The organism is Colwellia sp. (genome assembly GCF_013214175.1).
GTDB lineage: Bacteria > Pseudomonadota > Gammaproteobacteria > Enterobacterales > Alteromonadaceae > Colwellia.
Genome location: NZ_JABSPA010000005.1, coordinates 172895 through 230565, shown reverse-complemented (window position 1 = coordinate 230565; position 57671 = coordinate 172895). Strand labels below are relative to the sequence as shown.

The window sequence follows — 57671 nt, the reverse complement described above, 5'->3', positions numbered from 1 at the left end:
AGCTATGTACCATCACTTGTGGCGACAAAACGCTATCGCTCAGTACTATCATATGGATAGTATCCTCAACTAAGGCGAGGGTATCTTCATAAATGACGGTCAGATCATCAGTCGCTAAGCTGTCATCATCTTGCCAAGCAAGCTGGTAGTAATAGTAGTTTTTGCTGGTTAAGCTGATATTACTATGGGCACTGCCATAGGCAACGCCAGAAAAGGTCTGTTCATAATGATCATCATCATCGTTATTCTCAGTAAGATTCTCATCTACGGTTAAATAAATACTGGGTGAGTCTTTAGATAAATTATAGAGTTTAACGTAGCCTGTTCCGCTACCCTCATCACTAGAACCACAGCCTAGTAAGATAAATAGTAATACGCTGGCAGCCAGCACGCTTTTAAAGGCTTGTAGGGATTTAAGTGTCATCATATGTTTTTCATACTCTAAAGTTGCAACAATTTGTTGGCGAATGTTATGCAGCAATAGATAGGCACTTGAGGTAAGAGTTCCTATCTTTACACAATCTTTGCATTTCTTTATTTTGGCAATAGTCAGCACTTTCCCGGCAATGGCATTAAACCGATTCAAATGGGATTCTTAGTAATAAAAGCTATTTGATTGCCCTTTTTTGTATACGCACTATTTGCATAAAGATTATAATAGCGACAAAATTTTCGGGTTTTCTTCTTAAGGTGTAATAGTGATCACAACAGACGTATTAATAATTGGTGCCGGCGCGGCAGGCTTAATGTGTGCAGCACAAGCAGGTTATCGTGGTAAAAGCGTTATTGTGGTTGATATGGGCAAAAAGCCGGCTCGAAAAGTCTTAATCAGTGGTGGTGGTCGTGCCAATTTCACCAATGAAGGAGCCAGTCCTGAAAACTATCTGTGCCAAAACCCTCACTTTGTAAAATCAGCACTTAGTCGCTATAGCACACAAGACTTTATTGATTTAGTCGACAGACATGGTTTGCAATACCACCATAAAACTCTGGGTCAGCTGTTTTGTGATGACAGCGCACAAGATTTGGTTGATATATTGATGACCGAATGTGAGTGGGCCGGCGTACAAGTAAACCTGCGTACTGAAGTATTGTCGGTTACTAAAAACAGCCAGGGTTACCTAGTTACTACGACCGATAAAAGCTACCAATGTAAATCGTTAGTGGTAGCCTCCGGTGGTTTAACCATGCCAAAACTGGGTGCAACTCCTATTGGTTATAAAATTGCCGAGCAATTTGACTTAAACGTATTAGAAACCTTAGCTGCCTTAGTACCCTTTACCTTGCATGAACACGATAAACAACGTTTTGATGGTTTATCTGGCATCAGCTTATTGACCGAAGTCACTAGTGAAGATGGTACAAGTTTTAAAGAAAACATCTTGTTCACCCACCGTGGTTTATCAGGGCCAGCAATATTACAGATATCATCTTTTTGGCGCGCAGGGCAAGCGGTAACCATTAACTTATTACCTGAAACTAACCTGAGCGAAACTCTAACTCAGTGGCAAAGTGAACAAGGGCAAAAATCAGTGAAAAACCTGCTAGCGACTTTATTACCGAAACGTTTTGTTGAAGTGCTGGTCAAAGATGGCATTATCGTCGACAAGCCAATTAAGCAGCTAAACCACCTGGAAATAAAGCAGTTAAGTGACTACTTACATGCGTGGCAAATCAAGCCAAATGGCACCGAAGGTTATCGCACTGCCGAAGTTACTTTAGGTGGAGTAAACACCGACGAGCTCTCTTCAAAAACTTTTGAAAGTAAAAAGCAGCAAGGCTTGTTCTTTATCGGCGAAGTGATTGATGTAACGGGTTGGCTCGGGGGCTATAACTTCCAATTTTGCTGGGCATCTGGTTTTGCTTGTGGGCAGGCGGTTTAGCTTTAGGTCGATAAATTTAGTGAAGTTATTTTAAACTTAGTTAAGCTGTCATAACCTGCGAACACAGAATTTTTTGAGTAATTTGTAGTGATTGTTCTACTTCCCATTAAGGGAGCAACCATTATGCTAAAGCAACAAGCTCTTCTGCTGACGTAGGAAGAAGAGCAATAGTATTATCAATCTTAGCTTTAGCGCGCTCATTTTTATTACGCATAAAACTCTTCTCAAATAAAATTTTTATCACCGAATGTGACTATAAATTTTACCCTTAGTTGTCCCAATAAAATTAGCGCTACTGCCAGTAATGTCTTCAGATAAACTCAAAGTTGCTTGTGCACTGGCGCTATCACAAATTCAATTATTAGTCCTCATTTACAGCGATCTCAAGGCTAACCTCACGGCATAGGATGGTGTCATCTGTCTGCAGGAAATATCACTCAGCAGCATTACATTTTTAATAAGATTATTTATATTACCGGTGATTGATTTTTGTTTTTATCATTAAAGGTTTTTTGTAATGCACTGATTAATATAGTTAAAAACTAAACTGTAAGCTCCGAGGTACTACAAATAACATATATTGTATACAGTATATGTTATTTGTAGTATATTCAATTCGGTGGTTTTTTGATCGATTCTATAACGTTATATTTACAACTTGTTAACTGTCGCTATGAAACTCACAAATACTAAAAACAAATAAAATAATAAATAGTGTAACTAGTAATGGCTGTTGTGTTTATTCACCAACCTTTATTCAGTTACCCCAAAACTATGTTTTTTAAAACATGTACAGGAGAATTCCATGTCCTTGCAATATAAAGCCCATTCGTTAATGGCCTTAATGTTAACAGCGTCAAGTACGGCCGCATTAGCTGGTCAATTACCAACGTCAACAATCAATAATAATATCTCGACAAACCTTCAGCTTAGCGAAAGCCAAGTGTGTGGTACCGATAAAAACAAACAAGACTGGCATGCATTACAACAAGAAAATCAATTACAGTTGAAATTAAAGCAATCACTCACTAGCTCAATGCTTAAGATGTCGTCACAGCCTCAAGCGTTAGCCGTTAATGGTAATGGCGTAGATGGTCGTTATTATATCCCTGTAGTTGTGCATGTTTATGGCGATCAATATAACTGTACTGATGCAAGCGCTTATTGTTTAACAGAAAGTAAAATTATTGATGGCCTTAATAAATCTAATGAAGATTTTTTAGGTACCAATACTCAAGATGGTCCTATCGCAGCACAATTCGCTGCAATACGAGATAACTTAAATATTGAGTTTGTTTTAGCTAAAAAAGATCCTCAAGGAAATACCACAAACGGTATTGTGCGTTACCCGAATAAAGCAGGCTACGGCGACGGAGCTAAGTTTGATGCTCAAATTTCTGCTGATTCTTGGGACAACTTCAAATACATGAACATATATTTCATGAGTGATTTATATGATGACGGTACAACCAGTAGCTCTGGTGTTGCTTGGTATCCACAAATGAGCATGTCAGAAGCTGGCTTATCTCGTGTGGTTTATAATGGTAACTTTGTTGGTACCAATACTGGCGAAAACTTCCGCTCAGTATTAACTCATGAATTTGGCCATTGGTTAAACCTACCTCATACTTTTGATGGTGATGTGTGTTCTGTACATCAAGAAGCTTTTTGTGAGTTAACGGGTGATAATAACTGTGATACGCCACAAATGAGTAGTAGCATTTTGCAGAATAATGCACCGAATTGTGTAGGTGAAAGTACTAACACCGAAAACTTTATGCATTACTCTGATAACTATGCCATGTATACCCAAGGGCAAGTTAGCAGAATGACAGCGGCATTACACGGTGGTGCTCGGTCAACGTTATGGAGTAACAGTAACCTGGTTGCGGTTGGTCTAGAGCAGTACACTAGTAATACTCCACACAATTGGGATGGCACTGGTTTAGATGTCGCGCCTACAGGCGTTTTACTTAACGAATTTACTAATCTTTCGGCGTTAAAAGGTGAAACAACAACGTTTGAAGTGAATTTACCCCAAGGCACCGAAGCTACTGCTATTTATTTGAAAGGATATAATCAAGATCCTGATATGTACGTAAGTAAAGGCGTGGCACCTTCAAAAAATGGTGATACTTGGGTCGCAGATTATATTTCATTTAAATCTGCAGGCACGCCAGAGTTAGTCGCTATATCCTCGCCATCATCAACCCAGCCTTATTTTGTTACTGTAGATGCATTTACTGATTATTCTAATGCAACATTGGAAATATTATCGGTTGATGACCCAAGTTTATGTATTGGTTGTGAGCGGGTTTTCCTAGCAGAAGAAACCAACCTATCAGCAATTAAAGGTGAAGCTGATAAAAGTTATCAATTTGAAGTACCAGCAGATGCTAATCGTGTAGTTGCGGTGATAGCGGGTGGCTATCAAGGCGATCCAGACATGTACGTTAGCGTAAACTCTGTGCCAACAACTAACGTTTCAGACTGTGCACCTTTTAGTGCGCCACGCTTAAGTGAATATTGTGATTTAGGTGCTGGCGGCGGTACGGTTAACGTTATAATTGACCCGTTTTTAGATTACAGCGGTGCAACGTTTAGATTGTACTATGAGCGTAATATCGATACTTCAACTGGTTTACCTACAGCAGAAGCTAACGGTGCTTACAACGGTGTTATAAACGAAGTAATTAGCTTTAGTAGTGCTGGTTCAGTTGATGCTAATGGCAGTATTATTGCGTATAGCTGGGACTTCGGTGACGGTGGCACTAGTACTGAAGCGAACCCTAGTTACGCTTATGCAACCAATGGTACTTACAGTGCAATATTAACCGTAACAGACAATGATAATAATCAATCATCAGATTCAAGTATCGTTAATATTAGTGCAACTAATGCAGCGCCGATAGCACAAATAAACGGACCATTTGATGAGTTTGTTAATACCAGTATTACCTTTTCAAGTGCAGGCTCTATTGATAATGACGGGTCAATAACAAGTTATTATTGGAGCTTTGGTGACGGTAGTACTAGTACTTTAGCTAATCCTAGTCATAGCTATCAAACGGCGAGTACATACCCTGTTGAATTAACGATAACTGATAACGATAATGCCTCAAGTACAGTTTCAACAACGGCGGTTATTAAGTCGGTACTTGTTGATTATTGTGCAGTAACGGGTAATACCGGTTATGAATGGATTGCAGGCGTTATGGCTGGCGGAGTTTCGAATAACAGCGCTAAAGAAGGTTATGCAGATTTTACCAGCATTAATATGCCATTAACTGTAGGTAATAATGCTGTTAGCTTAACGGCTGGTGGTAATTATTCAGAACATTGGGCTATCTGGCTTGATACGAATAACAGCGGTACTTTTGAAGCATCAGAAAAACTACTTAGTGGTTTGTCTGGCAAAGGTACTGTAGTTGGTGATTTAGCTATTGATAATACATTAGTTGGTCTAACAACTCGTATGCGTGTAGTGATGAAATATGGCAGTGCACCGACTAGCGCTTGTGGTTCTATTGGTGATGGTGAAGCTGAAGATTACATGGTAACTATTGTTGATAGTGGCAATGTGGCACCCGTTGCTCAAGCCAATGGCGCATATGTTACCCAAATTGGTAATGCAATAACTTTTGACAGCTTAGGCTCTAAAGATACTGATGGTAATATTGTTAGTTACTTTTGGGCGTTTGGTAACGGTGCACAAAGCACTGATGCGAATCCAGTATATGCATACCCTGCAGCGGGTAACTATACTGCTTCATTAACGGTAACTGATAACGACGGTGCAGCTCATACTGATACAGCAAGTGTGACTATTGAATCAAATGTTCCAGGTATTGAAAATGCTTGTTTAACTAAAGCCGCCATTACAGGAGGTAGTTTAACCGCTGGACAGGCTGAATGTTTAGGTACTAGTAGCGCTATTTGGTTTAGTTTAGGTGATGTTTCAGCTCATCAAACTGTGTCTATTACTACTGGTCATGGTCAAGGAAATGTAGACATTATTTATAAAAATGGTGGCTGGCCAAGTGATAGCAGTTTTGACGGTCAATCATTAGGTAATGGCTCTACCACAACTTGTCTGTCTTTAGCTGCAGGAAGCAACTATTGGTCGTACTTAAAAGTGACTGGTGGTGCAAGTGATGCGACTATTTTAGTGGAGTTTGATAGCGCAAGTTGTCAGTAGACTCACAGCATTTAACACTAAAGTATAAAGAAAAATAGCAAGGGGCAGGGTAAATTTAAATAATTTATCCTGCCCTTTTTCTTTGGCTAATTTTTGTTTTAGTTATTTATTCAAACAGTAAAGTAAAGCTGCCTTCAATAGACTCTTTATGACCACCAGTCGAGGACAAGGAAAAGTCAAAATCGGCCTTAATATTTTTGTCAGTATTCCCAAAATCAAAAATTATGGTACCGAACTCACTTCCAGCTAAATTACTAATTTCTGGTAAGACGCTGCTATTAATTTTAGCCACGTTGTCTCTTAATATGCTGGTATGCAAAGAGGAAAATAAAGTGGTTGGAAGGTCATCAATTAGAAACTGTAACTCGAATGGGTTGCCTTGATACTCAGTGAACAAACGCAACGCTGAAGCTTCGGCCTTCTCTATTAGTGTGTTATCAGGGCTATATGATTTTACTTCAGAGGTAGCCACAATTCCGCATACTTGATTCGTACTCGGCAGGTTTTCATAAGATGAAAAACTAAGGCTTAGTTCACCATTAGAGGTAAGCTTATTTTCACTTTTCTTAGTGTAAGTGCTTGCCGCTACTATTTTATCGCCACACATACGTGCCAATCTAAATTCGTTATCATTTTGGCTAATATTTAATGTGCTGCTCGTCTCACACTCAATTCCGGCAGCATAATTAACGACATCAATATCAAATGATCCTGTTAGTCCACATTCTGATAGCGTAATCGTTTCGCTGGATAAATTTATTGCTTCGATGTATGTAAGGTTCAATCGTCGGGTTTCAACTGTTATGGTGTTACCACTACTGTTGATTGTACTGGTAAAGCTTACTTGTTCGTTAAACCAGGTGCTGCCTGAAGTAAGTCCATCAAAATTTAAGTTATCAACCTTAGGTAAATTTGACTGTGGAATATTGCCGTTGTTCTCGTTAAGGGTTTCAATATTGGCAACTATTACAGATGTTCTCTGGTCAGAAAATCCAATGACTTTGCTTGAATTTTCGAGTGTGACTTGAACGTTAATGGTACTTAATTGATCTACATTAGGTGCAGTAAAGTTAATAGTGTCAGTACCTTGACCGGTAAAAGGAATGTCCTGGCTTACTTGCCAGTTAAACTTTAGTTGTTCGACTCCCTTGCCAGTTAAATTTAAAGTTAAACGAACAGTCTCTCCTTCATTAACTGACATAGAGGTTGGCAGGGCTTGATAAGTAACCTTTGGGATCTCCAAAGGGTCTTCGTCAGTCGACCCGCCACCACAGGCAGACAACAAGGTTAAAAATGTAGTTAATATTATAAAGTGCCAAGCTCCGGCTCCCTGTAAATTCATGAAAATCCCTAAATTATATTGATATGAATACTGTAAAACGCAGCATTATAGTTATTAACTTTAGCTAGTTCAACATAATAAATAAAAGCTTATGGAATAATTAGGCGCACCCTTGTTGTAAAATCAATAGTATTCTATTTGTGATAAATGCTGTCATAGTCAATTTAAAAACTTAGTCTGATCTTAGTTTTTAAATTAGCCATAGTAGCTGTTGTGTTGACATGGCAGCGAAAAATATAGTTTAGTCAAAAAAGTATGATGCTCCTTGCTGATATTTTATTTAACTGTATGCTAACACTAAGTGGTCAGACCTTTGGTTGTGGTCAATTATTTAAGAGGCTCTAAGTAAGCAATGAAGCAACAATCCTTATATATTCAAGGTGAAGATTACCAATTACACCTTCGTCATATTTCCAAAAACTCAGCGGGTACACCTGTCTTAATGATCCACGGAGCGATAGAGAATGGCTTTATTTTTTATACTGAAAAAGGTAAAGGTTTAGCCTGCTATTTAGCTGAACAGGGCTTTGATGTTTATGTTGCTGACCTTCGTGGTCGCGGAAAAAGTACACCAACTATAAATGCCAAATCTGACTTTGGTCAATTCGAAGCGATTAGCCAAGATATTCCAATGCTTTTAGATTACATTACTAAAAAAACTAACCAAGCTATGCATGTTGTTGCGCATTCATGGGGCGGCGTATTAATGGCGAGTTGTTTAGCTCGTTACCCAGAACGTTTACCACAAGTGCTAAGTAAAAGCTGTTTTGGCACCAAAAGGTCGGTAACGGTAAGAAGTGTAGAAAAGTTTTTGAAAGTGAATCTATTTTGGAATAACCTTGCCATCAAACTAGCAAATAAAAACGGTTTTTTAGATGCCAAAAGGTATGGCATAGGCTCAGATAATGAAACGATAAAATCTCTTGAACACAGTGTTGCTTGGGTTAAAAAAGGTGCTTGGATAGACCCTCACGATGGTTTTGATTATAACACAGCCGCTAAAAATATAGTCTGGCCGCCGTCTTGGCATTTTACCGGGGTAAAAGATAAAGTTTTAGGGCATGAGCAAGATGTAAAAGGTTTTATTGCCGAGTCATATAATCATCAAGCTAAGTTTAATTTACTGTCAAAGAATAATGGTAATGCCTTAGATTATGATCATATTAATATTCTGACTCATCCACAGGCAGTTACCGATCACTTTCCACTTTTAGCTGAATGGCTAAATACTCACAACTAATTTAAATAAACGGGGTAAAGGTAAATAACTTTACTCTAAGGCCCGTTTTTCTAGATTTCTTCTGATAACAATTGCTCAAGCTTTTGTTTTCAGTATTTCTTTAACTTATACGCCGCTTAAGTGACTTACTTACTTTCAGCTAATCAAATCAGCACATATCCTATCAATAGTACGATATTACAGCGTATCAGCTCACTTATGGAGCTATGTGCCTCGGTAGATAGCCATTTCATTCGAGCCATGATACAGTTTTTGTCTTATCAAAATTAACATTTTGATTTCAGATAATAAAAGCTAAAACTTGTTCCACACCCATCAAGCAGTAGGAAGTTCATGTTTAATTTTATAAACCGTTCTATTATGCGTCAGTTAGTTGCTGGCATATCAGGCGCAGTCGCGCTGTTACTGATCATTACTTCATTTTTTATTCTTTCTAATGTAAGTGACGACACTCGCAAACAAATCACCCGCTCAATTGAAGATATAGTTAAACTGCAATCGGCAGAAGTACGTGGATTCTTTGAAGCTAAGGGACAAATTGTCCACAGTGTTTTTGCCAGCCCACAAGTTATCGACTGGTTTTCTGATTATGACCAACGGCTTTCCGATATTGATAACAACAAGCAATACCAGCAAGTCACCGAATATTTCAAATACTTCTCAACTAAAGACCCCGCTATTAAAAGTGTCTTTTTTGGCAGTGAAAATACCCATGAATATTTTGATTTAGAGGGTCGCTATACAGACGCCGACTATTACACCAATCAAAGACCTTGGTGGGCTAATGGTCTAAACCAAGGACAAATGTATGTTACCGACCCTGCTGTTGATAATAATGACGGTTCAATTTCTGCGACAGTAACAGGACCTTATTACCTACCTAATGGCAAGCTACTAGGCATTGGCGGTATTGATATTTTAATCTCCACCATAGGCAAAGATTTACTCTCTAAAATTAAGTATCAAGGCGAAGGTGAAGCCTTTTTAATGACAGATACCGGTAAGTTGGTGTTCTTTCCTGGCTTCAATACTAGTTTCTCGCCAGGTGATTTAATGCAAGATATCGACGCTAAATTTAACGATGCGTCTGGCTTTACTCAATTACAGAACCTTGCCTTGAATAGCGCGTCAGGCATCGGCAATGTTGAGTGGCAAGGTGAACAGTATAAAGTTATCTTTAATCAGGTCAGTAGTGACATGCCTAAAATGAACTGGAAGCTAGGTTTTATGGTGCCAGAAAAGCTTATTTCTGAGCCCGTGACTCAGGCTTTTTGGTCATCAAGCTTTATCGTTTTCATTATCATAGGCTTAGTCGCAGTGGTTGTTTATGTGATGGTATTACCGCTAACTAAACGTCTCACTCGTTTACAGCAAACCATGCATGATATCGCTGAAGGTGATGGTGATTTGACTAAGCGCATTGAGCCGCTTAAAAATGATGAAATTGGTCAATTAGTAGAAGAATTCAATACCTTCATTGATAAAATCCAAGCCTTGGTGAAAGAAACCGTGGTGATTACAGCCGAAGTAGGGCAATCGACTGCTATTGCTTCTTCTATCAGTAGACAAACTATCGATATTATTGAAGAACAAAAACAAGAAATTGATATGGTGGCGACTTCGGCTAATGAATTGGCGCAAAATAGTAGTGAAATATCTTATAACGCTAATTTATCACAAGAGTTGGCCAATAGTGCTGAAACTCAAGTTGCTGAAGGGGCGTCTGTGGTTAACCAAGCTACAGCCGGAATCAATAAATTAGCTGAAAATATTAGTGCCGCAGCAACTGTGGTTAATAAGCTTAAAGAAGATAGCCAGAGTATTGGTGAAGTGTTAAGTGTGATTCGCGGTATTGCCGATCAAACCAATTTATTAGCATTAAACGCGGCTATTGAAGCGGCACGAGCAGGAGAGCAAGGTCGTGGTTTTGCCGTTGTTGCTGATGAAGTGAGAACTCTGGCCTCGCGGACACAAGAATCTACCGCGAGTATCGAAAAAATTATTGATGAGCTACAAACTACAGCGTCAAGAGCGGTAACAGTGATGGAAAGTAGCCGCACAGAAGCGCAGTCTAGTGTTGAATTGACTGAAAAAGTGCAGGGGGTATTAACTGAGATAACCGGTGTTATAACTAGCATTCAGAACCAAACACAAGAAATTGCGCTATCGGTTACCCAGCAGTCAACTGTTGCCGAAGAAGTATCGAAAAGCATCGAAAATGTTAGGGCTTTGACCGAAGATACCGTGCAAGGTGCGGCTGAAATGAGTGATGGTTTGCAGGGGTTACAGACTTATTCTGAAAATCTCACGACAGTAGTGAACCAATTCAAAGTTTAGCTAGTTAGTTTAAGTTACCTAAACTTAGCTGAACTTAAAAAGCGTGTAGATATTCATCTGCACGCTTTTTTATAATTCTTTAAAGGCTTACACGCTCTTTCAACAGCTTAAACGCTTCACTATTCCTATCTTGCTCAATACAAATACTCAATAAATCATCAATAAAATGATTTAGCGCTCGGTGTTCAATTTTTCGAACTTTGTCTTGCTGTGCCGGCGTTAGCATTTGATAGCTAGTGGCAGCGCCAAAGTCGCCAAATATGATATTGCCTTGCACATCAAACAAGGTGTTATGAGCGTAGAAGTCACCGTGACAGACTTTACTGTTATGCATGTGGCTAAAGACATCTTCCATCTGCTGCACTATGTTAGTAATAAGGGTAATAGGTAAGCTAAAACCTTGTGGGAAAGTATCGCGGGTACAGCTTTTAAAACACGGTGGCAGGCCAAGGTTTTGGTAAGTTTCAGGGATCAAACTCATGATCAATGCTAGGTACTTACCTCCAGAGCTTAAGTCTTCCGTCACTTGCGCCAATGATTGTACTAAATTTGGGTGGTTGCCTACTTGCAAACATGCTTGTAATTCATCTTCGGGGTAGCCATCGCTGGTCACTTCACCTTTAAATACTTTTACCGCTATGTCAGCTGGAAATTTCGATTGTTCGCTATTCCAATGGGCTTTTGAAATAACGCCAGAAGCGCCTTGGCCAAGAACATGCTCTAGGGTATAGCTATCGGATGAAAGCTCAGGAACTGTTTTTACTTCAGATTTTTCAGTGAGACTTAACTGTGAAAATGGATTACCGGCAAAAGCCAACCACGCTAAATTAGGCAAGTTTAAAAGTTGCTCAGGGCATTCAGTTAAGTTATTTGCAGATATTCGTGCCAGTTCAAGGTTATGGGCTTGCGCTAAGCTTTGTGGTAATTCGGTTAATTGATTACCTGCTAAAGCCAGTTTTTGTAATCTCGGTCGCTCACCTAAAGAATCTGGCAAGGTTTCAATTTGATTATCAGTTAAAATTAACCAGCGTAACTTCGCGGGTAGGGAATGTTCTGCCACCTGCTTTATTTGGTTCGATTTAAAGCCAACCATTTCTAAGTTAGGTAATTTTCCTAACACTTCCGGTAGCTGTCTGAATTTATTTTGCGAAGCGAAGATCACTTTCAATTTTTTTAGCTGTGCTAATTCTGCAGGTAATGACGATAAGGCATTATTCGATAAGTCGAGTATCTCTAAGCTATCAGCCAAGGTTAAGATTTCTAGCGGAAATTCAGTTAAGTTTTCAGAGAGTTTTAACTGATTAATACCGTGAAGTTCGCCAGATTGAAGCTGAGCTAGAGTATGCAAAATAAAGCGTCCGTAAGTGTGATTAAAAACGGCGCTAGTGTACTGGAAATATTTCAATAAAGCTTCAATGATTAAAATTATTGCCCACTTGTGCAGGTTAAAATAATCCACGTCTGCGTTGCTCTCAATCCCAATAGCGAGCTATTGCTCAATCAAGCGCCTTGCCCTGATTTATTTTCTCTACGCACAACAAGCTCACAAACTTAATGAAAATGGTATTATACAAAAAAGCACCTGACTCCATTACTGAAGAAAGATGCAAAGCGTAAGGTGTTCATTTATAGCCTACATCTAGCTCCAGTAATAAAGTAGGTGTCCACATCCATGTGAGAATGGCTAATAATTATTTACAGTTGTTATTTTTGTTCTTATTGGTATTAGCTTTTCCAAACACCAGCAACACCAGGCTCTTCACCTTTAGTCCACCAGCCTGCGGTATAAGTTACGCCTTCGTGCGAAACTTTATCGCCGCCGTTATAAACTAAATCTGCGCGCCATGCTCTCACCTGACCATCATCAGGAATCACTTCTGACCATGCGCCGCTTTGATCTGGTTGCTCACCTTTAGTCCACCAGTTGGCTTTATAAGTTATTTCGTTATACACAACAATATCACCAGTATTATAAATTTTACTGCTATCCCAAGTATCATTGCCGCCAGTAGTTTTGTTCGTTACCGTTACCGTGAAGCTTTGTGACGTAACAGCTGTACCATCACTGACATCTACACTTACTGTGTAACTTGTTTCAGCAGTTACATTGCCTGCAGTTAACGTTACATTAGCGCCAGAGCCGACAAGTGTTAAACCTGTAGGTACTTGCCAAGTGTAAGTTAATGCATCGTTATCAACATCGCTTGCAGAAACAGCGATGTTAACTTGCATTGCTTCTTCTACAGTTACATCACTAATAACGTTAACAACAGGTGCGGTATTACCAGTACTCGGTGCAACGACAGTTAATGTTGTCGATTTACTAACACTTGTTTTACCGTCTGATACGGTCAGCGTTAATACATAGTTAGTATTTTGTGTCACTGTACTTGCGGTTATATCAACAGAAGCGGCATTAGTTGCTCCAACTGCTAAGGCGCTATCAACTGTCCAACTATACGTTAAGGTATCATTATCGGCATCAGTAGCTGTTGCTGCGATAGTGATCATTTGTGCTGAATCGACAGAAAAGCTATTTGCTAAAGAAATAACAGGCTTTTTGTTAATTGGTTCAACACTGCCACCTAAACCTTCATGCATTGCATTAAGGATATCACCATTATCAGCATCAATTTCCCAGGCAAATAAGCCACCTAAACCACTGGCTTTAACATATTGACCTTTAGCAATAACCGAACGTGGGCTATCGTAAGTTATTAATTTTCCTGATTGTTTATTCCAAACATAAGCAGCGTCTGCCATTTCATCGTAACCAACTTCAAAACCATTAACACCAGTACCTGCTGCGCCTACCATATGTTGAGCAAGGCCTTTGTAATCAATAATACCTGCTTCCCAAACACCCTGGGCACTAGTTCCAGTCAATTTACCAGTACCGTCAGCTGTCATTGGATTGTCTAAAATAGTGGTGTTATCTGGTGATACACCTTCCCAACCACGACCATACATTGCTGTACCAACAACAATCTTTTTAGCCGCTACGCCTTGTGCTAATAATAAATCTACCGCATTAGTGATGGTATAAGCAGGACCTTTACGTGGTTCGCCTTTATCATCTAAGCCTGTGCCGTTACATTCATCAGCACTTAAGTGGCTACCACAATTTAATCCTGTTTGATGACCGGTAACGTTGTTCCAACCACCAAAGAAATCATAAGTCATGGCAAAAATGTAATCCATAAACTGCGCGGCTGCGGCGTAGTCGACATCTTCAATTTTGTCATAACCTGAGCCTATTGCTGAGGTTAGTTGATAGGTACGACCTGTATCAGCTTCTAATTCGTTTAACATGGTGCGTAGCTCTTGCATTAAAGCAACATAAGCTGGGCCATCATTAATAGGATCACCTAATGTTGGTGAAGCACCACTGCCACCGGGAAATTCCCAGTCAATATCAACGCCGTCGTAGAATTTCCATGTTTTTAAGAATGTCTTCATTGAAGCAACAAAAACATCACGGTTAGCTTTTTCAGTGAAACCATAGAAAGGGTCTGATAAAGTCCAGCCACCAACAGAAGGTAGAATTTTTAAATCAGGGTTACGTTGTTTTAATGCCATTAATTGCGCGTAAGTACCACGAATAGGATCGTTTGAGTCAATGCCAGGTAAGGCTTTTTGTACTGCAGCCCATGGGTCATGAATTACCACTTCATAATCAGCCGAGCCAGCACAGGCTTTTTCTAATGCGCGCCAGCTATTGCCATTTTCAATTTCTTTTAACGATTCATTAGCGCCACAAATTGGAATAAAGCCGTATAACAAATGGGTTAAGTTATCAGCGGGTATTTGGCTAACATCATAACCGCGGCCGTAAATTCCCCATTCAACAAAATAAGCACCAACAACATTATCAATTTGTCTTGGGTAGCTGCCATTATTTGGATCTATGTTCATTGCAAGTGGCGCTAAATGACCGCCATCAGTATCGGCAATAACGATTTCTTTACCAGCACTGGTTGCACACACTGTGCCTTCACACAATTCGATAGTCATTTGATGACGACCAGATTGAGCATAAGGGAAGCTAATAACGCCGCTTTTGGTACCCGCTGCAAAAGTGCCTGAATTTACCATAGTGCTATCAAAATATACTTTATAGTTATCGCCACCAGAGCCGCTCCAAGAGTTCCATTTAACACTAATGTCAACTTGCTCTTTTGCCTTAACTAAATCTTTATAAGAACCTTGGCCTTCTAAGTCTACTTCTACAAAAGAATAGTTTTGCGGAGTCCAATCAATGCTTGGTGCAGCAGGCGCTGCTGCGGCGTGTTGTGATGATAGTGCTGCACTTATTGCGCACATGGTGAGTAGTTTTTTGTTCATAATGTCCTCTTATTATAATATTGCTGTTTGATGCCAATGGCATGTTCAGCATTGTTGTGTGGGTATTCTTATTGTTGGTTTTCTTAAAGCTTTACAGTTTTTTCCAAACATTACTGACATCAGGTTGTTCACCTTTAGTCCACCATTTAGCTTGATAATTAACTTGTTGGTAACTTACTACAGCGCCTTGTGAATACTCATTCTGAGCATGCCAAATTGCCGTGCCGCCATCGTTAGGGGATTCGAGTTGCCAAGCATTACTGTTATCCGGCGCTTGGTTTTTGTTCCACCATTTGGCTGAATAAACCTTGTTTTCATAGCTAACTTTATCGTTAGCCGAATAAGCTGTAGTGCTACTCCATAATGGCGCTGTAGGGTCTACCACACTGTTTTTCACCGTGACAGTAAAGTGCTTGCTGGTAGTTAACATACCGTCTGACACAGCAACACTAAGGTTGTAGTCAGTATCGGTTTCAACCATAGGAGCGGTAATCGTGATATTGGCATCATCTCCTGTGTAAGAGATCTCATTGGGTACTTGCCAAATAAAGGATAAATTAGTTTGCTCATCATCAAAGGCATGCACATGAATAGATTCAGTAGCAGATTCGGTGATAACAATATTGTCGATGTCATGGACTATCGGCGCAGTATTTACTGGTACTGCTTGGACAGAAAGCACAAAGGTATGCTCTTTATCGGCGACATAGGTGACATTACTGAGTAGGTTTGTTGAATCAAAAGCGATATCACCCTGGGGATTTTCTACGCCAATATTGAGTAAGTGGCTGTAATCCATATTTAACGATTGCGCAAAATCACTTGGCCAAGTTGCTTGATTTAATTCAGTTATCGCGAGCTGTTGGTTTATTAACTCCTGGCCTGTAGCATCGAATAACCGCAAACTAACAGTTTCTCCAACGTTTGCTGTTTGCCCCTGTTTTAGGAAGAAGCCAGCGTCAAACCAGGTGTCAGGCTGAACGTTATCTCGTACTATGGAAATATCACTACAGTTATAAAACCCTTCTCCTGCCACGTCATCACGCTGCCAACGGCTATATAAAATAGCGTCACCAACTCTATCGGCAGGTATGTTGACTTCCATCTGATAAAAACGTCTGTCATCGGCATCTTTGATAAAATCGATATTTGCGTGTGACTGCACCAAGGTGATATCTGACCAAGTCAATGGCATGGTGTTGCCATCATAACTAGGGTTACTTAAATAAAATTGCCAGAAACTCGGATTATGAGGCGTGGTTGCTAGAAATTTTATGTTGATGTCACCATTAGCATTAGGGACTACATCGCTGCGTTGCCAATGAGGTGAGGGCAGGTTCATACCTTTTTTCTTATCATCACCACCTGCACACAAAGTACCGTCGGGTATATTGGCTTTTACTGCAACTAAATTAGTAAAGTCGCGGGTATTTACCGCAAATTCATGCAGTTGCACAAATTGAAAATAACCAGAACTTAAGTATGCTGCACGACATGCGGCGTTTGGAATATTTGACCCATCTTCTGGCCACCAATAACCTTGCTGTAATTCACAAAATGCTTGGCGGGCCATTGGGCTGAACATATAGCCGTGGGCAGAAACTTGTGTACTGATGGTAGATAAAACACTGGTTAGTGCTAAACCCATAGCGATTGAGGTAACTTTTAGATGATTTTTAGACATAGCTTTCTCCTAGCGATAAATACTTAAGTATTTATCGCTGCTTATTTTGTTAAATTGATTTGCTAAGTTAGCTTGTTAAATTCTTTGAATTAACGGTTTCGTTTATAACGGACTATAAATTACAGACATTGTCCCAGTCGCTCCCGCCAGGCTGAGAGTTAGTCCACCACTTTGCTTTGAAAACTGTATCGTTGTGGACAACCATATCGTCTTGATTGGCATGGCTAGAGTTACCTTGCCAATCTTTTTGAGGGAACTCTGGATAAATCGACAATGTGGCAACATCAATACCGTCACATGTTGTGCCGTTTCCTCCGCCGTTGTCACCGCCACCACCTGTGCCACCAGAAGTTGCTTCCGGTAAATTTGGGTATTCAGCTTTGAAGGCAAATACTTCCCCGTCTTTCTCAATAGTGAAGTTAACCGGGCCACTAATTGGCATGTAATACATCACTTGAGCATTCACCGTTTGACCTGGATTAAATGACTCTGTGACGCCGCCCCATTCATTGGTTAAGGTGATTGAAAAACGGTGGAAATCATTTTCAAAACCACCAATATTATTACCGGCGCTATTTGAGGCGTTGTGATCTATAGTCATTTTGAGCTTCTTGGTGGCATTCCAGTTCGACTTGAATATTGCTGACGTTGATACTGGTACATCAAATGATATTTTAGCCCCTGAAAAATCAATGGTTGAGTTGTTAGTAAAGGCAAAAGTTGGGCTGATAGGGTAGTTATCATCTCCCGCTGGGAAGTCTTTAGCGATAAAGCTAACATCAACCATTTCTGCAGGTTTAACAAAAGTCTTGTTACCTTTATCAATACCATAAGGAGTACCACTTTGATTAAATTTATCATAGGCGATTGTGGTCATCGTTGAGCCCATAAAATACTCACCTTTGGCTGCGTCGTAATCAAAATCACCAGCAAGTTCCCAGAACATAACACCACCTAAACCATTGTTGATAACGTAATCAACCTTAGTGGCCATAGACTCCTCATCTTCAGTAGAAATAAAGACTTTTTTAGCATCATTCCATAACCAAGGTGCTATGGCAGCGCTGTCATAATGACGGGTATAAATACCTGTTAGCATATCACTAGCATCATTTATTGGGTCTAGGCCGTAAGCGGCTGCATAACTACCAACAATACCTTTCTCTAAGTTTTTAACATGCCACAGTGGATTTGAGCCTGCAGGGACTTCGCGATCATTTTCAGTATCGTGCCAAAGGTTATCGATACCGATAGCGCCATTACCACACTTATTTTTATCGCCTTGACCAGTACCTTTTGGACAGTTCGCTTGATCAGGAAAAGCCGCTTGACCCCATAAACCATTGGTGCCACCGGTAACATCTTTGAAACCACGAGTGTAATAAGGGATACCAATATTAATACGACCAGCTGATAAAGCACCGCGGAAGTATTTAACCGCCCAGTCGGTATTTAGATAGCCAATACCTTCAAATTCTTTAGTGCCATAAACATTCCATGCAGCTAGCTCAGAATCTAGGCCGGTATCAAAAAGAGAGGCATTGTGACCAACATGTGAATTCCATGCGCCGTGCAAGTCGTAAGACATGATATTTACGTAATCAAGATATTGTGTTGCTTGGAAGGTTTCCATACCACGCAATAAGTAACCAGATGATGGTGAAGCTATGGTCAGTAAGTAGTGTTTTCCGGTGGCTTCACCAGCAATATCGAGACTTTCACGTAGTGATTTCATTAATACTTGATAGGAAGCATTGAGGTGCGCTCGACGAGCATTTGAAAAAACAAAATCGTCTGGATGACCAGAGTCAGCCATAGACGATGGATATTCGTAATCTATATCAACGCCATCAAAGCCGTACTTTTCGATAAACTCAACTGCGCTGGCGGTAAAGGCGGCAATACCTGCTTGATTTACACTGCCATCAGCATTGGTGGTTAACGTATAAAAACCACCATCTGCTACGCGACCGTTATCATCGAAGTGACCACCTGTTTCAGCCCAGCCACCAACAGAAACTAATGTTTTTACCTTAGGGTGTAATTTTTTATATTTATTTAGTAGGTTGAAGTGACCCTTGTATGGCAAGTTGGGATCTAGCTCTGCGCCGGAAATACCTGGCCATTCCATATTGGTAGCAGGATTGTTTGGTGAATTTGGATCGCCAATTGATACTTTATGATTAGCGTCTACATGAGCAAAAGCGTAGTTGATATGGGTGACTTTGTCCCAAGGAATATCATTAACTAAATAACTTGGTTGCTCGTTTGCGCCGTTACGCCAACTGGTGAAATAACCAATAACACGACGAGGGTGATCTGCGCCCATCAACTCACGACCATCTTGATCGTAAATCGTACAATATGGTGTGTTTACGCCTGGTGTTTGGTATAAACCTTCAGGTCGACAAGCATCAGCATCATTGCCAGTTTGCCCGTCAGTAACTACCGCAAAGATAATTGCATTACTTAAAGATGTTGCACCTTTGTCATCGGTTACTTCAACCGTAAAAGCTTGCTGGCCTAAAGCTGTTGCTGTCCAGACAAAGCTGCCGGAAGTGCCATTAATAGTATTTACCATCACGCCATTTTCAAGTAATGATAATTGTGTGATTTGCCCATCGATGTCAGCGCCTGAGTATTCAAAGGTAATTGCATCACCAATTAAAATTTTGCTGGGTAAACTCGCCATGAGTGTTGCGGTGGGTGGTTTATTTACTGGTGGAGTATCTTTTTCTGTTACGGTTAATGCATTACTTTCTGTGCTTGTTTGTGCGCCTTTATCATCAAAAGCTATGGCTTTTACCATATGGCTGCCTAGGGCTGCAGACCAAGTAAACTCGTAGGGTAAGTTGGTTAATGTGGTTAATTTTGCATCATCTAAATACAGTTCAACTTTTGCCACGCTACCATCTTCATCAGCAGCACTTACAGAAAAGACAACGCTGTCATTTTTAGTGAAAGAACTATTTTTTTCAGGTGAGATGATAGCTACCGTAGGCGGAATGTTCTCAGTGACACTACCATCACAAGTACCGAGGTTCTGCCACTCTTGCCATTGACCTGAATGAGTAACAGGGTTGGTTTTGTTCCACCAGTTCGATTTAAATGCTTGTTCAGCAGTTTGGACCATTTGGCCGGCAACAGATACTTGGCCTGTTTGCCATTGAGGTAAATCAGTGCAGTTGTATGTGGTCGCGTAAACAGAGTTACTGAGTAAAGCGACAGATATTGCCCCTAATTTGAAGGCCTTATTTATTAGTATTATGTTATTCATATTACTTTCCTTTACATGTTTTTAACATTGTAGTTGTTACGCCATTTAAAGCTAACACATAAAAAGCAAAGGTCAATCTGTCGCCATTTGCATACAAAAATCCACCGTACAATATTTGATCTGTTTTTGTTGTTTAAAATCAGTGATTTAAATTGTGCTGGTTAACGACAGTAAATAGTTACAAATTGTGTATTTTTTTGAGGTTAAGTCCGGTGTTAATGGTATGTTAATGTTATCTCAGTTGTTGCTAAATAAGGAGTGTAGGTTTAAAAAGCATCAGGAATATAATTAACTATAAGATATATCTAATAGTTATATAAAGGTTTGTTTTTGCAGTGGTGAATGTAAAAAGTCTGAATAAAATTAGAAGTTTAGTGATGATTTTTTAGAGTTTTTATACTAATTTCTTGTAGTGACTATACAGTAAATTAATTGATATCTTTCTCTCAATGATACATAAGTCAAACTGAAAAATACTTGAGAATCACTTGGCAATAGTAAGCAGACTGAGAAAGTTAACAGCAGTTATTTAAGCAGTTATTGCAGCGTGTAGCTAAAAAATTCTTTAGCTACACTGTTACTTCAACGTTGACTATGTTGCGCTAGGCTGAGTCATTTTATCTGCTTGTAAAATATCTGCCAATTGTTCATCCGTTAATAAATTTTGCTCTTTTATTAAGGTGATGATTGACGCGCCACTACTCAATGCTTCTTTGGCGATTTTAGTCGATGTTTCATAACCTAAATATGGGTTAAGTGCGGTAACGAGTCCTAAGCTATTATCGAGTAATTCTTTACAGCGTTTTTCATTGGCTTCAATGCCGCCGATACATAAAAAGTTAAACATATTAACGGCATTGGTTAATAAGTTTTGTGAATCAAGCAAGTTCAGCGCAATTAATGGTTCCATAGCATTTAATTGTAATTGGCCGGCTTCCGCTGCCATGGTAATCGCCATATCGTTACCTATTACTTGATAAGCGCATTGGCTAACGGCTTCAGGAATTACCGGGTTAATTTTTCCTGGCATGATCGAGCTACCTGGTTGGCGTGCGGGTAAACTGATTTCACTTAAACCAGCTCTTGGTCCCATGCTTAATAATCTAAGATCATTGGCAATTTTAGATAACTTTAACGCTAAACGTTTTAACGTCGCTGAATAAATAACAAACGCACCCATATCTGAGCTGGCTTCAATTAAATCTTCCGCTTCAGAAAACTCAATACCAGTAAGCTCAGATAATTTGTTAATGGCGATAGTGCCATAACCTCTTTGGGTATTAATACCGGTACCAACAGCGGTACCACCTAGGTTAATCTCGGTTAGTAATTTACCCATGTTTCTTATTAGCTTGATGTCTTCCCTTAAGGTGGAAGCAAAGCTTTTAAATTCTTGACCCAGAGTCATAGGTACAGCGTCTTGCAGTTGAGTTCGGGCTAATTTTAAAATACCTGAAAACTCTTTCGACTTATGAGTAAAGCTTGCTACTAGCTGCTCAACGGCAGTCAGTAACGACTCTTGATTAAGTAATACCGCTAAACGTACTGAACTTGGGTAAACATCGTTGGTTGATTGCGACATATTTACATCGGTATTCGGCTGTAAATAGTGATATTGGCCTTTCTCATGACCCAATAATTCTAAACTAATATTTGCCAGTACTTCATTAATATTCATATTACTTGAAGTACCCGCGCCACCTTGGATCATATCGATAGCAAAGCTGTTATTAAATCGCCCCGTTTGAACATATTCAGCCGCTTTAATAATGGTATTGGCTTTGACTTCATCTAAGGATTTTTGTTGTAAGTTAGCCGTAGCACAAGCTGACTTTACATACGCCAAAGCATTAATCAGTTCAGGGTAGTCAGTTAACTTTTTTCCCGATAGCTTAAAGTTATTTACTGCGCGCTGGGTTTGAATGCCATGGTAGCATTCTTGGGGAATTTCCATGGTACCGAGTAAGTCTTTTTCTATGCGATAAGTGCTGTTTTCTTTGAGTGAGGTGATGCTAGCTGACATTGTTATTACGGGTCGATGGGTAGTGGCGCTAAGGTAATAATTGCTAAGGGTTATTACCAATGCCTATTTGAATGACTAGTTATGCAAGTTGTGCATAGTGTCGATCTAGCCACATGTTTATAGTGATTTATAGGTTTATCTTATGAAAATGTTGCCAGATTTTATCTTGAAAAGAATGTTTGTTATGCATTTTTTTAGCGCGGTAAAGCCGTAATGATAATTCCGGTTGCCATTGTTCATCACCGGCAATCACCAATTTTTGGCTGGCTAATTCGGTCGCTAAGCTAAATTCAGGGATCCAAGCAATACCTAAGCCTTTTAACGTCATCATTTTTAAGCTATCTGCCATGGGAGACATCAGCATTTTATTAAAATTAACTTGCTGGCCTTTATCTTTAATTAGTTTACTGACAACACGGTCGAGGTAAATATTTTCTTGGTAGGCTAAATAAGGAACGCTGCTTTTCGGCTGAGATAATTGATAAACGGGGTCGCCTTGCTCGTTTGCCTGACAAACAGGTAATAACTTCACCTTAGCTAATAAAATAGAATCATGGTGGAAATCATCAAGTAAGGGATCACTGAAGGCTAATAAATAGTCACAATGGTTATGTTTGAGTAAGTTAGCACAATCGTCGGCATCAGCAATTTTGAGTTGGGTATCAACAGTAAATGGCAGTTTATTGATGTGTTCAACGATAGAGGGGAAAACGCCGATTGATAGCGTATGTGTTGCTGAAAATATCAAGGGTGTACGTAAGGTTTGCTGTTGTAGTTCTTCACTGAGTAAATCGAGTTCAGCGAGTATTTTCTCGGCGCGTTTTAAAAATATCTCACCCGATAAGGTTAATTGCAGTGGTTGGTATAAGCGATTTACCACTTTGCAGTTCAGTTTACTTTCCAGCGCTTTAATTCTGCGGCTAAAGGCAGGCTGACTGACATGCCTTATTTCCGCTGCTTTTGAAAAGTTACGGGTTTGCGCTAATACCATAAAATCTTTAAGCCATTTAGTTTCTATATTCATCTTGCCAATTTCATCAGAGTTTTTACTTGTTTTTTATTATTCATGACGAGTTTTCTGTCTACATAATACCTAATTTATCGACATAAATAATCTTTTTATCCTGCTCTACATCAGCTAAATAGGCAAAAAAGACTGATAAATGATATTGGCTAGACAAAATAGAGTGATAAACGATTTACTCTATCTTGTTTATTTACTCGCAATTTTCAACACTGGTTTTGGTTGATAAATAATCAGTATTATCGCTGAGGTCATTGTGAGTTAACAGCACAAATTATCAGCTCTGCTGAATTATCTTGGTTATCAATCGGTGTTGTCGGTAGTTACAAAATAGGTACTACTTGGGTGCACAGATTAGCTTCTAGTAAGCCATCTGTCTTCTAATTAGCAGCAAAGCCAGCAGGTTAAATGAGCTGATTAGTCTCTCATAAGGATGTGAATACTTTTTAGCTCGTTACTTAATTGTTTCGACCTACTGAAAGGCGGTTGCCTATGGGGAGGCATTTGTATTGGACGAAATTTAGTTATTTAAGCAGGATGGCTAATCTTTTTGATACTTAGGGTGTAATTTTAAATAATCACACCAAACACTAAAGTGGGTGTGGTTAAAGCGTACATCCGTAGCGGTAAACCATCTAGAGGCTTCTATGGCTTTAAGGCGAAATAGTATCTTGTGGCCATCAATGGCGACATGGCAAATTAAGTTCTCCATAGTGGCATTGCTGACTTGTATCTCGGCAAAACCTTTGATATTACGTTGATGCTTTACCGCTATTTTAGGCATGGCTAATGCGCTGGTAGTGAGTAATAGCAAAATGAAAAAAGCCAATGTTTTACTGAGCATAATTCTGTTATTTAAAGTCATTTAGAAAATAATATTAAGTTTAGCATTGAAAGCCAAATAAGTGTCTCCATAACTTATAACAACGCAGTAATTACATTCTAGTTATAGCAATACAATTACAATATATAAAAACATGCTCAGTAGAAGCATTTACAAGAGATAAAATCATGGCTAATTTTGTAGCAATTAAAAAAGATAAACATCAAAACCTTAAAGTTTCACAAAAACGAAACTTAGCACATGTTGCTAATCAGCATATCGTCACTATCACTGCTGCTGAATATGCACAATCTTCTGCAAGCTTCCCTATTGTATTGGTAAAAAATCCAGGTTCACCACGTTACCGCAGTGTTGCTATGCTGGGTATGGAGTCGGGTGAAAATTTATTTTACCAAGATGAAAAATGGTCAGCATTATCGGTTCCACAAAGTATTGGCATGGCACCATTTGCCTTAGGTCTAGATCCAGACAAAGAAAATACCTTAACAGCTTGTGTTGATGTCGATAGTGAATTTGTTGGTGAAGATAAAGATTTATCCTTATTTGAAGCTGAAGGTAAAGAGTCAGAATTATTAACTAATGTGCAAAACTCTCTTGGTCGTTTATATGAAAATGAAAAAATGACAGAGAACTTCATTAAAGAGCTAGAAGAGAACGATTTACTACAAGAACTTGAGTTAAAAATTGACTTAAGTACAGGTGAGAAGAAAAAACTTACCGGTCTTTTCACTGTTAATGAAGATAAAATAAAAGCACTAGCTGATGATAAAGTTTTAGACTTCCATAAACGTGGTTTATTTGTACCTATCTATGCCATGTTAGGTTCACTTGCACAAATGAATCGCTTAGTGCAACTTCGTAATCTAACCGGTAAGAACCAAATTGCTGGTATTCAAATTGCGCCATTAGCGAAAGAAGCCGTTGCTGAGACCGCTGAAAGTTAATTAAATTGTAAATCGCTTGTTGGTTTATTATTAAATAAAAGGGGCTTTAGCCCCTTTTTTGTGCTTTTCTGTTAAAAAAAGTACGTTTTAATATTCCTGTGCTGGTGCACCTGTGGTAATTTAGAGGCAGTAGTTGATTTATAATAATGAGAATAAAATGATCGATAAAAGTAAACTTTCTAAGGACATAGAAGAGCAGATACAAAGCTTAGCAAGTGATGTTTACATTCAAGTAGAAGAGAAGTTAACTGACTTGATAACTGCTGCAGTTAAAGCGGAAGTTAACCAAAATACCGATCAACAAAGCAAAGATTTATCAGCAAAAGAACAATCATTACAGCAACAATTTTCTGACAAACAGCAGCTACAAGCAGAAGAGTTGGTAAAACTCAAACAAGCGTTAGCAGAAAAACAAGCCGATGAAGAAACAACTAAACAGAACTTTCAAGTAGAGCTCACTCAAAATACCATCAACTTTACCGAGACGATAGAGCGCTTAGAAAAAGAACTCTCCAAGACAAAGCAGTACAGTACTCAACAGCATGACGAAAAGCAAAGTAGTGACTATAAATTAGAAGAGAAACTACTTGAAATTGAACAAAATTTAAATGATAAAACTCAAGAAGTTGATGGCTTAAATGGCCGTATCATGGTGTTAACAGAACAAGAGCAAAGTTTAACTAAGCAACTTACTGCAGCTAAAGAAAAAATCCAAGTCAGTGAAAGCCAACAAAGCGAAGCTATCTCAGAGATTAAGGTTCAAACAGCAGCGTCAACCAGGCAGCAGCTTGATGTGTTAACTGAAAAGCTTCAGTTAAGTGAACAACAGAAAAACGAAGCAATGACAGTCATTAAAGCTCAATCTGAAGCCTCAGCAAAGCATCAAATGGATGTTTTTGCAGAAAAATTACAGCATGCTCAGAATGAAGTCAGCCATGTTAAAGCTGAAGCGCAACAAACTAATGCAAAAATCGCTGAGGGGTTACAGCAAAAAATCACCAGTTTAAATGAGCAAATTAAACAAGAACAAAACGGCAAGGCTGAATTGCAACAGCAGTTATCAGCCCAACAAAAGGCTATAGATACTGAGCAGGATAAAAATAAACAAGCTGAACAAAAAAGCGCAGACTTTCAGGCGAAGATTGTTCAGTTAGCAGAGCAAGCGGGACAGACAAACTCAGATCATCAGGGGCAATTAGTTAAGTTTAAAGAGCAAGCTGAGCAACAAGTATTAGAGCATCAGATACAAATAACTAAGCTAAATGAACAAGCCGCCAGTGAGCAGCAAAGTCAGCTTGATGAAATGAAGCTTATTAATTCAGCGACCGAACAAGCAAAACAATTACAAGCAATGGCGCAACAAAAAATTATTGAGTTAGATAAAGCTAATGAACAACTGACTAAGCAAATAGCCACTGAACAAAATGATATAAAATTATATCAACAAGAGGTTGTTGTGCTTAATGAGCAAGTTAAGGTCGCCCAGGAGGGGCAAGAAAACATCTTAAATCGTTTTAATAGCAATCGCGATAAGCAAGAGCAAGAAAATGATAAGGTGAGAGAAACCATTAAGTTCTTACGCGATGAGAATCATGACCTTATCGGTGCTAATGGTGAGCAAGCGACTAAATTCACCGAAGAAATCCATGAACTAGAACATAAATTAACCGAATATCGTTTGAAGTTCGAGTATGCTCAAAAACAATTAACCAGCTAATTGTTTCGATATCTATACAAATCAGTCAAGACAATACCAAGCTTATTCGCATTTTGAATAAGCTTGGGTATAATCCAGTTAATTATTGCAACTGAGTACATACCCAAGTGGCTATCCACCTTCCTTTCGCCAAGTTAAGTCATTGGCACCAAATTGCTTTTTCTGCGGCTTTACTTGAGCGCATGTTACCTAATTATCAAATGTTTAGTGAAGCTGCTGATTTTGGTAATGCGAAAGTTTTACGTAATCAACTCGATATTCTTTGGCAATGGCTTGATAACAGTCAAACAGTGAAAATTAATAGTGATGCTCAGCTACTCAAGTTAGAAGCTGAAACTCCGGACCCTGAAGCGTTTGATTTTTTCGGTGTCTTCCCCGCATTAGATGCCTGTATGGCGTTATCGGCTATGTGGCAATTAATGCAAGTTAAGCCTGTAAAGAAACAGAAAGCAGCAGAAATTGATATTGACGATATCCAAAGTATCAGCCGCCTGTCTTACAATAGTGTTAGTTATTATGTTGAATTACTTTTACTTGAAGAAGCCGATGAGGCTAATGATGGTGCCTCAGAAGAGCTTGTTATCACGCTAGAGCAAATTAATGGACATCCGCTTATGCAATGGGAAAAAGACACACAAAATGAGTTGTTCGATTTCTTAAAATTTTCCGCTGCCGATAAACGTACCTGTAAGTTAGCTAGAAAGATGAGTTTATCTGAAGGTCTATCTAATTTGGGTATTGAAATCGTTTAGTTAGAGAAAAAACAATAATAATAGTCATATAGGAAGTTTTTATGAAGTTACTCAGTAGAACGTTGTTTTCAGTAACACTAATTTTGTCTTTAGCTGTTCCTGCACAAGCAAGCAGCATAGCTGAAAAAAATAGTAAAATTGAACAAGCCATTAGCCAAGCGATGGATACCTTTCAGGTACCCGGTGTCGCAGTCGCTATTGTTAAAAACAACAAGGTGGTGATGAGTAAAGGTTTTGGTGTTATTGAGCAGGGCAAGTCGACCAAAGTTACCGCCGATACTTTATTTGGTATAGCTTCTAATACCAAAGCAATGACCGCAGCATTATTGGCTAACTTGGTAGATGAAGGTAAGTTGACCTGGAAAACTAAAGTCATCGACGTTATTCCTGAATTTCAAATGCCTGACGCTTATGTCACCCGTGAATTCACTATTGTAGACTTGTTAGCGCACAACTCAGGTTTAGGTTTAGGTGCCGGTGATTTGATGATTTGGCCGCATACTAGCCTAACCAACGCCGATATTCTTAAGGGGTTAAAATATTTACCGGAAGTATCGAGCTTTCGCAGTGAATTTGCTTACGATAACTTAATGTATATTCTTGCTGGTGAAGTGATAACTCGTATTACTGGCCAACCTTGGCAAGAGGTTATTCAACAGCGTATTTTCACTCCCCTTGGTATGGACAATACCCGTGCAACGTATTCATTGATTGAGAAACAAAATAAAAATGTTGCCAGAGCGCATGTGCCACTTAACGGCAAGTTAAATGTAGTTAGCGGTAATTTCTTAGAGAAATTTTCATCGGCAGGCTCGGTTGCTTCAAGTGTGCATGATATGAGTTTTTGGTTGCAAGCGCAGCTTAATCAAGGCGTCTACGGCAATATACTTGAGGATAATGCATCACGTTTGTTTTCAGCCAAGCAAAGTCGAGCAATGTGGCAGCCGCGCACCTTACTCTCTGTTTCGGATAAAGCTACTCAACAAGATAAAACCCATTTTTCTGCCTACGGTTTAGGCTGGTTTATGAAAGATTACCATGGCGTGAAGTTAATTCATCACAGTGGTGGCATCTTAGGCATGGTCTCTAAAGTGGTGTTAGTACCAGAAGCAGACCTTGCTATGGTGATTCTAACCAATCAGCAATCGGGATATGCTTTTAATGCCATCTATTTACAAATTTTAAATGAATACCTTGAGCTACCTGAAAAAGATTGGATCGCTTATTATCATGATAAGCAGCAAAAAAATAAGGCTAAAGAAGAAAATCGTTTAGAAAAAATGGCAGACTCGGTAAACAAAAATGCTAGCCACTCACTTGGACTCGATGAATATGCGCAAACCTATGTTGATAATTGGTATGGCGAAATTCACATTAGCTTTAAAAATAATAAACTGCATATGCAATTTGGCAATACTGCGGCGTTAAAAGGCACTCTAGAGCATTACCAGCATAATACTTTTATTGTTCGTTGGCATGATAGAACCCTTGAGGCTGATGCTTTTGTTAACTTTAATTTAAATGCAGAAGGTAATATTAGCTACGCCACCATGAAGGCGGTATCGCGGGCGACCGATTTTAGTTTTGATTTTCATGACTTAAAACTAGTGCCTAAAAAGTAACTTAATAGTTATTTTATCAATAAAAAAGCAGTGCTATCGGTACTGCTTTTTTAGTTTTTATTTATCAATATTAGTTAAGCCAAGCAACTGTCGTTAGATTGTTAACGAAGATATTGTGTTTTAGCTTGTCGTTTATGAATAACATTATTGATATCTAACTGGGCGTATTCATCCGATGCTTTTACCTTTGCACCCTCATGTTTTAATAACCAGAGTTTACGTTCAATACCACCAGCATAACCAGTTAAAGAGCCATCACCACCAATCACCCGGTGACAAGGGACAATTAAGGTGATCGGGTTGCGACCATTAGCACCACCAACAGCTTGAGCAGACTTTGGTTTATTGAGCATTTTGGCTATGTCACCGTAGGACTTTACTGCACCAAAAGGAATTTCTGTTAGACAGTTCCATACCAATTGTTGAAATTGTGTACCTTGTGGGTCAAGTGGTACGGTAAAAACTTGACGTTGTCCGGAAAAGTATTCAGTTAATTGCAGCTTACAAAGATCTGTGATGCCATTAGGTTTGCTATCAGCTTTATTATTGACAGAAGCGTCATCGCCGCAAACCTTATCACCACGAACTTTATTGCCACAGAAAATGGCTTGGCAGATACCTTGCTCAGTTGCCATAAATTCAAATAAACCTAATGGCGTGTCGAGATAGTCGATAAACATACTTGTTGTCTCCATAGGTTAACGGCATTGCTGCGATTTTTAGTTTAAACGTTTGGCTTTAAGCCAATCTCAGATCATTATATCAAACTTCTATTTCAACTATCTGTTTCAACAAATGAAATTAGCTTTGATATTGATAAAGTTGATAGACAACCTGACCGGTGATTTTTTCTTTTAGTAATTGCCAATTCGCTGGTATAACCTGCGTGCTTTCGGCTTCCATCTCAACATAAATGAGAGCTTCTTCGGCCAAGCCATAGCTATTTAATAATTGTGCGGCTTGCTCTACTAGTTGCTTTCTAAAAGGAGGGTCGAGAAAAACTAAATCAAAGGGGAGTTCTGTGTTTGCCGCTTGCTCTGCTTTAAGCGGACCTTCTTTTAGAAACGAAAGTGCATCACTATTAATAACAGTGACGTTATCAGCTTTAAGTAGCTCCTTATTGGCTTGTAGTTGCTTAGCTGCCGCTCTATGTATTTCTACCAAAGTTACTTGGGCGGCACCGCGTGACAAAGCTTCAAAACCTAAGCCACCAGAGCCAGCAAAGCAATCTAAGCAATTAGCTTGATTAATGTAGGGCATTAGCCAATTAAAGACAGTTTCTTTAACTCTATCGGTTGTTGGTCGTAAACCCTCAGCCATTAATACCGGTAATTTCCGGCCTTTATGTATACCAGAAATAATACGGATCTTGCCGCTAGGTTTACCGTGACCCACCCCTAGAGGGGGCTTTTTATTATGTTGTTTTTTTGCTTGTTTCATATCACTGACAATTTTGCTATTAAGTGCTAATATAGCGCCAATTTTATCCTTGTTTGGCCTTTATACCAAGTAGATTAATTAATCTAATTGGTTTAACCCCAAACAAATTCATGCTGTAAATACCAATCGGACTAATGAACTGACCACTTAGCGAGAATTAAAAGGCTTAGAGGCAAGGTATTGATTGAAGAGAATGGTTATTCCCTTGTCAAAATCAATAACGCCGCATGTAAGTCTTTTAAACTCGCCCTTCGGGAATTCGTTAGCAAACTGATAACGTCACAAAACGAATGAAATATAGAATAACTATGTTTAACTCATTTTGTTTGTTCTAAGCTCACTAACGTAGTTCTAAGTTGGTCAGTTAATTAATCCGTTTGGTATAACATATTAGGTAGCTAAAAGTGTCGAAGAAAAAAGGTATGTTGTCTTGGTTTGGCTTTGGCAAAAAAGCCAAGCAAGCGAGCGTTGAAGAAAGCACAGAAGAAACCCTAGCAGTCAATAGTAAAGAGCTTCTTCCCTCCACCGAACCTGAGCAACAATCTGTCGCTGAGCCTGTAGAACAACAAGTTCAGAAAATAGTCGAGCCAATTGTCGAGCAGGGCAGCGTTCAAACAAGTGAGCAGTTAAACGAGCACTCCGCTGAACTTGAAACCGAACAAACAGTGGCACAACTTCCTGAGCAAGTTGCCGAGCAAGAAACTATCAGTCCGGCTGTCGATGATGAAGCTCTCAATATCCAAGATAATAATGTTGAGAATGCTGAGCCGATAGTTGTTGAATCAAGCACAAAGCCAGTACTTGCGCCTGAAGCTGAAGAAATAATTCCAGCTGTTAAAACTGAAACAACCAGTGACGTGGCGAGTGACTTAGTCAGTGAAGAGTTGCCTGAGGCCAAGTTATTAGCCGAAATGGCAGCAGCTGAGCAAGTTGCAGATGTTGCTGAAGTTGCTGCTGCAGTTGAGCCAGAAAACGAATTAGCATTAGATACAGCAGAACAAGCTGATAGCCCAGTCGCTCTTGCAGCGGCAGAAGTGGTCGAAGTTAAAGTTGAGCCTAGCGTTGCAGCAAAATCTGAAGAAAAAGCTGAAACTAAGCTGGGTTTCTTTGCTCGCTTAAAACAAGGTTTAAGCAAAACTAGACAAAACTTAGGTGGCGGCTTAATTGACTTGTTTCGCGGTAAACAAATTGACGATGACTTGTTTGAAGAGTTAGAAACGCATTTGTTATTGGCCGATGTTGGTGTTGAAACCACCATGAAAATTATCGATTCATTAACGCAAAGCGCGAGTCGAAAACAGCTAAAAGATGCTTCAGCCTTATATGATTTACTTAAAATAGAATTAAAGAAAACCATTGTTAACGTAAGTCAGCCTTTAGTTATCCCTGAGGGTGATGGTCCTTTTGTCATCCTAATGGTTGGCGTAAATGGGGTTGGTAAAACCACCACCATAGGTAAACTTGCTAAGCAATTTCAAGCACAAGGTAAATCAGTAATGCTAGCTGCAGGTGATACTTTTAGAGCAGCAGCTGTTGAGCAATTACAAGTTTGGGGTGAGCGCAATGATGTTCCTGTTATTGCCCAGCACACTGGGGCTGACAGTGCTTCTGTTATTTTTGATGCCATTAGTGCGGCAAAGGCGCGTAAAGTGGATATTCTCATTGCCGATACTGCCGGACGTTTACAAAATAAAGCCCACTTGATGGAAGAGTTGAAAAAAGTCGTCCGTGTCATGAAAAAGTTAGACGTTAACGCCCCCCATGAGGTGATGTTAACCCTTGATGCCGGCACAGGGCAAAATGCCTTAAGTCAAACCAAGTTGTTTGATGAAGCTGTCGGATTAACGGGCTTAACCATAACTAAGCTAGATGGTACCGCTAAAGGTGGTGTTGTCTTTGCTATTGCCGATAAACACAATATCCCTATTAGATATTTAGGTGTAGGTGAAGGCATAGATGATTTAAGACCCTTTAATGGTGATGACTACATAGAGGCAATTTTTAGTAAATAAATATAAATTGATACTCAAGCCACTGCACAGTAATGAATTGCTTAGCAATATCGAGCAAGCATGTTGAAGTCGTTTGAGTATTCGAGGGTAATTGTGCTAAGTTAGCCTGCTAACCACGGCAATATATAAAAATAATATGATTAATTTCAATAAGGTAAATAAAACCTACCCAGGCGGTTTTCTGGCATTAAAACAAGTGAGTTTTAGCCTGGAAAGCGGTGAGATGGCGTTTTTAACCGGCCATTCAGGTGCAGGTAAAAGTACCTTGTTAAAATTAATCTCCTTAATGGAAAAGCCGAGTTCCGGCAGCATCCAAGTAAATCATACCGAACTAGCCGATATTCAATACAAACAAGTACCTTATGTACGTCGTGGTATAGGTATGATTTTTCAAAGTCATAACTTACTAAAAGACCGCACTGTTTTTGATAATGTCGCGCTACCTTTAATTATCGAAGGTGTCAGTCACAAAGAAATTAAAAAACGTGTTGCTACCGCATTAGATAAAGTGCATTTATCGGCTAAGTTAAAATGTTATCCACATATGCTTTCTGGCGGTGAACAACAGCGTGTTGGTATTGCTCGCGCCATAGTTAACAAACCACCTATTCTGCTAGCGGATGAACCAACCGGTAACTTAGATCCCAAATTATCCCTAGATATTATTCGTTTATTTGAAGAGTTTAATGCCGCAGGTGTCACTGTGTTAATTGCTACCCATGATTTAGGTTTAATTGCCCGGATGAAATACCGCACTCTGACTCTGAAAGAGGGCACCATGATTAATGATGGTATTGTTGACGGCCTACAAGCGCAGGGGGCTATTGATGAACAATATTCATAGTAGTGGTTTAAAAGCACGTTCAAGCTTATTGACGCGGATATTAACCTTACCCATACGACATGTTCAGCAAGCAATAGGTAGTTTAGGGGATTTATGGCGTACGCCTTTTACTACCGTAATGACTATTTTTGTTTTAGGCATTAGTTTGGCACTGCCAGCAACCTTGCACCTTTTTGTTAAGAACGCAGAGCAAGTTAGTGAGCAATGGGACAGCGCCTCGCAAATCACTTTATTTCTAAAGCTATCAACCAGTGAGAGAAGTGCTCAAAACTTGGTAAAGCGCATCAGCCTTTATAACGACGTCGCCGAAGTGCGTTATATTTCCGCCGAGCAAGCATTAAAAGAGTTTAAAATTTTATCCGGTTTTGGCCAATCACTGGAATATTTAGATAAAAACCCTTTGCCAGCGACACTGCTGGTGACACCTACACAAAGAGCCAGCCAAGCACAAGCGGCTAATGCTTTATTAGCAAAACTGCGTAATGAACGTGAAGTTGAACAAGGTAAGCTCGATTTAGAGTGGTTAACACGTTTAGAAGCCATAGCACGCTTAATTGAAGATATTGTCCTTGGTGTTGCCCTGTTGTTATGTTTATCTGTGGTGCTTATTGTTGGTAATACTATTCGATTAGCGATATTAAATGAAAGAGATGCTATTGCTATTATGAAATTAGTTGGCGCAACCGATAGCTTTATTCAACGACCCTTTTTATATTCGGGTATCTGGTACGGTATATTTGGCGGCATACTTTCATGTCTAGCGGTAACACTACTTGCTTGGTACTTAGGTTATGCCATAAGTGATTTAACTGAGCTTTATCACAGTAGCTTTCAATTACAGGGACTATCAGGCAGTGAAGCGTTAATGCTGATAGCTTTTGCTGTTTTACTTGCTTTACTCGGTAGTTATATTTCGGTAAGTCAGCATATCAAAGCAATAGAGCCTAATGCGGATTAGCAGTTAAAGCCTAGGCTGGTTACTCGTTATCAATCAAGATGAATTTTTCAGAGTTTGTCAGCCATTTCAGTTTTAGGCGCAGCGATTCTACAATGGTTATTTCCTTGTTTATTAGGTGTATTAATACTAATAAACAACGCCATACATAAACTGTCACATTTAATTCATACACAATTTGAAAGATCGGCTTGTGTTGCCCTTTCTATTAGGCTATGTTCATATCCTCGCTATCGCAAAGAGCGTCAATATATGTTATTATCGCGGGCGAATTAAAGAAGAGAACGGAGATATTTTTATGAGTCAAACAATGCAACTTACCTTACCCAAAAGCGGTAGTATCGAAGCATATATGCAATCTGCATATAATATTCCAATGCTAACGGCTGAAAAAGAGCATGATCTGGCTACTCGCCTTTATAACGACAATGATTTATCAGCGGCTCAAGAACTTATTATGTCGCACTTACGTTTTGTTATTCATGTAGCTAAAGGTTATTCTGGTTATGGTTTACCCCATGCTGATTTAGTGCAAGAAGGTAATGTTGGCTTAATGAAGGCCGTTAAACGTTTTAACCCGGAAGTGGGTGTACGTTTGGTTTCTTTTGCTGTGCATTGGATCAAAGCGGAAATTCATGAATATGTGCTTAAAAACTGGCGCATAGTTAAAGTTGCCACCACTAAAGCGCAACGTAAATTGTTTTTTAATCTTCGTAAAAATAAAAAACGTTTAGGCTGGTTCAGTACTGAAGAAGTAAATACAGTAGCAGAGAGCCTTGGCGTAACCACTAAAGATGTTATGGAAATGGAATCTCGTATGAGTAGCCATGACCAATCGTTTGAATTATCAAAAGACGATGATGATAACATCGGTGCCGGTAGTTTTTCTCCGGCTCAATATCTTGAAGACAAACAGTCAGATTTAGCCGTTGAAGTTGAAAATAATAATTGGGATAATCATGCCAATAAAAAATTATCAACAGCGTTGGTGACTCTTGATGAACGCAGTCAAGATATTATAAAAACACGTTGGTTAACCGAAGATAAAACCACCTTGCAAGAGCTTGCCAATAAATACCAGATATCAGCAGAGCGTGTTAGGCAGTTAGAAAAAAATGCCCTGTTTAAATTGAAAAATACCATGGTATTTGATTAAGCTTTAACAAATATCCTGTTTAGCTTTAACAAATATCCTGTTTAAAGAAACCGACTTGATGTCGGTTTTTTTGTGCCTGATATTTTCTGACTCTATATAAGCAAGCCTTACTTACTAGATATTCAGTGCTTGAATACTAATACTTGTTAGTTGAGCTAGTCATTAGCTAAAAAGCGCGATCATCTTTGATTAAGCTTTAGTAAATACCCCGTTTAAAGTAGCCGACTTAATGTCGGTTTTTTTTGTGCCTGTAACTTTGTTTAACTTGGTTTAATCACACAGTTACTTACAAAAAATTCAGTGGTTGAACGCGGGTAGTTGCTAATTAACCTAGTCGACCAGTTAAAAAACAGCCACTTAGGTCACAGCTTGTCACATCTATCAGCGTTAAGGTCACAATTCCGTTGCAGTGTTAACGAAACTACAACACTTTAGATCGAACTTTTGCAAATAGATCGCGCAGTATTAATGTCAATTGATTAATACCCGCTCCCAATCAAGATGCATGTTTCAGAGTGCTTGAGCAATTTCAATACAAGACGCACCTCTGTGGTAATGGTTATTCCCTTACAAAGGTGTGCAACGACGTAGTGGTGTTGCTCAAGCGCTTCTTCGATGGGTTTAAAATGACTTTATACGGCGTTAAATAATCAAACCATAGAATGCACTATGCTTAAATTATTTTCCTTGCCTAAAGTCATTTTAACTCCCACTGAAATCCTGCACTTTGAATAGGAACGGGTATATATCAGTTTCCAATAATTTACTATAAAAAGGTAGAAGTAATGAGCCTAAGAACAGCCAGAAAGAATGTAGTTACCCGCGCAGTAATGATTGCCCTAGCCGCAACATCAATGACTACAGTACAAGCAATTGCCCAAGAAGGCGCAGAAGAAGTAGAACGCATTGCCGTAACCGGTTCTCGCATTAACAGAACCGATGTTGAAACAGCTAGCCCAGTAACAGTTATTTCTTCAGATTTTATTGCTAAAAGTGGCTTTACTTCAGTACAAGAAATTTTATCTATGCAGCCAGCTGCATCAGGTATGAGCTTAGGTGCAACATCGAACAATGGCTCAGGTGGCTCTGCAACAGTTAACTTACGTGGTATGGGAGTTCAACGTACGTTAGTGTTATTAAATGGTCGTCGTATGGTTGCTTCTGGTACGGGTGCAGATTCTTCAGTCGATTTAAATACTATTCCTGTTTCAATGATTCAAAGCATTGAAATTTTGAAAGATGGTGCTTCAGCAGTATATGGCTCAGATGCTATCGCTGGTGTAGTTAACATCATTACTAAAAAAGATTTTGAAGGTACAGAAATAACAGCTGATGGCAGCATTACCGACAAAGGCGATGGCGAAAGCGGCGGTTTTAGTATTCTACACGGCAGTGAACTTGCTGGTGGTAACATCGTAGTTGGTGTTCAGTACTCAAACCGTGGTGATATCATTCAGTCGGATCGTGATTTTGTGCCTCCAGGGGAATCATCATTCATTCCAGGTGGTTCTTTAGGTGGTATGGTACCAGATGGTAACGGTGGCTTTGTTCCACGTGAAGAATCTTATGATTATACCGATGATAGCTATGCACAAACACCTAATGAATTATTGAGTCTATTTACCACGTTTAATACTGAAATAGCAGATGATACTGAGTTAAGTATTGATTTTATGTACACACGTCGTGAGTCAAATCAACAAATGGCACCACAGCCAGCAAATATTGATTTAAAGACATCAGAATTAGACCCTACATACATAAAAGGCATTCAAGATGCTTATGATGAGTTAAATGCAGGGATTTCAGATCCTGATGATCATTATGTTATTGGTGACACAATTAACTATAGACGTCGTATGACTGATGCGGGTCCACGTATTTATGCTCAAGAAACAGATACTTACCGTGCTTCTATTGGTCTAGTTGGTTATTTAAGTAATGACACTCAGTGGGATATGTCAGCAACTTATGGTCGCAATGATTCGAAAGACAGTGTTGCTAACTCTATCCATGCCGCTAATATGGAAGACAGCATTTATAACCATCAAGATGATTGGTTCAGTGGCACCCCTATGGATAATGACTTCTTAGCTAGTGAAGGAGTTATGTATACAGAGCAAAATGAAGGTGGTAACGAGCAATTTACCTTAGCTGCAGGTTTCAGTGGCATTAATGAATCAGATATTGGTTATGCTGTTGGTGTTGAAAGTCGCTTTGAAAGTGGTTATTACACCCCGGATTTAATTACTCAGCTAGGTCAAAGTACAGCTTCACAACAAGATCCAACAGAAGGAAATTACTCTGTTCAATCTCTTTATGGTGAAATTTCTGTACCTGTTACTGATTCTTTTACCGTAGAAGCGGCGACTCGTTACGATAACTACTCGACTTTTGGTGGCGCAGCTACGTGGAAGTTAGGTGCTACTTATAGTATTACTGATGGTTTAATGCTTAGAGCAGTAGCGGCAACAGGTTTTAGAGCACCAAGTGTTAGTGAATTATTCGGCGGTAACTCAGGTTCATTCGATTATTTATCTGACCCGTGGGAAAACGCACAAGATGCACAAATCGAAGTTAACTATACAAGTGATCCGGATTTACAACCAGAAGAGAGTGAGTCATTCACTGCTGGTGTAGTGTGGGAAATCACTGATGGTCTATCTACTACTGTAGATTACTGGAAGTTTGATATTACCAACGCCATTAGCCGTGTAAATGTGCAAGCTGAAATGAATAAGTGCTTCGCGGGTGACCAAGTTGCCTGTGCAACTATTAACATTAACCGAGATGGTAAAGGTGAGTTAGAGGATATGACGTCAGCATTAACTAACATTGGCCAACAAAATACTTCAGGTATTGACTGGAATGTTAGTTACACTGCGGGTATTTTCAGAGTAATGCTTGATACTACTTATTTAATTGAATTTGTAGAAGATAATATCAGCTATGAAGGTACTATCGATGGTAATATGGGCGGTTACTCACAGTTAAAGACTAACTTAACGGTTAGTGCTGATATTACTGAAGACTTGAACCTACTTTATACAGCTAATTATATTCAAGGTATGGAAGGTGTTGATTACGGAGACGTATTTACAACTGATGATGTGATCTACCACAATATTTCAACGGCTTACCACATTAATGATGCTTGGCAGGTAACTGGTGGTATCAAGAACTTATTTGATACTGAACCAGAAGAAGTACCAAATGGTAATGATATGAATACAGTACCAAACATCTATGATGTAATCGGTCGTACTTTCTTCGTTAATACTACTTATAAATTCTAGTTAGTATTAATCACTGCACTTACTAGCATGCCTAGTAAGTAGAAAATGTCTCAAAATAAAGGCGACTGCAAAGTCGCCTTTTTTGATCCCCTATGTAAATAGCCTTAGTTGAACAGCTAATTTAACTGCCTGTCTGAGTTATTTATTATCGAAATAGACTTACCCACAAAATAAATGTTGTCTTAGCTCATCATTTCCCCATTCATTTACTGCTTTTACTCGTTTCCCGGTATTATTTAGGTATATAATGTTTACACAAAAAGCATGAGCTAGGGTATTGCTTAGCCATGTGAGCATTAAATAGCAGGAGTAATTTATTATGGGTGGAATCGGAATTTGGCAACTAGTTATTATTGCCGTGATTGTAGTGTTATTGTTTGGTACTAAAAAGCTACGTAATCTAGGTGGTGATTTAGGCTCGGCGATAAAAGGTTTCAAAAGTGCTATAGGTGAAGATAAAGAACAAAGTACTAGTGTCGAAAAATCTAGTGCAGAAAAAACATCAGATACTTTAGCTGATAACTCTAGTAGTGCAGCAGAAGAAAGTAGTAAAACTAGCAGAAAAACTAAAGAAACTGATCAGGCTTAATTTATGTTTGATGTAGGGTTTTGGGAATTAATTCTTATTGCAATTATGGGCTTGGTTATTTTGGGTCCTGAGCGCTTACCAGTAGCAATACGTACGCTGCGTAGCTGGATCACGGGTGCGCGCAAGTTTAGTGATACTGTCAAAACTGAGCTAACCGAAGAGTTGCGTATTCATGAGTTGCATGCCAATTTGAAAAAAGCCGAGCAAAGTAATTTACAAAACTTAAGTCCAGAAGTCGCCGAATCATTAAAGATATTGCAAGAAGCGGCAGCCTCTGTCACTGAACCATTCCAAAAAGTGGATACTCAACCTTTAGACTCGATGATCTCTTCTTCATTAGCGTCATCTGTCAGAGCTAAAACAGCTCTGGACGAGGATACAAAAAATCAGCTTTCCGATAGCGCATCTGCGCAAGACGTCAGTTCAGTTGAGCCTTTAGCTAAGCAATCAGCTAAGCCTTCAGTGAATGCAGCTAAACCAGAAAGTGATAAACCCAAACCATGAGTACAGCCCCAGCACCAAGTGCCAGCTTGTTTGATCACCTGTTAGAATTACGTAATCGTTTATTACGCTCTATCTTAGGGGTGTTAATTATCTTTTGCTGCTTAGTTTACTTTGCCCAAGATATTTACCAATATGTGGCGCAGCCGTTGTTAGCTACCATGCCGGAAGGCTCACAAATGATAGCAACCGATGTTGCCTCGCCATTTTTTGCCCCCTTTAAACTAACCTTAGTATTATCACTCTTTATCGCCATGCCATTTGTCTTGTATCAAATTTGGTCATTTGTGGCGCCTGGCTTATATAGTAATGAAAAGCGTTTGATTGTGCCGTTAATGATTGGCTCTACGCTATTGTTTTATAGTGGCATTGCTTTTGCTTATTTTATCGTCTTTCCGGTAGTGTTTGCCTTTTTTGCTTCAGTGGCGCCGGAAGGAGTGGTGATTGCCACCGATATAAGCAGTTATCTTGATTTTATTTTAAAGCTATTTTTTGCTTTTGGCGCGGCGTTTGAGATCCCCATTGCTATTATTTTGCTGTGTTGGACTGGTGTGACAACACCTGATAGCTTAAGAGAAAAGCGAGCCTATGTTGTGGTCGGGGCGTTTGTTATTGGCATGCTGTTAACACCGCCTGATATTATTTCGCAAACCATGCTGGCTATACCAATGCTGCTATTGTTTGAAGTGGGTATTATTATTGCTTCGTTTTATCATAAAGAAGACGAAGATAATTCAATTGATGTAAAAGAGAGTGAAGAATGACCGTTATGAATTTATTAACTTGTACTGCACTTATCAGTGGCTTAGCCTTGCCCTTCATTGTGCAAGCTAAAGCGCCTCACCTCGCTGCTGAAATCAATACTTGTAGTCAAATAAGCCAGGACCAAGCAAGATTAACCTGTTTTGATGCACTTACCCAGAGCAAGACTTTACCAGCAGAAACTATTAGTAAGTCAGTAAAAAGTGAAAAGTTGCCATTAACAGAGCAGCAAATTGATGAATTTGCCAAAGGTCATGTAGAAAAGTCGAAAGAAGAACTGGCTAAAGAAATAAATAGCATTACCCTGACCATTAGTGAATTAACTAAAACATTACGTGGACAATGGAAAATAGTGTTTGAAAATGGTCAAAAATGGCAACAAAAGGATAATAACAAATTTAAGCTAAAAATCGGCCAACGTGTGACTTTAACGAAAGGTGCGCTTAGTGCGATATTTTTACAAAAAGAAAATAGCAATAAACGGATTAAAGTCAAAAGGCTAAAATAGAGCGAGATTACTTTGAATAAAGGCACTTTAATAGATATTGGCGTTAACTTAACCAATAAGCGCTTTGATAAAGACCGTGAGGCTGTCATTCTTCGCGCACAAGCGGTTGCGCTCAGTGGCTTGCTGATCACGGGCACCAGTGTTGAAGAAAGTCAAAAAGCCTTAGCACTGTGTCAGCAATACCAAGAAATTTTTCCAGATTTTTTATATAGCACCGCAGGTGTTCATCCACACGACGCTGACCATGTTTCAATTGATTATATAGAACAGCTGCAACAATTAGCTATGCAAGCCCCGGTGAAAGCTATTGGCGAGTGTGGTTTAGATTTCAATCGTAATTTTTCTGCTCCGGCACAACAGGTCAAAGTCTTTAGCGAACAAGTTGCTTTAGCGGCAAAGCTACAAATGCCGCTATTTTTACATCAAAGAGATGCTTTTGAACCTTGGTTCAATATTCTATCGCCATACTTAGGTAAAGTACCTGCTATGGTCTCTCACTGCTTTACTGGTGAGAAAAATGAATTAACGCAATGTATTGAAGCTGATATGTATATTGGCATTACCGGTTGGCTATGTGATGAGCGCCGTGGCCAAATTCTTCGAGATATTGTCAGCTTAATTCCGTTAAATCGTTTATTGATTGAAACGGATGCACCCTATTTAACGCCTCGAACGATTCGACCAAAACCCAAAAGTAGCCGTAACGAACCTAGTTATTTACCTTACATCCTGAAAGAAATTGCTAGCATTACAGGTCTTGACCAAGAAGAGATTGCTTGGCAAACTAGCCGTAATGCCGAAAAAGTCTTTAATTTTCCTACAATGAAAGAATTAGCCTAAATGAAGCCAATTGTTATCGCTAAAGTCACAGGTTATGTATCCTTATTGATGCTATATACTCCTGCGAGTATGGCGATGACATACGAGGCTGCCGAACACCTATGTTTTGGCATGGGTTTTTTCTTAGCTAGCGTAATAACAGGCCTAATTTTCTGCTATTTAAGTCGTCACTTTCACAAAAAATATCAAAAAATGTTATTGCGAGTTAAATTAGCAAAAAACAATAGTAAAATAGCCGAACAAGCAATGCAAAGCTTGGCTCAAGAGCAACAAGACAGTCAAGATTTATTAGAAGAAAGAGTACAAGAGCGTACTCTTGAACTTAATATTGCCCTGCAAGAATTAGAAAGTGCCAACCAAGAGCTTGAACGGAAAAATGTCCTAGATGAACTTACCGGCTTACACAACCGACGACACTATGATCAAAAAATATTAGCCGAGTACCGCCGTAGTCGCCGTAATCTAACGCCATTGAGTTTAGTGTTAATTGATATTGACCATTTTAAATTGGTCAATGATAACTACGGTCACTTAGCCGGAGATCAGTGTCTAATTTGGTTGGCTAAACATATAAAGCAAAGCTTGAAGCGTAGTGCGGATATAGCCTTTCGTTATGGAGGTGAGGAGTTTTGTCTTATTCTGCCTAATACCGAGGTAGAAGGTGCGCTACTCATGGCTGAACAATTACGTTTATTGCTCAATGAACAAGTCTTTATCTTTCAAGAAATTGAGATAGCGCTAACGATCAGCTGTGGTACCTGTACTTACCAGCAAGAAGTTGATGTCGGGCCCGAGCAAATTTTCTCTGGTGCTGATAAAGCGCTATACCAAGCTAAGCACAATGGCCGTAACCAAACACAACAATATATATTAACAGAATAATTTTTAGGAATACTTATGTCCCACAATGGTAATTCGGCTTTTGGCCAATACCCAGCTCGTCGTATGCGCCGTATGCGTGTTGATGACCATACTCGTCGTTTAATGGCGGAATCTCAGTTAACAGTCAACGACCTTATTTACCCTGTTTTTGTCCTTGAAGGCGAAAATCAGCGCGAAGCTATTGCTTCAATGCCGGGTGTTGAGCGTAAAAGTATTGATTTATTGTTAGAAGAAGCGCAAGAGCTGGTTGATCTAGGCATTCCTGCTATTGCCATTTTCCCGGTAACGCCAAGTGATAAAAAATCATTGATGGCGGAAGAAGCATATAACCCTGAGGGTTTAGCTCAACGTGCAGTACGCGCACTTAAGGCTAAATTCCCACAACTTGCCGTGATTACTGATGTTGCCCTTGACCCTTTTACGACCCATGGCCAAGACGGTATTTTAAGTGACAGTGATGACAATAAAGCGGGTGTCAGTGGTTATGTTTTAAATGATGTCACTAAAGATATTTTAACTAAGCAGGCTTTATCACATGCAGAAGCTGGGGCTGATATAGTTGCACCATCAGATATGATGGATGGTCGTGTCGGTGCAATCAGACAGGTTTTAGAAGAGAATGGTTTTGTAAATACTAAAATTCTAGCTTATTCAGCAAAGTATGCTTCTAATTACTACGGACCATTCCGTGATGCTGTCGGCTCAGCTGGTAATATTAAAGGTGGCAATAAACATACCTATCAAATGGACCCTGCTAATAGCAACGAGGCATTACATGAAGTGGCTCAAGACATTGCCGAAGGTGCTGATATGGTAATGGTAAAACCAGGTATGCCTTATTTAGACATAGTGCGACGTGTTAAAGACACTTTTCAGGTACCAACCTATGCTTATCAAGTCAGTGGTGAATATGCTATGCATATGGCCGCTATTCAAAATGGTTGGTTAGAGGAAAAACCTTGTGTTATGGAAGGTTTATTAGCATTTAAACGTGCAGGAGCCGATGGTATTCTAACCTATTTTGCCATAAAGGTTGCTCGTTGGTTAAAAGAAGACGCTTAAGTTTTAAATTAGAATTTAACTTGAAAGCCAATTAAAAAGCGCGAATCTTTCGCGTTTTTTATTGGCTAGCATTCGACTTAGTCGGAAGCTTTAAGCTTGTTATTAAAGTTTTTTAGCTATTAATACTTTCTGACATGACGGTCTTGTCATTAAGTTAGCTAAATATTGTTCTACCTTGGGATAATCAGCTAGCAGATTAAATCCAGCAGGCAGGCAAGAGATATAATGCAAGATAGGGGCTAATAAAGCATCGGCAATGGTGAATTGCTCAGATGATAACGAGTTTTCCTCATCAAGCATCTTTTCAATGAGAGCTAGCGTGGTTGCAACTTTAGGCTGAACATCTTTCACCACGTCAAAGCGTACACTGTTGTTTTCTCCTTTGGGAAAAGCAAACTCCAGTAAATATTCCCGGACCAATATTTTATCAATATCAATTGAGATGAGTGCACAAAGGGCATCGTGCCGGGCGAAAGCCAAACTATTATTCGGTTGTAAGGTCTTATCTGCATCCAGGTAGCGACAAATACTGGCTGTTTCGGGCAGAACCAAGCCCTTATCTAGTAACACCGGTATTTTTCCAAAAGGGTGTAAGCCTAGGTGCTGCTCACTTTTAAAGGCGACTTCCTTTCCTGCCACTTCAAAGCCAACGCTGTAAGCAAGTTTTTTTTCTTCACACACTAACATGACCGTGCGGACGAAATTTGAAAAGCTTGGTCCGTAGATGTGTATCGTTTCAGCTGTCATTTTATGCTCCTTTATGTATCAAATTTACTGTATAGATAATAATTTAACCTCAATGAAAATATGTTCAAGAACATATTTTAAAAATATGAAATACTAGCAAGATGATTAATCAAACAAGTGGGACATGGCAATGGCGTGGCAAGATACTCATAAGGCACAGTCAAAAGATAGAATTTTAACCAGTGCAGCTATGCTGTTTACTCATCATGGTTTTGAAAAAATATCGATCGACCTGGTAATGAAAAATGCCGAGTTAACGCGCGGGGCTTTTTATAGTCATTTCAAATCAAAAAGTGACTTATACGCACAAGCCATAAGAAAAGCGGCAACGGTCGCCTTTCAAAGAAAGCCCGAAAATTGTCCGCAGAATATGAAGGCGTTTGCTCAGTATTATTTAAGTACTAAGCATAGAGATGATCAGTATGAACAAGCATGCCCGTTAGCCTTTTTAGTCTCTGATATTAATCAGCAAGATAGCCAGGTAAAAGCAACTTATACTAAAACGTTACAAGCTTTTATCGCTCAAGCAGAGTCGTTAAGTAGCAGTAGAGAGAAAGCACTGCAAAGCGCGGTATTGATGATTGGTGGCTTGGCTTTATCTCGGGTATTAGATGATAAAAATTTAAGCAATGAGCTTTTGGCCGCTTGCCAAGCAGGGGTTAGCACACTATCAAATGAGGAAGGCACTGATGTCAGCTGAATTAACTATAATATTACTTAATGCTGTAATTATTGTAATTGTTTATGTCTCTGTGTATCCGAAATTGGCCGGTAAAAACCTGAATAAAGTGGCGCTATTTGATTGCGTGGCTTCTGGCTTAGCTTTAGTTATTGTGGCAAATAAATATTGGGGTACAGCTGTGGAGTTTGATTTTTTAATGTTTGAGCTAAATTGGTTTTGGTTCACTTTACTGAGTTATAGCATTATTGAAATTCCAGTGGCGCTTTGGTATTTCAGGGCTTCACTTCCTAAGGGTAGCTAAAGGTATCTTAAGACAAGTAAAAGATAGGGAAGATAAGTAATACTAGATAGTATGGATAATTTTTGCGTCAGGAACTAATTCAAAGAGTAAACCTTCACGAAGAGCGCCACTTGAAAGACATAATTCTTTTATACGCAGACATTTAAACAAAGCTATCAATATACTTAAACCGCTGGCTAATATTGCTTTGCGATCAGCTCTTAGTCCTGGTATTTCGATATTGTTTATGGTCTGGCAACTTATCAGAGTTTGTTGGATTTCATTAAGAAATACTAAGGTGATAGTAGGTGTTTGTTGACGTTGTTTAAGTATCTCTATCATGGCTTGCATGGTACCTGAACTGCCAACAGCAGATTGCCAACCAAGTTGAACAAACTCTTCGTTAACTGTGTTAATAACATTCGATGCAGCGGTGATACAGAGGTCAAAATTTTTCTGATTAAGTATGCCATCAACAAAGTATTTACCAATATAGCTAACACAACCAATATCTAAGCTGACCAATTTTTTTGTTGCACAGCCTGAACCAACGATAATTTCAGTACTAGCACCACCAATATCGAGTACCAATTTTTTGGCATGTGATTGGTGTTTATTGCTGATAGAGGTATGGGCAACCCCAGCATAAATAGTTTTAGCTTCTTGCTCACCGGTCAATAACTTTATTTGTTTTGGTAAAATTAGTTTGGCAGCATCAAAAAATAGCTGATTATTTTTGGCCATGCGTAATGCTGCAGTGGCAACAATAAGGATATTATTTACTGGAATACTTTGCAGATACAGAGAGAAGTTTTTCAGACAATCAAGGCCACGTGAAATGGCTTCATCAGAAAGCAGGTTGTTGTCATCTAACCCTGCGGCTAAGCGAACTTTTTGCTTAACTTTATTAACGATTTTTAGTGATTTACTACTTGATTGACCACTTAGTTTTGCATTTGACTCAGTAATCAAGCAGGTAATAAGTAGGTGGAAACTATTAGAGCCTAAATCAACCACAGCGTAATGGTTATCATCATACTGTGGTATTGCCTTTGACGTGGCTTGATTTTGGCTCTCTAAATCACTCAATGTGCTTTAAATCCAGGCAATAGTTTAGCGGTTGCCGCGATTGCTATTACCACCACGATTGGTTGGTCGAGTATTAGAACGACCACCCTGGCGGTTGCCACCTGTTCTTGAAGTATTAGATCTATGACGACGTTGACGAGGTTTAGGTTTAGGTAAATCAGTCAATAATGCATCATGATCATACTTAGTTACTGGTAGTTCATGCTCAATATAAGTTTCAATTTCAGGTAAATTAAAAACATATTGCTCACAAGCTAAACTAATCGCATGACCGCTTGCACCAGCACGACCGGTACGACCAATGCGATGGACATAATCTTGACAATCATCAGGTAAGTCATAGTTAAAAACATGAGTTACGCTAGGGATATGTAAACCACGAGCAGCAACATCGGTTGCAACCAGAATGTCTATGGTACCTTCAGTAAATTGCTCTAATATTTTTAAGCGCTTTTTCTGTGGTACATCACCGGTTAATAAACCAACACGTATTTTATCGGCATTCAGGTGATCATAAACTTTTTCACAAACATGTTTGGTATTGGCAAAAACAATCGCTTTTTCAGGCCAATCTTCTTCAATCAATGTTTGTAACAAAGACATCTTGTCTTCGTTAGATGGATAGAAAAGCTCTTCACTAATACGAATGTTGGTTTTTTGCTCTGGCGCAACTTCAACACTGGTAGGATCATTCATATGATCGAAGGCTAATTCTTTTACACGGAATGATAAAGTTGCCGAAAATAGCATGCTTAAACGTTCAGTAGCTGGAGGCATTTTATTAAACATATAACGAATATCTTTAATAAAGCCTAAATCAAACATTCTATCGGCTTCATCAAGCACGATGACTTCAATGTTAGTAAGGTTATAAATACCTTGCTTCATGTAATCGATCAAACGACCACAAGTGCCAATAAGAATATCAACACCAGCTTCTAATTCTAAGCGTTGACTTTCATAACCTTCGCCCCCATATACAACACCAAGGCGTAAGCCAGTGCTTTTTGCCATCTCTTTAGCATCACGGTGAATTTGTATAGCTAATTCACGTGTTGGCGCCATTATTAAGGCGCGAGGTTGGTTATGTGTAGGCGCTTCTTTTTGCAGAAGGTGATGAAAAGTAGCTGCTAAAAAGGCAAGGGTTTTACCTTCACCTGTTTGTGCTTGGCCAGCTATATCAGTGCCTTTTAGCAGAACGGGTAAAGCCATCGCCTGAATAGACGTACAATATTCGAAGCCCATAGCTTCTAGTCCAGTGACTACTTGCGGGGCAAGATTTAGGTCAGTGAATTTTGTTTCAGTTAAGTGTGTTTTTTTCATGGCGCAAGCTTAACATTTTTGTTTACTAAATAGCTGCTTAAAAATTAATTAATTAGATTTTATACTAACTCTATTGAGTTATTTCTAATGCAGCGAGAATTAAAAGCATTAGCTTGAAGGTCATGGTAATGCAGGAAATTACTCCTGCATTAGCTAATAAGGTACTTGCTGTAGCGTCCTAATCGAAAGCAATAACGCTGCTTATAAGTCTTTAAACTTGCAAGCGGGCAGCTTGTCAGACAAGTAAGAACGACCCAAGTTTGTTTAATTTAGAATAATTAGACCTATGAAAACTTTATTTATTCTAACTTCCATAATATAGCTCTGAGCTGGAAACTAACTTCTTAGAATCGCTATTACGGCTTAATTAATAACAATGTTACAGAAAACAGTATTGGAAAAGCAGTGAATCACGGTATAATTACCCCAGAGTAATTACCACAAAGGCGTTTTCGCCATAACAACGGAGAATATGATGAGCGATAAAATTGTTCAGCTAACTGATGATAGTTTTGAAGCAGATGTATTAAAAGCATCGGGTTTAGTATTAGTTGATTTTTGGGCTGAATGGTGTGGTCCTTGTAAAATGATTGCCCCAGTACTTGATGATATTGCCGATGAATACGAAGGCAAAGTGACTGTTGGTAAATTAAACATAGATCAAAACTCAACGACACCACCTAAATATGGTGTACGTGGTATTCCAACCTTATTACTTTTTAAAGATGGTGAAATTGCTGACACTAAAGTGGGCGCGCTATCGAAAACTCAATTAAAAGAGTTTTTAGATAAAAACTTATAAATGATAATATTTATAAAGCCTGATAACTTATACCTAAGTTACCAGGCTTTTTGTTTTTTCTGATAAAATATTTACTTAGCTTTTATTCAGCCTTTACCTAATCAAATTTTAGTGCTAAATTTAGCCCCTGAGTACAAAATAACATCGCTTTATCTCTATTCTTATTGTAACAAATACATTTAACATACACTTGTGTCGGCAATCGCCGAAGGCACTATCACTTAAAATAGTTTAAGAAACCCCCTATGAACCTTACCGAACTAAAAGAAAAATCCATTAATGAATTGGTTAGCCTTGCTGCGGAAATGAAGCTTGAGAACCTAGCTAGAACACGCAAGCAAGACATAATTTTTGCTATTTTAAAAGCACATGCTGAAGGTGATAATGATATTTTCGGTGGCGGTGTTTTAGAGATTTTACAAGATGGTTTTGGCTTTTTACGCTCAGCAGACTCTTCATATTTAGCTGGGCCAGATGACATTTATGTATCACCAAGCCAAATTCGCCGCTTTAGTATGCGCACGGGTGATACCATCCAAGGTAAAATTCGTTCACCGAAAAAAGGCGAGCGTTACTTCGCTCTATTAAAGGTGACTGAAGTTAACTTTGATCGCCCAGAAAATACCCGTAATAAGATATTATTTGAAAACTTAACCCCGATTCATCCAACCGATCGCTTCATCATGGAACGTGGTAATGGTTCAACAGAAGATATTACCGCTCGTGTTATTGATTTAGCGTCACCCATTGGTAAAGGCCAACGTGGTTTAATTGTTGCGCCGCCAAAAGCCGGTAAAACCTTATTATTACAAAATATTGCACAAAGCATTGCCCATAATTATCCTGATGCCGAGCTAATGGTATTATTAATTGATGAGCGTCCAGAAGAAGTAACTGAAATGCAGCGCTTGGTGAAAGGTGAAGTTATTGCTTCTACCTTTGATGAACCAGCAAGTCGTCACGTACAAGTGGCAGAAATGGTCATTGAGAAAGCAAAACGTTTAGTTGAACATAAAAAAGACGTGGTCATTTTACTTGATTCGATTACCCGTTTAGCCCGTGCTTACAACACAGTTATTCCTTCGTCGGGTAAAATTCTATCTGGTGGTGTTGATGCTAATGCTTTACATCGTCCAAAACGTTTCTTTGGTGCAGCACGTAACATCGAAGAAGGTGGTAGCTTAACAATTATCGCGACAGCGCTAGTTGAAACGGGCTCTAAAATGGACGAAGTTATCTACGAAGAATTTAAAGGTACAGGTAATATGGAATTACACCTGTCACGGAAAATTTCTGAAAAACGTGTATTCCCAGCAATTAACATTAATCGCAGTGGTACTCGTCGTGAAGAGCTTATTACTAAGCCTGCTGAATTACAAAAAATGTGGGTTCTGCGTAAGGTTGTTCATGAAATGGACGAAGTTGGTTCCATTGAATTCTTAATCGATAAACTTGCTATGACCAAAACAAACAATGAGTTTTTTGATTCAATGAAGCGTAAATAATCGCTCTATTAGTTGAATAACCCAATTGATGAAAACCAGTCTAATGACTGGTTTTTTTATCTCATACCCGTTATCAATCAAAGTGCTCAAGCACTCTGAAACCTGCATCTTGATTGATAATGGGTATAGTACCTTACCTCTTACTGGTAACTTAGATGAAATACAGTGATTTAAGAGACTTTATCAGTCAACTTGAAAAAATAGGCCAGCTTAAGCGTATTACTCAGCCAATATCTACCCATTTAGCAATGACAGAGATTAGCGATAGAACGCTTAGAGCGAAAGGGCCGGCATTACTTTTTGAAAATGCAGTCGATGAAAATGGTAAGCCGCACAGTATGCCGGTACTTACCAACCTTTTTGGTACCCCTGACAGGGTTGCTCTAGCCATGGGCCAAAAAAATGTTGCTGCTTTACGTGATGTGGGCAAGTTGCTGGCTATGTTAAAAGAGCCTGAGCCACCAAAAGGTTTCCGTGATGCTCTAAGTAAAATACCTGTGTATAAACAAGTATTAAATATGCCAGTAAAGGTCATCAAGAAGCCATTGTGTCAGCAAATAGTTTTATCTGGTGATGACGTTGATTTAACTAAACTACCGGTACAAACTTGTTGGCCTGGGGATGTCGCACCCCTAATTACTTGGGGGCTTACGGTCACTAGAGGACCTCACAAAGAGCGCCAAAATCTAGGTATATATCGCCAGCAAGTACTGAGTAAAAATAAAGTCATCATGCGATGGTTATCACATCGTGGTGGTGCGCTTGATTTTCAAGAATTCAAAAAAGAAAATCCAGGCGAGAAATACCCTGTTTCTGTTGCCTTAGGTGCCGATCCCGCCACTATTTTAGGCGCAGTAACGCCAGTACCAGATACGTTATCTGAATATGCTTTTGCCGGTCTATTACGTGGTGCTAAAACACAAGTGGCTAAATCTATAAGTAATGATTTAGAAGTTCCCGCTAGCGCTGAAATAATTTTGGAGGGCTATTTAGACCCCGATGAAATGGCGCCAGAAGGGCCTTATGGCGATCATACTGGTTATTACAATGAAGTAGATAGTTTTCCAGTGATGACAGTAACACATATCACTATGCGCAAAGATGCTATCTATCATAGTACCTATACGGGCAGGCCACCTGATGAACCTGCCATCTTAGGTGTTGCGCTTAATGAAGTCTTTGTGCCTATTTTGCAAAAGCAATTTCCTGAAATTCAAGACTTTTATTTACCGCCAGAAGGTTGCTCTTATCGCCTTGCTATTGTCACTATTAAAAAGCAATATGCCGGTCACGCTAAAGTAGTAATGATGGGCGTTTGGTCATTCTTACGGCAATTTATGTACACCAAGTTTGTCATAGTTTGTGATGACGATATCAATGCTAGAAACTGGGAAGATGTTATCTGGGCTATGACCACAAGAATGGATCCGAGTCGTGATACTGTATTGATAGAAAACACGCCAATTGATTACCTTGATTTTGCCTCACCTGTTTCAGGGTTAGGTTCTAAAATGGGCCTAGATGCCACTAATAAATGGCCTGGTGAAACAGATCGTGAATGGGGTGAGCCAATTGAGATGACCCAGGAAATCAAAGACCAAGTTGATGAACTTTGGGATGAATTAGATATTATTTAAATATTTTATAAAGTTTGCTGACTATACTTAGTAGAGTCGCAATTCTATCTTATTAGCTATTGGCAAAATAACCACTTTGCCGATGAGTAATTACCAATAAAGTAGCAAAAAGGTTTAAGAATGAAGACAGTTAGTTGTCAAATAGAGTCGTTAACATCGTTAACATCACACGTATATAAAGTACTTTTAAAGGCCAATGAAAAAGTTGATTTTATTGCCGGTCAGTATTTGAATTTTGTCATGAGTGATGAAGATAAACGTCCATTTTCAATTGCCAGTTCACCTAATAGTGATTTACTTGAATTACAAATAGGCGCTTTTGTTGCCGATAGCTACCCAATGCAAGTGATTGAGCGTATTAAAGCTAGTCACGTTAGTGGCGAGCCGGTAACCATTGAAATACCTGCAGGTCATGCGCAATTACGTGTTGATAGTGAACGACCATTATTATTACTTGCCGGTGGTACTGGTTTCTCTTACATTAAATCAATGTTTGAGTATTTAGCCGAGCAAAAGTCACAGCGTCATATCATGGTTTATTGGGGCTTACGTCAAGAAAGTGCCATTTATGAACTAGAAAAAACCATTGCCACTATTGCTAAATTGCCGCACGCTAATTTTATCCCAGTCATTGAGAATGTGCAGGAAAACTCAGAAAATCCTTGGCAAGGTAAAACCGGCTTAGTTCATCAAGCCGCTATGCATGATATTGTCAGTTTTGAACCTTACGATATTTACTTGGCCGGACGTTTTGACATGGTTGGTGCTATTCGAAGTGACTTTGTTGAACACGGTGCTTTGTTAGAACATATGTATGCCGATGCTTTTGCTTTTATTTAAAAAGTGATGTTTAAAAGGTAAAGTCTAAGTGATATAACGCTAAGCTATAAAATTGAAAAAGCACGTTAATGAGTGATCATTGACGTGCTTTTTTGTTTCAGTCAGAAAGTTGATATAACTTACGGCAGTAAAGCTTGTTAAAAGCTTGCCTCAGATAAGTTTAACTGGGCAATAACAATAACAGCTTGCGTGCGGTTGCGCACATCAAGTTTTCTGAAAATGGCGGTAGCATGGGCTTTAATGGTCGCTTCCGATACATTTAAATCGTAAGCAATTTGCTTATTTAGCATGCCCTGGGCAAACATCATTAAGATACGATATTGTTGCTGCGTTAAACTGGCGACGCGCTCAGCAATATTACTTTTACTATTGCTACTTGGTGCTTGTTCGAAAGAAGCGGGTAGCCAGATATTACCTGACAATACGGCAACAATAGCAGAATAAATATCATTAACTGGGGTAGATTTTGGTACAAAGCCAGCGGCACCATACTCCATTGCTTTACTGATGGTGTCATGATCTTCATGAGCGGAGACGATAACTACAGGAATTTGTGGAAAGTGATTACGCACATGAATTAGGGTATTAAAGCCATGAGCGCCAGGAATATTTAAATCCAGTAATAACAAATCACTATCATTATTGTTGGTGAGTTGTTGTTCAAGTTCTTCAATTGTTTCTGCTTCAAGCCATGTGGTATAAGTTAGCTTGGCTTTTAATGTCCCCAATAAAGCTTGTCTAAATAAGGGATGGTCGTCAGCTATTATTATTTTTTCTGGCTGAATCATAACAAGTATCCTAAATAGTGATTCACCCATTCTAACGGAAAATTTTTTAATAACAAAGCTTAGTTATCAATAGCCATTATAGTTATTTAAAACAAGGCTATAATAATCATTTGTATTTTTATTGGTCGTTGTTGTTGTAGTTAGTGCAATGAACAATATCTTAATCACTTTATCTTGAGTAAAGGCTAGGCTAATTATGCCTTTTCCTGAGTATCGATTACCAATTACTTTGGGAAATTATCTCCGCTGCTTGCTTATGGTATAGAGGCAAATGCAGAATAGGTTGGGTATCGGCATTAAGCTCACCCCATGAAGCAATAAATTCACCTGCGGGAATATCAGCATGAACGGGGAATTCAAAATTACTATGTGCATATATTTTCTGTGCTTTTTTAGTGGTGAGAAACTCAATGAATTTAATGGCATTATCAACGTTTTTAGCTGAGTGGGTAAGGGCTGCGCCACTAATATTTACATGGCTACCAATATCTTTACTTTGTGGTAAAATAATGCCAATCTTTTGATACGTTTCACGGTCACTCTGTTTAATGCTATTTGATAACATGCCATAGTAATAGCTGTTAGCTATTGCGATATCACAATCGCCCCTAGCGACTTTTCTCATTTGATCTCTGTCGTTACCATTAGGTCGCATGGCTAAATTATCACTAAAATGTTGTACCCAATTTTTAGTCCAGTCATCACCGTAGTGATAAATAAAGCTAGCTACCATAGCGCGATTATAAAAATGGTTACCAGCTCTACTACATATTTTACCCAGCCAACGCTTATTCAATAATGATTCATAGCTTGCTAGCAGCAGTGGGTTAATTTTATCTTTAGCATAAAAAATAGCTCTAACCCGTAATGACAAAGCAAACCAATAATTTTCCGGATCGCGTAAGTTTTCAGGCACATTAGCGAGTAATATTGCCGAGTTGATTGGTTTGATAAGGTTTAATCGTTTAGCTTTATCAAGTCTAGCTGCACCTACGGTTAGTAATACATCAGCAAAACTATCATCACCATCTTGAATCAGTCGCTGCATTAACTTATCTGCTTTACCGCTAACAACATTCACTTTAATACCTGTTTTTTCAGTAAATTCTTTAATTAACGGCTCAATTAATTTCACTTGGCGAAAAGAATAAACATTAACCATACGTTGATTTTCGTTGCTCTCAGCGATGAAGGAAAAATTTAATAATATTGCTGATAATAAAGATAACAAAACAATTTTTTTCACAGAAAGTCCTGAAGTTGCACAAACGTGTTAATGAGAATCGTTTGCATTTAAGCATGGTTCAGTTATCATGTACAGCATTGATTTAACAAACGCTGCACTTGGTGTGCGGAGCATTATTTGGTCAAATGGCACTATGCTCGGCTAATGTTTATAAGCGTTAAATAGCGTAAGGTAATTTTGTGAATTTCTTGATTACGGGTGTTAAAAAAAGTCATTTTTTTTGGCAGCGATATTCTGGCATAGTTTTATTATGGTTGCTCGGGATGATACTAGCCTATACAGCTTTTCTGACGGTTAACTATTATGAAGAGCAACATAGCCATCAACAGTTTCAGGCAAGCTTTAAAGATAAAGTAACCAGTCTAACCCAAGCCATTTCGACTATTAATAAAGTATTCTTGGCAACACAAAGTTTATTTAAGATTAAGCCAGAGTTGCATCAGCAAGATTTTGCGCAACTAATTACACGAGATTTTCTTAAAAATACAGGTATGCGTGGCGTGCAATGGGCGCCAGCGGTTGAGAAAAGCCAAGTGGCTAATTTTGAAAAGCAAGTTCGTGCCAGTGGCATTTTTGATTATCAGATTCGTGCAATGAGTAATTTGCTAACAAACTGCCCTAAGTTAGCTGCCAATGCCACGTTTCCCGTTTTATTTGCTCAGCCAGCAGAGTTTATTGGTCATGAATTGGGTTTGCAGCTAGATACTAACTGCACTATCGCCACTAGTATGAATAAAGCACTGCACAGTGGCAGTATAAGCTCCGCTAAGTTCAACAATGAACAAAATGAATTAGGTTTTAGACTGTTATTACCTATCTTTAAAAATAACACGGCATCTAGCGATAACTTACGCGGTTACCTCGTTGGCATTGTTATGACTAACCAATTAGTTGATACCCTTTGGGGAGATCTTACTAACTCAAAAAACTATCAAATTTCAATTTTTAATAGTCAGGATAAAAGTGAAAAAATATATGATTCTCAATGGCGAGAACATTGTGTTTCAGGTTGTTATTCGCCGGAGAAACGATCAAAGTTGCAGGCGACTATTCCATTTGCTAACCAGCTATGGACTATAGAGCTCACTAAACTAGGTTATGACTCTCGTAGTCGATTATATGCTTACGGCGCCGCTATGATCATACTGACTTTGACTCTAGGATTAAGCATATATTTATGGATGTATATCAACCGCGTGCGCTGGGCTAACTCTCTAGTAAAAGAAAAAACAGCATCACTCCAGTATCAAGCTAGCCATGATAATTTAACACAATTGCTTAACAAGCAGGCGCTAACTAATGAACTAGAAAAGTTAACCAAGCAGACAAATCGTCATAGTGATGAAGGCTTTAGCTTATTGTTTATCGATTTAGACCACTTTAAAAAGGTAAACGATACCAAAGGACATCTAGTTGGCGATAAGTTATTGCAGCAAGTGGCGCAAAGGTTACAGCAGACAGCCCGTTTTGATGATTTATTATTTCGCTTTGGTGGCGATGAATTTGCAGTACTCCTGCATAATAGTTTCTGCCAAGTGACCGTGACTTTGGTTGCTGAACGAATATTGAGGCGTTTAGAACAAATATATCTTATTGATGATAACAAATATCGCATTGGTGCCAGTATAGGCATCTATCTAAGTAATACGGTAGATACTAGTGCCAACGATGTGATTCGAAATGCTGATATAGCTATGTATGAAGCCAAGCGATTAGGGCGAGGGAGGGTGGTTTTTTATCAAGAAAATATGCACCAAAGTCTAGTGTTAAAACAAGATATTGAAGATGAACTAGCAGATGCCATTGCTAATAAAGAGCTAAGCATATACTTACAGCCTATACACGATAATCTAAATTTAAAAGGCTTTGAAGCGCTAAGTCGTTGGCTGCACCCTGCAAAGGGTATGATCTTCCCCGATGAATTTATCGAAGTTGCTGAAGAAACAGGTCTTATTCATATATTAGGTAAGTGGCTTATTGAATCAGCATGCTGTCAGCTAGCAATTTGGCTCAAAAGGTACGGTGAAGAAAGCTGCCCTTACATTAGTATTAATGTCTCACCAATACAATTAGCGCAAGGTGAAGTTGTCGAGCAAATCGCTAAGGCGTTATTGCAATATAATGTTCCGGGTAAGTTATTGGCGGTAGAGCTGACCGAATCGGCGCTTATTGATAATAAAACTATTGTTAAAAAGAACTTAACTAGTTTACAGAAACTGGGCGTTAAAATATTTTTAGATGATTTTGGTACTGGTTTTTCATCTTTATCATTACTACGAGACTTTCCAATCGATGTCTTAAAAATAGACCGTAGCTTTGTATTTGATTTAGCTAGTACAGAGGCGCATCAAGACTCGAAGAAGCTAATTAAAGCAATGATAGACATGGCTAAAGCATTAAATATGCAGGTAGTAGCCGAGGGGGTGGAAGACCTACTCACCTTCGATTGGCTCAATGACTCGGCTTGTCATTTAATGCAAGGTTATTACTTTTCCAAGCCAATACCTCCGCACGATTTAGATGACTACTTAAGTAAGCAAGCTTGGCAAGAGAAATGGGTTGTAGTTAAGAAGGAGCAAGACTACATACCTCTGGCGTTACTAGCAAAGATTTAAACTTATTCAGTTGAAAAATAAAACTCTGACGAAGATTCA

Annotated in this window: 43 protein-coding genes (1 of these 43 cut by a window edge); 27 read left to right on the top strand and 16 right to left on the bottom strand. The window is 39.0% G+C overall.

All coding sequences use genetic code 11. The features are described from left to right. On the bottom strand, positions 1-586 hold the start of the coding sequence (locus HRT55_RS13865) for a hypothetical protein (protein ID WP_291622175.1). It extends 1103 nt beyond the left edge of the window; the window shows 586 of its 1689 coding nt (coding positions 1-586); the start codon lies at positions 584-586; its stop codon lies beyond the left edge, outside the window. Positions 587-698: 112 nt separating this feature from the next. Between HRT55_RS13865 and HRT55_RS13860 the strand changes: the two genes are divergently transcribed. Then, entirely contained in the window at positions 699-1883 is a 1185-nt protein-coding gene (locus HRT55_RS13860) for an NAD(P)/FAD-dependent oxidoreductase (RefSeq protein WP_291622173.1), read from the top strand. 805 nt (positions 1884-2688) lie between these two features. After that, on the top strand, positions 2689-6081 hold the full coding sequence (locus tag HRT55_RS13855) for a PKD domain-containing protein (protein WP_291622171.1): 3393 nt from the start codon (positions 2689-2691) through the stop codon (positions 6079-6081). 106 nt (positions 6082-6187) lie between these two features. Here the strand turns inward: HRT55_RS13855 and HRT55_RS13850 are convergent, their stop codons facing one another. After that, the gene (locus tag HRT55_RS13850) at positions 6188-7423 is read right to left on the bottom strand and encodes a hypothetical protein (RefSeq protein ID WP_291622169.1); all 1236 of its coding nucleotides are present in this window, start codon (positions 7421-7423) and stop codon (positions 6188-6190) included. Between the two features lie 352 nt (positions 7424-7775). Between HRT55_RS13850 and HRT55_RS13845 the strand changes: the two genes are divergently transcribed. Continuing rightward, positions 7776-8663: an alpha/beta fold hydrolase gene (locus HRT55_RS13845; RefSeq protein ID WP_291622167.1), complete on the top strand. Its 888-nt coding sequence runs from the start codon at positions 7776-7778 to the stop codon at positions 8661-8663. A 333-nt stretch (positions 8664-8996) separates the two neighbouring features. Next, on the top strand, positions 8997-11000 hold the full coding sequence (locus HRT55_RS13840) for a methyl-accepting chemotaxis protein (RefSeq protein ID WP_291622166.1): 2004 nt from the start codon (positions 8997-8999) through the stop codon (positions 10998-11000). Between the two features lie 79 nt (positions 11001-11079). Here HRT55_RS13840 and HRT55_RS13835 read toward each other — a convergent pair whose 3' ends face one another. The 7 genes from HRT55_RS13835 to HRT55_RS13805 form a co-directional block, all read right to left on the bottom strand. Next, complete coding sequence (locus HRT55_RS13835) at positions 11080-12348, bottom strand: leucine-rich repeat-containing protein kinase family protein (protein ID WP_291622364.1); 1269 nt, start codon at positions 12346-12348, stop codon at positions 11080-11082. Between the two features lie 377 nt (positions 12349-12725). Next, positions 12726-15344: a glycosyl hydrolase family 18 protein gene (locus HRT55_RS13830; protein ID WP_291622164.1), complete on the bottom strand. Its 2619-nt coding sequence runs from the start codon at positions 15342-15344 to the stop codon at positions 12726-12728. Between the two features lie 91 nt (positions 15345-15435). Continuing rightward, entirely contained in the window at positions 15436-17028 is a 1593-nt protein-coding gene (locus HRT55_RS13825) for a lytic polysaccharide monooxygenase (RefSeq protein ID WP_291622162.1), read from the bottom strand. Positions 17029-17140: 112 nt separating this feature from the next. Continuing rightward, positions 17141-20305 carry a glycosyl hydrolase family 18 protein gene (locus HRT55_RS13820; protein WP_291622160.1) on the bottom strand — a complete coding sequence of 1055 codons (3165 nt, stop codon included), beginning with the start codon at positions 20303-20305 and terminating at the stop codon, positions 17141-17143. A gap of 592 nt (positions 20306-20897) precedes the next feature. Continuing rightward, positions 20898-22328: an aspartate ammonia-lyase gene (locus tag HRT55_RS13815; RefSeq protein ID WP_291622158.1), complete on the bottom strand. Its 1431-nt coding sequence runs from the start codon at positions 22326-22328 to the stop codon at positions 20898-20900. Positions 22329-22455: 127 nt separating this feature from the next. Beyond that, positions 22456-23352: a LysR family transcriptional regulator gene (locus tag HRT55_RS13810; RefSeq protein ID WP_291622156.1), complete on the bottom strand. Its 897-nt coding sequence runs from the start codon at positions 23350-23352 to the stop codon at positions 22456-22458. Positions 23353-23893: 541 nt separating this feature from the next. Then, a complete protein-coding gene (locus tag HRT55_RS13805; protein WP_291622154.1) occupies positions 23894-24196 on the bottom strand; it encodes a hypothetical protein in 303 nt (100 codons plus the stop codon). A gap of 167 nt (positions 24197-24363) precedes the next feature. Between HRT55_RS13805 and HRT55_RS13800 the strand changes: the two genes are divergently transcribed. The 4 genes from HRT55_RS13800 to HRT55_RS13785 all read left to right on the top strand — a co-directional run bounded on the left by HRT55_RS13800 (position 24364) and on the right by HRT55_RS13785 (position 29231). Then, positions 24364-25140: a SapC family protein gene (locus HRT55_RS13800; protein ID WP_291622152.1), complete on the top strand. Its 777-nt coding sequence runs from the start codon at positions 24364-24366 to the stop codon at positions 25138-25140. Between the two features lie 157 nt (positions 25141-25297). After that, complete coding sequence (locus tag HRT55_RS13795) at positions 25298-26857, top strand: hypothetical protein (protein ID WP_291622150.1); 1560 nt, start codon at positions 25298-25300, stop codon at positions 26855-26857. Positions 26858-26964: 107 nt separating this feature from the next. Beyond that, positions 26965-27609: a YjaG family protein gene (locus HRT55_RS13790; protein WP_291622148.1), complete on the top strand. Its 645-nt coding sequence runs from the start codon at positions 26965-26967 to the stop codon at positions 27607-27609. Positions 27610-27650: 41 nt separating this feature from the next. Next, positions 27651-29231, top strand: coding sequence for a serine hydrolase (locus tag HRT55_RS13785; protein WP_291622139.1), 1581 nt, complete (start codon positions 27651-27653; stop codon positions 29229-29231). A 101-nt stretch (positions 29232-29332) separates the two neighbouring features. Here HRT55_RS13785 and HRT55_RS13780 read toward each other — a convergent pair whose 3' ends face one another. Next, the gene (locus HRT55_RS13780; RefSeq protein ID WP_291622138.1) at positions 29333-29911 is read right to left on the bottom strand and encodes a methylated-DNA--[protein]-cysteine S-methyltransferase; all 579 of its coding nucleotides are present in this window, start codon (positions 29909-29911) and stop codon (positions 29333-29335) included. Between the two features lie 121 nt (positions 29912-30032). Then, positions 30033-30671: a 16S rRNA (guanine(966)-N(2))-methyltransferase RsmD gene (rsmD, locus tag HRT55_RS13775; protein WP_291622137.1), complete on the bottom strand. Its 639-nt coding sequence runs from the start codon at positions 30669-30671 to the stop codon at positions 30033-30035. Between the two features lie 404 nt (positions 30672-31075). Between rsmD and ftsY the strand changes: the two genes are divergently transcribed. The 12 genes from ftsY to hemB all read left to right on the top strand — a co-directional run bounded on the left by ftsY (position 31076) and on the right by hemB (position 44078). Further along, positions 31076-32683 carry a signal recognition particle-docking protein FtsY gene (gene ftsY / locus HRT55_RS13770; protein WP_291622136.1) on the top strand — a complete coding sequence of 536 codons (1608 nt, stop codon included), beginning with the start codon at positions 31076-31078 and terminating at the stop codon, positions 32681-32683. Between the two features lie 136 nt (positions 32684-32819). Beyond that, entirely contained in the window at positions 32820-33527 is a 708-nt protein-coding gene (gene ftsE / locus HRT55_RS13765) for a cell division ATP-binding protein FtsE (protein ID WP_291622135.1), read from the top strand. Beyond that, entirely contained in the window at positions 33511-34485 is a 975-nt protein-coding gene (ftsX, locus tag HRT55_RS13760) for a permease-like cell division protein FtsX (protein ID WP_291622134.1), read from the top strand. The genes ftsE and ftsX overlap by 17 nt, the downstream gene beginning before the upstream one ends. A gap of 295 nt (positions 34486-34780) precedes the next feature. After that, positions 34781-35638, top strand: a complete 858-nt coding sequence (gene rpoH, locus HRT55_RS13755) for an RNA polymerase sigma factor RpoH (RefSeq protein ID WP_291622133.1) — start codon at positions 34781-34783, stop codon at positions 35636-35638. Positions 35639-36423: 785 nt separating this feature from the next. Continuing rightward, positions 36424-38934, top strand: coding sequence for a TonB-dependent receptor (locus tag HRT55_RS13750; protein ID WP_291622132.1), 2511 nt, complete (start codon positions 36424-36426; stop codon positions 38932-38934). A gap of 319 nt (positions 38935-39253) precedes the next feature. Next, positions 39254-39523, top strand: coding sequence for a twin-arginine translocase TatA/TatE family subunit (gene tatA, locus HRT55_RS13745; protein ID WP_291622131.1), 270 nt, complete (start codon positions 39254-39256; stop codon positions 39521-39523). Positions 39524-39526: 3 nt separating this feature from the next. Beyond that, positions 39527-40027 (top strand): Sec-independent protein translocase protein TatB, encoded by a 501-nt coding sequence (gene tatB / locus HRT55_RS13740; protein ID WP_291622130.1) that lies wholly within the window; start codon positions 39527-39529, stop codon positions 40025-40027. After that, positions 40024-40788 (top strand): twin-arginine translocase subunit TatC, encoded by a 765-nt coding sequence (tatC, locus tag HRT55_RS13735; protein ID WP_291622129.1) that lies wholly within the window; start codon positions 40024-40026, stop codon positions 40786-40788. Before tatB ends, tatC begins: the two co-directional genes overlap by 4 nt. Next, entirely contained in the window at positions 40785-41294 is a 510-nt protein-coding gene (locus HRT55_RS13730; protein ID WP_291622128.1) for a hypothetical protein, read from the top strand. Before tatC ends, HRT55_RS13730 begins: the two co-directional genes overlap by 4 nt. Positions 41295-41306: 12 nt before the next feature. After that, on the top strand, positions 41307-42134 hold the full coding sequence (locus HRT55_RS13725; RefSeq protein WP_291622127.1) for a TatD family hydrolase: 828 nt from the start codon (positions 41307-41309) through the stop codon (positions 42132-42134). After that, positions 42135-43016: a GGDEF domain-containing protein gene (locus tag HRT55_RS13720; protein WP_291622126.1), complete on the top strand. Its 882-nt coding sequence runs from the start codon at positions 42135-42137 to the stop codon at positions 43014-43016. Positions 43017-43031: 15 nt separating this feature from the next. Further along, a complete protein-coding gene (gene hemB / locus HRT55_RS13715; RefSeq protein WP_291622125.1) occupies positions 43032-44078 on the top strand; it encodes a porphobilinogen synthase in 1047 nt (348 codons plus the stop codon). Positions 44079-44180: 102 nt separating this feature from the next. Here hemB and HRT55_RS13710 read toward each other — a convergent pair whose 3' ends face one another. Then, positions 44181-44825 (bottom strand): glutathione S-transferase family protein, encoded by a 645-nt coding sequence (locus HRT55_RS13710; protein WP_291622124.1) that lies wholly within the window; start codon positions 44823-44825, stop codon positions 44181-44183. A 130-nt stretch (positions 44826-44955) separates the two neighbouring features. Here HRT55_RS13710 and HRT55_RS13705 point away from each other — a divergent pair, with 130 nt between their 5' ends. Together HRT55_RS13705 and HRT55_RS13700 are read left to right on the top strand one after the other, a co-directional pair. Beyond that, positions 44956-45525, top strand: coding sequence for a TetR/AcrR family transcriptional regulator (locus HRT55_RS13705; protein ID WP_291622123.1), 570 nt, complete (start codon positions 44956-44958; stop codon positions 45523-45525). Continuing rightward, entirely contained in the window at positions 45515-45808 is a 294-nt protein-coding gene (locus tag HRT55_RS13700; protein WP_291622121.1) for a hypothetical protein, read from the top strand. The genes HRT55_RS13705 and HRT55_RS13700 overlap by 11 nt, the downstream gene beginning before the upstream one ends. Before the next feature lie 42 nt (positions 45809-45850). On the opposite strand, the gene HRT55_RS13695 is transcribed toward HRT55_RS13700, so the two are convergent. Together HRT55_RS13695 and rhlB are read right to left on the bottom strand one after the other, a co-directional pair. Further along, complete coding sequence (locus HRT55_RS13695; protein ID WP_291622119.1) at positions 45851-46876, bottom strand: phosphatase; 1026 nt, start codon at positions 46874-46876, stop codon at positions 45851-45853. Between the two features lie 24 nt (positions 46877-46900). Next, on the bottom strand, positions 46901-48199 hold the full coding sequence (rhlB, locus tag HRT55_RS13690; protein WP_291622117.1) for an ATP-dependent RNA helicase RhlB: 1299 nt from the start codon (positions 48197-48199) through the stop codon (positions 46901-46903). 475 nt (positions 48200-48674) lie between these two features. Here rhlB and trxA point away from each other — a divergent pair, with 475 nt between their 5' ends. From trxA to fre, 4 genes are all read left to right on the top strand, one after another. Further along, positions 48675-49001 carry a thioredoxin TrxA gene (gene trxA / locus HRT55_RS13685; RefSeq protein ID WP_291615902.1) on the top strand — a complete coding sequence of 109 codons (327 nt, stop codon included), beginning with the start codon at positions 48675-48677 and terminating at the stop codon, positions 48999-49001. 245 nt (positions 49002-49246) lie between these two features. Continuing rightward, the gene (rho, locus tag HRT55_RS13680) at positions 49247-50506 is read left to right on the top strand and encodes a transcription termination factor Rho (RefSeq protein WP_291622114.1); all 1260 of its coding nucleotides are present in this window, start codon (positions 49247-49249) and stop codon (positions 50504-50506) included. A gap of 155 nt (positions 50507-50661) precedes the next feature. Then, a complete protein-coding gene (ubiD, locus tag HRT55_RS13675) occupies positions 50662-52143 on the top strand; it encodes a 4-hydroxy-3-polyprenylbenzoate decarboxylase (protein WP_291622112.1) in 1482 nt (493 codons plus the stop codon). A gap of 120 nt (positions 52144-52263) precedes the next feature. Next, entirely contained in the window at positions 52264-52983 is a 720-nt protein-coding gene (gene fre, locus HRT55_RS13670; protein ID WP_291622111.1) for an NAD(P)H-flavin reductase, read from the top strand. A gap of 137 nt (positions 52984-53120) precedes the next feature. Here fre and HRT55_RS13665 read toward each other — a convergent pair whose 3' ends face one another. Together HRT55_RS13665 and HRT55_RS13660 are read right to left on the bottom strand one after the other, a co-directional pair. Further along, the gene (locus HRT55_RS13665; protein ID WP_291622110.1) at positions 53121-53771 is read right to left on the bottom strand and encodes a response regulator transcription factor; all 651 of its coding nucleotides are present in this window, start codon (positions 53769-53771) and stop codon (positions 53121-53123) included. A 217-nt stretch (positions 53772-53988) separates the two neighbouring features. After that, positions 53989-55017 carry an extracellular solute-binding protein gene (locus HRT55_RS13660; protein ID WP_291622108.1) on the bottom strand — a complete coding sequence of 343 codons (1029 nt, stop codon included), beginning with the start codon at positions 55015-55017 and terminating at the stop codon, positions 53989-53991. Between the two features lie 179 nt (positions 55018-55196). On the opposite strand from HRT55_RS13660, the gene HRT55_RS13655 reads away from it, so the two are divergent. Next, entirely contained in the window at positions 55197-57632 is a 2436-nt protein-coding gene (locus HRT55_RS13655; protein ID WP_291622106.1) for an EAL domain-containing protein, read from the top strand. The last annotated feature ends 39 nt before the right edge of the window (positions 57633-57671 follow it).

What these genes read in the sequence shown, in the direction of transcription:
- HRT55_RS13805 (WP_291622154.1), bottom strand. Translation starts at nt 24,196, where the DNA reads ATGCTCAGTAAAACATTGGCTTTTTTCATTTTGCTATTACTCACTACC.
- rho (WP_291622114.1), top strand. Translation starts at nt 49,247, where the DNA reads ATGAACCTTACCGAACTAAAAGAAAAATCCATTAATGAATTGGTTAGC.
- rhlB (WP_291622117.1), bottom strand. Translation starts at nt 48,199, where the DNA reads ATGAAAAAAACACACTTAACTGAAACAAAATTCACTGACCTAAATCTT.
- tatA (WP_291622131.1), top strand. Translation starts at nt 39,254, where the DNA reads ATGGGTGGAATCGGAATTTGGCAACTAGTTATTATTGCCGTGATTGTA.
- hemB (WP_291622125.1), top strand. Translation starts at nt 43,032, where the DNA reads ATGTCCCACAATGGTAATTCGGCTTTTGGCCAATACCCAGCTCGTCGT.
- HRT55_RS13810 (WP_291622156.1), bottom strand. Translation starts at nt 23,352, where the DNA reads ATGAATATAGAAACTAAATGGCTTAAAGATTTTATGGTATTAGCGCAA.
- rsmD (WP_291622137.1), bottom strand. Translation starts at nt 30,671, where the DNA reads ATGAAACAAGCAAAAAAACAACATAATAAAAAGCCCCCTCTAGGGGTG.
- HRT55_RS13815 (WP_291622158.1), bottom strand. Translation starts at nt 22,328, where the DNA reads ATGTCAGCTAGCATCACCTCACTCAAAGAAAACAGCACTTATCGCATA.
- trxA (WP_291615902.1), top strand. Translation starts at nt 48,675, where the DNA reads ATGAGCGATAAAATTGTTCAGCTAACTGATGATAGTTTTGAAGCAGAT.
- HRT55_RS13720 (WP_291622126.1), top strand. Translation starts at nt 42,135, where the DNA reads ATGAAGCCAATTGTTATCGCTAAAGTCACAGGTTATGTATCCTTATTG.
- ftsX (WP_291622134.1), top strand. Translation starts at nt 33,511, where the DNA reads ATGAACAATATTCATAGTAGTGGTTTAAAAGCACGTTCAAGCTTATTG.
- HRT55_RS13845 (WP_291622167.1), top strand. Translation starts at nt 7,776, where the DNA reads ATGAAGCAACAATCCTTATATATTCAAGGTGAAGATTACCAATTACAC.
- ftsE (WP_291622135.1), top strand. Translation starts at nt 32,820, where the DNA reads ATGATTAATTTCAATAAGGTAAATAAAACCTACCCAGGCGGTTTTCTG.
- HRT55_RS13830 (WP_291622164.1), bottom strand. Translation starts at nt 15,344, where the DNA reads ATGAACAAAAAACTACTCACCATGTGCGCAATAAGTGCAGCACTATCA.
- tatC (WP_291622129.1), top strand. Translation starts at nt 40,024, where the DNA reads ATGAGTACAGCCCCAGCACCAAGTGCCAGCTTGTTTGATCACCTGTTA.
- HRT55_RS13665 (WP_291622110.1), bottom strand. Translation starts at nt 53,771, where the DNA reads ATGATTCAGCCAGAAAAAATAATAATAGCTGACGACCATCCCTTATTT.
- HRT55_RS13785 (WP_291622139.1), top strand. Translation starts at nt 27,651, where the DNA reads ATGAAGTTACTCAGTAGAACGTTGTTTTCAGTAACACTAATTTTGTCT.
- HRT55_RS13750 (WP_291622132.1), top strand. Translation starts at nt 36,424, where the DNA reads ATGAGCCTAAGAACAGCCAGAAAGAATGTAGTTACCCGCGCAGTAATG.
- HRT55_RS13710 (WP_291622124.1), bottom strand. Translation starts at nt 44,825, where the DNA reads ATGACAGCTGAAACGATACACATCTACGGACCAAGCTTTTCAAATTTC.
- HRT55_RS13820 (WP_291622160.1), bottom strand. Translation starts at nt 20,305, where the DNA reads ATGAATAACATAATACTAATAAATAAGGCCTTCAAATTAGGGGCAATA.
- tatB (WP_291622130.1), top strand. Translation starts at nt 39,527, where the DNA reads ATGTTTGATGTAGGGTTTTGGGAATTAATTCTTATTGCAATTATGGGC.
- HRT55_RS13700 (WP_291622121.1), top strand. Translation starts at nt 45,515, where the DNA reads ATGTCAGCTGAATTAACTATAATATTACTTAATGCTGTAATTATTGTA.
- HRT55_RS13840 (WP_291622166.1), top strand. Translation starts at nt 8,997, where the DNA reads ATGTTTAATTTTATAAACCGTTCTATTATGCGTCAGTTAGTTGCTGGC.
- HRT55_RS13795 (WP_291622150.1), top strand. Translation starts at nt 25,298, where the DNA reads ATGATCGATAAAAGTAAACTTTCTAAGGACATAGAAGAGCAGATACAA.
- ubiD (WP_291622112.1), top strand. Translation starts at nt 50,662, where the DNA reads ATGAAATACAGTGATTTAAGAGACTTTATCAGTCAACTTGAAAAAATA.
- fre (WP_291622111.1), top strand. Translation starts at nt 52,264, where the DNA reads ATGAAGACAGTTAGTTGTCAAATAGAGTCGTTAACATCGTTAACATCA.
- HRT55_RS13780 (WP_291622138.1), bottom strand. Translation starts at nt 29,911, where the DNA reads ATGTTTATCGACTATCTCGACACGCCATTAGGTTTATTTGAATTTATG.
- HRT55_RS13800 (WP_291622152.1), top strand. Translation starts at nt 24,364, where the DNA reads ATGGCTAATTTTGTAGCAATTAAAAAAGATAAACATCAAAACCTTAAA.
- HRT55_RS13825 (WP_291622162.1), bottom strand. Translation starts at nt 17,028, where the DNA reads ATGTCTAAAAATCATCTAAAAGTTACCTCAATCGCTATGGGTTTAGCA.
- HRT55_RS13705 (WP_291622123.1), top strand. Translation starts at nt 44,956, where the DNA reads ATGGCGTGGCAAGATACTCATAAGGCACAGTCAAAAGATAGAATTTTA.
- HRT55_RS13855 (WP_291622171.1), top strand. Translation starts at nt 2,689, where the DNA reads ATGTCCTTGCAATATAAAGCCCATTCGTTAATGGCCTTAATGTTAACA.
- HRT55_RS13730 (WP_291622128.1), top strand. Translation starts at nt 40,785, where the DNA reads ATGACCGTTATGAATTTATTAACTTGTACTGCACTTATCAGTGGCTTA.
- HRT55_RS13850 (WP_291622169.1), bottom strand. Translation starts at nt 7,423, where the DNA reads ATGAATTTACAGGGAGCCGGAGCTTGGCACTTTATAATATTAACTACA.
- rpoH (WP_291622133.1), top strand. Translation starts at nt 34,781, where the DNA reads ATGAGTCAAACAATGCAACTTACCTTACCCAAAAGCGGTAGTATCGAA.